We start from the raw sequence: 57671 nt of genomic DNA, 5'->3' as shown, positions 1-57671 counted from the left end.
GATCTCGATCAGATACTTCGTTGCATCGTATGCAGCTGTGTAATCATCGACAATGACCGAAATAAAAGATTGATCCATCGGCTTGACGCTCGAGAAAATAACCGGAATATCTAATTTAATTATAAACTCGCGAATTTTCTCATTAATTTTCTCGTGCATGATGATAATGCCTTCGACACGCATCTCTTTGAAGATATTCAAGTATTTATACTCTTTTTCGATATCTTCACTAATGTTACATACGAGCAAGTTGTATTCATTGAAGGTCGCTGTCTGTTCGATAGAGCTCAGTATCGTTGCGTAAAAACTTGAAGTCAGATCCGGTACGATAACGCCAAGCAGATTGGTTTTATTGCGAACCAAACTTCTTGCAATCTGGCTCGGCGCGTAGCCCAAATCTTGAATCGCTTCATTCACTCTATTCTTGAGATCTTCCCTGACATATTTTTCGCCATTCAACACTCTCGATACGGTTGTCGTAGATACGCCCGCACGAATGGCTACGTCCTTAATTTTTACAGTCATCTTCCTCATCCTAATCTTGAACTTAAAATTAATCCTCCTCCAAGAACAAAGGTTGAGAGAATGCCGCATAGCCACCTTCGATATAGGCACTGACACGTACATACCCTTCATCGCCTTGGCATTCGTATTCAATATGTTTCGTTCTGCCTGTTACTTCATGCAGCACTCTTCCTCCGCTACCGAACAACGTAACATATGTATACATTTTGTCGAGCAACGCATTGGATTTCAAATCGATAATGATCTTATTCTGAGCGCATTTGATGGATTCGAACCCAAACCCTGTTGAAACATAGAATCGCCCCTCTTTGATAGCCTGCAGAATGGCTTCTTGCGTGTTTTCTTCCGCCAGCACCATATTCCAGGCTTGCTTCTCCTGCCCATACACATGGGAATCATCATTTCCGAATCCCCAGACTTTCCGGCCAGCGGTTAGGAGCGCATCCCATTTGTCAAAAGCGATATCGTATTCGATATTTCCGTCCCCGTTATAAACCTCTACCCCGGTATAGCGCTCCATAGCCATCATATCTTCCAGTGTCCAGAAGTTAGAGAAATAGCGGTTCGGGTGAACTAAGACACAAATTCCGCCATGGTCTAGCGTTGCATCGGCATACCTTTGATAATTATCGATCGTGAATTCATTCCTGTACTTTTCCATCATGGCATGAGGCGGTTGTACCAATAACATGTGGGATTTCCGACTGCTTACCTCAATGGCTTCAAATACCGTTTCAATCTTGCGTTTCCCTTCCACATTCGTTATTTTGTCATGATCCGAAATGGCAAGAAAATCATAATCTCCATACATCTGATATACGGTTTCGAGCGGGAACCAACCGTCGCTATTGTTCGTATGATTGTGGAAGCTGCCCCGGTGCCATGTTCCTTGCTTATCGTAGGGGTTCAATATTCTCATATCGATCCTTCCTTTTCCAATGAATTATTCTTTAATCGAACCGATCATGACACCCTGGGCAAAATACTTCTGTATAAATGGGTAGATCAGAATAATCGGTGCGACAACGATGATAATCGTAGCCATCTTCATGGAATCCCCGGTCACCTGCATTTTCTCAAGCGCTTCGTATTGGCTCATCCCTGCTGCTGATTCCAGCTTGCTTCGCATGGCTTCCGCGCGCGTTAACATCTCTTGAAGTAAAGTCGAGAGCGGGCGAAGGTCACTCGATCTGACGTAGAATGCTCCCGTAAACCAATCATTCCAATGACCTACAGCGTTAAATAACGCGATGACCGCAATGACGGGCTTACTTAGCGGCATAATGATCCGTATAAAAATGGAGAAGTCGTTATACCCATCGATTCTTGCAGACTCCTCGAGACTCTCATGAATTTGTTGGAAAAAGGTACGCATAATGATTAAATTCCAAGCGCTATACAAGGACGGAATCACATACACCCAAATCGTGTTCGTCAAATGTACGGATTTCAGGAGCATATAATACGGAATGATGCCGCCGCTAAACAACATCGTAAAAAAGATAAACAACGTAAAGAATCGAACGCCGGGCATCGTTTTACTCTTCAGGGTATAAGCGGCCATTGCTGTGAGAAATACGCTGGCAATCGTTCCAAGGAAGGTCCTAAACAAGGATATTCCAAATGCGGTGAGGATATTAGCCGACGTAAGAACTTCGGCAAAATTTTGCAGCGACCATACCCGAGGCCAGAAGTAGATTCCTCCACGCTCTGCATCTTTACCGGCATTAAAGGAAAGAGCAAATATATTTAAAAAAGGAAGAACTATGGATAAACACAATAACGTGATGAGCAAGTAGATTACGACTTTAAAGATCTTTTCCCCGAGCGTCGTCTTATAAAACTCCTTCACTACTCGTATCCCCCTTTCCTTATACAACAAGATCGTGGAGGCCGGCTTTACCGAGATTCGGACAAAACCGGCCTGAGTCCACGCTAATGACTAGAATTTCAGATGCGTTTTGGGATCCGCGTCTTTTTGCTTCAGCAGCTCCAGGAAGGATGGCAAGCCTGTCGCTTCCAATTGCTTGGATGCAGAATCCAGAATTTTCTTCGCTTCGACGGTGTTCTTGGCGTAATAGGCTCGAATCAAGCTATCATCGTAATTTTCGAACGCAGCTTTCAGTTCCGTTCCATGTTCGAAATCACCGATGAACGATAACGGCGTATACCCATCGACAATACTGGCGTTCTTGCGTTTCTCATCCCAGCCCCAGTAATCTGCAATCTTCAGAGCACCTGCATTCACTTCCGGAGCTACAGCATCGCCATACTCCATCTCACCGAAATCAGCCATTCGGTCGATATCCGTACCACCGAGCAGTTCTCCCCAGTAGTTAGATACACCGGCAAATCCAAGTTTCTTCGCTTCATCTGGATTGCTCTGCTTCAAATCAAGGATTTCTTTTTTCGCCAGAGGATTTCCCTTCCCATCCAGCGTATAATCTCTACCTTCAAGACCATACTGCCATAACAGTTTACCTTCACGGCTAGCAAGAAAATCAGCAAGTTTCATGATATCTTGTGGATCTTTGGTCGTCGCCGGGATTGCCCATGCGGAATAACCTGATTTGTAATTGACTTGCATTTGATATGGATGATCCACAGCATCAATGGGTCCTAAAGGCAAATAGTGCATGTCTCTGTTGTATTCTTGATAGTTATGCGTATCTCCGATGATTCCCCATGTCTCGTTAAGTGCGCCTTCAGTTGCACGACTTTCATCGATGGTGAAGAATTCGGGATGGAGCAGCTTCTCGTTCAGCAACTTTTGAACATATTCCACTTTTTTTAGCGCAAATTCGGTTTGACTTTCATGCAAGATGTTGCCGTCTTTGCCCTTATAAATCCGTTGGTCAGAACTTCCCCATTCCAAATCATTAAACAATGCTCCGACCTCCTTACCACCCCAATAGGATGGACCGATCGGCACGACATCTTTCCCATTTTTGTCTTTAAAGTTGCCCGCTTTGATTTTCTTTGCGAGATCATATAGTTTTTCTGTCGTATTAATGGTTCTTGGGTCGATGTTCAATGCTTCTGCAATATCTTTGCGAATATAGGGTCCCCCTGCATATTTACGCGTCGCATAGCCTCCTTGTCTTGCCACGTTCATGTGAACGAAATAAGAGGAACCGTTGAATTCTGGGCGGAACATGACGCCATATTTCGTATCTAGGGGCAGATATTCGTCTTCAAGATACTTGCTGTATATTTTCGTGTCTTTCATCAATGGCGTTAAATCCGTGAACATTTCTTCTCGCGCAGCCTTGAGGACGACAGGCATTTCCGGACGTCCGCTATTGTTCAAATAGAACGTAACGAAATCCGGCAAATCATTCGAAGCTAATCCTGCGATAAGGCCATCGATGGAGTGATCCGCAACCATGATCTCGATTTCCAGATCAATGCCTGTTAGTTCTTTCAGTTTGGCTTTGATTTCTGCATTCATATCTTCCGTATAGTCATCCGTGCCCATGAAGACGAGGCCCTTTACTTTGCGATCAGCGATCCAGGTAGCCGGTTTAGCCGGGTCTTTCGCAACATTTACCGTATCGTTGGGTGTGTTGTCGTTTGACTGCGTCGATGTGTCATTACCGCTGCACCCCATGAGGAGCATGGAAGCCATCAGGGGTATGGAGAGTACTTTGAACCACGTCTTGTTTCTAAGCATTGCATCATCCCTCTTTTCATGTTTTTTGAAAATCGCATATGCATTCTTCCGAAAAAAGAAGTAATTCATGATACGTTCAATCTGGTATCGCTACCATAACGAAGTGTCCGAAACTTTCTTAGAAATCCGATTGGCGGCAACGACAAGTATTAATCCGATCACCCCTTGCATGAGACCAACGGCCGTGGCATAACCATATTGCCCGCCTTGAAGTCCTACCCGAATGACATATGTATCTAATATTTCCGCGAGGTGCATATTACCTGGTGTTCTTAAGAGGTACAGCTGATCGAATCCCGCAGATAATATGTTACCTAACGATAAGATAAACAGAATGAGGATCGTCGGTTTGATCGATGGCAACGTGATATGCCACATCTCTTTCCACCTGCTGGCTCCGTCCATCTTCGCAGCTTCGTACATATCGGGATTAATGCCGGCAATCGCTGCCAAGTAGATGATTGAATCCCATCCGATCGATTTCCAGATGTGGCTCCCGAACATAATTTGATAGAAAAAATGCGGTTCCATCATGTAGAACGTGCTGCCGTCTCCGCCGAAGAAAGAAATCATTTGATTAAGCAACCCGTTATCAGGCGCAAGAAGTCTTTGCGTCAAGCCTACGACGACAACCCAGGATAAGAAATGTGGTAAGTAAGATATGCTCTGTGCAATATTCCTAAAATAACGATTCTTCACTTCGTTGAACATCAGCGCTAAAATGATGGGAAATGGAAGCCCGATGAAAAGCTTCATGCATGAGATAATCAACGTGTTCTTAATAAGCATCGTACTTTGGTAATCATTGAAAAACCGTTCGAAATACTTAAATCCAACCCAAGGGCTCCCGAGAATGCCTTGGTTAAATTTGAACTCTTTAAAGGCAAGAATCAATCCTGTCATCGGGATGTATGAAAATATGATAAAAAAAAGGAGGCAAGGCAGTAACATGAGGTATAGATACTTATGAAGCAGTATATTTCTCCAGAGTTTGGATGACTTAGAAGTGGCAACCGAAGTGTTCACCCGAGTTTGCATGGCTTACAGATCACCTTCTCTTGTGTTAGTGGGTCACAAAATAATGCGTAACGCGAGCATGCAATATATGGTTTTCGAAGGTAAATACGGTTCTATCTGCGGCTAATACGGTGGAATGGAATGACGCGTTAGGTTATATGCTCACCCCTTTCATAAGGATTACTTTTTTATCATAAATTGGAAATGTTAAATGCAAGTCCTTCTTGTATTGATATTTTGTAAAAAACCTCAAGATAAAGCGCGATTCGTTCCGTATGGTATCGATCCGTCATCAGAACATCCTGTAATGTATACCCGATGCTGAGCTTGTAATCAAGAAATCGACTGTAATGTAGGTACGACGCTCTTACTGTCCTTGATATCCAAGTTGAACGTGATCTCATAAGCTTCAGAAACCTTCAATATTTCGTCCAGGCTAGGAATTTCATAGTGTTCATAACCCGGATTCATCTTACGGCGTACATCTTGAGTGTTCAAATGTTCGTATGTATAGGCTTGAAGTAGAGGAGAATCATCATGCAGCAGAATCGCGAAGCCATCTTTGGTGGAACGAATGTCCACTTCAACCATAGCCGCTCGTCGCACCTTCGAGGAAGGAGGTCATCGAATTGTCCGGTGCGTCCCCGCAACCCGTATGGGCGGTAATCATAACTCTTGGTGGATCTACCATATAGCCTCCTTAACTCTTATTAAATTCGAGGTAAGCGCTTTCCTGAAAATTATAATTCATACTCTTGTGAAAGCGCAATCATCATTTAAAATTTATTTTGATAATGTGAGTTTAGTCGTTGAATTTCGAATCACAAGTTCCGGAAGAAGGACTGCGCCACCGTTATTAAATTCTCCTGATCTAAGTGATCGCTGTCTTTTCTGTTGCACATTGCACTATCGTTTCCCGTTCGCTTAACAACGAGTTTAGAAAAATGCCCTCATTGGTACGTTATGGTCCATCGATAGCTTTGTAGCAAAAACAACTGAAACAATGTAATTACCCTCTGTTTATATAAAATGATTCGAACTCAGGAACAGTGTTGAACTTGTTCAAAGATACTCCTTTTGTTTTTAGGTGAATCTCCAACTTTTCTATAAGCTGCAGAACGGCTATTCTTAACGGTTCGAAATTTGTTGGATCGAGCAGAGTGACAAGATCTGGATAACCATAGCGAACGTAAAACTCTCGATGCTCGCCTAAGTCAACAATACTAGGCCAACGTCCTTTTTCAGCAGCGTACAATATTCGGGCTAGCCCGTCTTGTACACCTATAGCAACAAAAAAAGCTGTTTCGTAATGGCCCTTTTCGCACGCGGTTAGCAGCTTGTTCATCATCCCCCTTTCTTCTTCGTAATACCCCTTCATTCGCTCTTTATAAGAGTGAATCTCTTCTTGACTGTTTTGACGCTCCGATATAAGGCGAAGAGTATTTGCAGTCAGTTTCTCACACGCCGATATAATATCATCTGGAGAAGAACTGAACATCATGGTGTCAAGGTATTCATTCAGTTGGTCAGGCTTAATGGGGAGACTTCTGACCTGTTCACGATAGTGACCCCAACTGCGCTTGTAGTAAATTTGGTTTAAAAATCCAAGAGACTTAAAGATGTTTCCCGCTATCTCTTGAGCTTGAGTTCGACAATATGATAGCTCCTTAGAGTTTTCGGAGATTCGCATTTTAGCCAGGCTAATAAGACATTCTGTTAATACAGATTCAGCTTTGTTGATCATTGTAGACACTTTGGAGTCATCCCCCATGTGGGATATCGTCTCTCGAAGACCCATGAATCTAGCATAATCATTATCTGATCGTACATACAAAAGTTCACAGTCTGCTATAATCGTAGTACTCCACTCTTCAGATGTTGCCATTCTTTCAGCACGCTCCCATGCGATTGGCCAAAAATCAAAGCTTATACCGTCGATTATAAACTGACATTCCACTTGTCTTCCTTTGTCTGTAGCCGGAATGAAGAAAAAGTCCAAATCAGATCGTTCCGTCGCTCTACCTTGCAAGTATGATCCGTAATATCCAACGATAGCAACATCTTGGGGGTAATGAGTCTTAATATGATTGACAATAATATCAGCCACAGCAAAAACATTAACCATTCAATAACCTCCTTGCTTTCCGTCAATTTTGAATACGTTGGCAAACATCAGTTTGGCATTAGCCAGTTCTTATTAGGCTAGTCAAGATAACGACTTACACCATACAAACATATTTCCAAGTTCTTGGAAGCCAACCCTCTCTATTAATCGTGTCAATTTGTTCTTCTAGAACATTCATTTTTTTACTATTTGGTACTAACATACGATAAAGCGCGTACAGTTGATCCCTGTTAGACCGTACAGCTTCACGAATCATATCAATATCAGCTCCTATATAGCCCTGTAATCGATACAATATATTTCCACTTTTTGTTGAGCATTTCCTGCCCGTTGGCACAACGCGGCTGCCGATACATGTCGGCAGCCGCGTCTTAGTTATGTATTAAGCTATAGTGTCCCATTAGCGCAATGATCTAACTTTAAAAATGATACGGTTCCCCGCGATGTCTGTAACGGCAAGTTTCCATCACTTCTCAATGCTCCCGGGTACCAAGTAGTTCATGCAAACGCGCAGCCGTATCCGTTGACGCGGTATAGATCATGATCTTCATCACCGGATCGTTTGGTTGGTGCAGAACCACATGTTCAAACTCCATCTCGCCGATACGAGGGTCGTTCCAATGTTTATGACAATCGGCTGCGATCTGAACATCATGCCGCAGCCAGGTTTCGCGGAACAGTTCGCTAATATGCATAAATTCCTCTATAAGCTCTTTAAATCTTACATCATTAGGGAAGTGTGCATAATCCGCACGAAACCGGGCAATCATCACCTGCGCTTTGGCTCCCCAATCCGTATTGTTTACTCTAAGCGAAGAATCCGTCAAAAAACGCCTCATCCAATTGGGTCGACTCAGTACTTCCTTAGAGAATGCCGGTAATCGAAATAACAACTCAGCCGCCTTGTTCCACATGAGTAAATCCCAACCTCTCCCCAATATGACTGCAGGGTTTGGTTCAAGTGACCTGACCATCCGCTCAATTCCTATACTTACCTCCTGACTCTTTTCTTCCCTCGATTCCTTAGGTTTTGCAAGCATATAAAGATAACGGCGTTCATCTACGGTCAATCGCAACGCAACAGCCAAGCTATCCAGCACTTCCTCCGACGGACTTACATCTCGATCCTGTTCTAACGAGGTATACCAGGATGTGCCGATGTGGGCAAGCTGGGCCACTTCTTCCCGCCTTAGTCCCGGTGTTCGGCGCCGACCGTATGAGAGCAGCCCCACTTCCTCCGGAGTAAGACGTTGCCTACGAGCCCGTAAGAATTCCCCTAACGATATGTTTGAACCGATCTCATCCACTGTGGATCTCCCCTTATCCTGACACTGCCAATCATACGATAAACGCAGGAAGGCAATGGATTCCGTAATACGCTACTCTTCAAGTATAGCACCAGCAAATCAAAGGAGGAATTAGAATGAATATTTTCATCACCGGGGCTACAGGTAAAGTTGGGAGTCGTTTGGTCCCTAGATTGTTGCAGCGTGGTCATCACGTTAAAGTATTAATTCGCGACGTCGCGAAGGCGGAATCATATCCGTTGCAAGGTGCCGAAATTGTCGAAGGGAATTTGATGCAGGCAGACAAACTTGAGGAAACGCTTCGTAACATGGATGTCGTCATACACCTCGCTGCCCAATTCCGTGGTGTAGATGAGGCAACGGCAAAAAACTCGAACATCCATGCTACCATTGCCTTAGCGAACGCCGCAATAATGGCTGAAGTTCCGCGGTTTGTGTTTGCCAGCACCAATCTGGTATACGGTTCTGGTGGCCAATTGAGACCAAACCGTGAAGATGACGACTTGCGGCCTGCATTTCTGTATCCTCAAACCAAAGCGACTGCCGAAGAAGCGCTATTCCAACTTCACGTTGAGCAGGGTTTGGGGCTACGAATAGTACGTCTTGCATTCGTCTATGGAGAGGGAGATCCGCACATTTACGAATTTCTCCCTATCATGAATACGTGGAATCCAGCCAAACGGCTCCATATGGTGCATCATGCGGATGTAAGCCAAGCGTTACTGCTCGCTGCCTCCACTCCAGGCATAGATGGTCGCGTCTATAATGTTGCCGATGATGCTCCTATCTCCGTTGCCGAGTTGATTCAGTTTCACGGGCACTCCGGTCAATACGCGGCAGAAGTCTCGCATAGTGAGTTTAACCCATTTGATATGATCGTAGACACGACCCGAATAAGAGACGAGATGAATTATCGTCCGATTTTCCCCTCATTCTACACAGCGAGAGATGCAGGCGGTTTGTAATGAATATTCGTGAAATCCTCAGTATAAATCAAATATGATTCAAAACTTGCCGTTATTTATGATAGGGTTCAGCATATCATCCTGAAGGCGAAATTACCTGCGGCAACGCGACTGCCGCTTCATGTCGGTAGCCGCGTTTTAGTTATTTTATTTAGCTATAGTGTCCCGTTAGCTTAATCATTACAATCTCGATGTCACGGTTTATTGCTGATGTACAAAGCTAATTCAGTTTTTGGGGCAGGCAACTTTAATAGAACTAGAGTTCTTCATTGAATCACATCCGCCGTCGGCAATGTAATGTACACGGCATCAATTTCACTTTTTTCATCAATTAATGCTTTTGCAACTCTATGTCCCCCATCAATTAATTGTCCATCTGAACATAATAATATGGGATACTCCATGTTTGCGTTGATAATCCGCTGACAATGAAGCGCAACATTGCGTATAGTTGGAATTGGTGTACTCCTACTATCTGTAAACCAACAATCCTGATCAAGTTCCTTTATTAAATCAATCTTGATTTTATGAACGGGTAAGTTCTTAGATAACTCCCATAATTTCTCTACGTCCCAGAAATGTTGCCTTCCATCAATTATCCTTCCGTGCTTATGTTTCATTCGTGAAAGTAACTCTCCCACAATAATCACCTCAGTTTTTCATAATAATTAATGGCACGATAGGGAATCGGTGATCGGAGATAAACCCTTCCCTTCATCAGTTACTTAGTTATTCAGGATTTGGATTCCTTTTTCCTGCTATTACGCTATCCTGCACGTTAGCGCAACAAGGCTGCCATTTGAGTTGGCAGCCTTGTCATAGTTAATTATTGTTGAACTAACGTTCCCGTTGAGGCGTTGATGTCCGTTGCTTTAATCGTGATATTTACTCCTGAGGAAATGCCCCCATGTCCATATAGGCAATTTCCCACAAATGCCCGTCGAGATCCTCGAAGCTTCTCACGTACATGAAGCCATGGTCCGCCGGTTCTTTGGACTGCTTGCCCCCCGCAGCCAGCGCCTTGTCCGCCAGTTCGTCCGTTTGCGCTCTGCTGTTCGCGGAAAGTGCGATAATCCCAGTAGCGGAGCTAGTGGCATCAGCTATCGGCTTATTGATGAATGTCTGGAAGTACGACTCCGTTAGCAGCTGTACACATGTGTTGTCATTGATTACTAGGCATGCCGCGTTTTCATCGGAGAACTGGGGGTTGAATTCAAAGCCGATAATGCTGAAAAATTCCTTAGTCCGGTTCAAGTCCTTCACTGGCAGGTTTACGAACGTGTGGGTTGATTTGTAAGACAATTTGGTCACCTCATCCTATTTTATAAAAATCCGCTCAGAGTTTTTGTCCAAGCGGTAAATCCCTATGACAAATTACTTAGAAGCAGAAATATTTGCGCCGGTCATCAAACCTTTTGCATGAAATCCACTTTCAGAATCCCATTATATCATACATATTATTCCATTAAACTGCCCGTTAATGCAACGCGGCTGCCGATTTATGCCGACAGCCGCGTTTTAGTTATAGATTAAGCTATCGTGTCCCTTTAGTTTAATACCTTGAGGCATAAATACGATCAAAGAACGGCAATATCATTTCGCTGGATTACAAAACGTACTTCTACTTTGATGCGAAATCCATTCTTGGCCAGATCGATACCTTGACGGAGACGATGCTGTAGCAGACAAGTAAATAAGATTACTATGGAAACCGCAGGATGAATGACAGGAATGTCATACATTTCGGTTTCTTTTATAAGATTCGCTTCTGCTGCCAGAAGTCGTGTATAGTAGGAGTAGTTGAAAATATATTCCAGGAGGCTACAGCCATGTCACAGGAGATTTGGATTAACCTGCCGGTCAAAGATGTTGAGAGGTCAACTGCCTTTTTCAATGAGATTGGATTCCATGCGGTGAGCGTTGGTAACGAGAGAGCCAAGCTTGCCATAGGCCAAACAACGATTCTGCTGTTCCCGGATGCGGCGTTTGAGAAATTTACAGGTTCAAAAACCGCAGATACTTCCCATAGCGCAGAAGTAATATTTTCCATTGGCGCTGAAAGCAGAGAAGAAGTAGATGCCTTTATTCAAAAAGTAGAGTTTGCCGGAGGATGCATCTTTGGCAAGCCGAGTGAAATTGACGGCTGGATGTACGGCGCAGGATTTGCCGACCTGGACGGTCACCGCTGGAACCTGCTGTACATGGATGAGAGCAAAATGCCGAAACGCTAATATGGTAACGCCGGTCTCCTGCTTAAGGTCACCGGCGTTTTTTACACCCCGTATAATCTCATATCTGCCATTTAAATCAAAATCGTTGCTTAGAAGGAAAAATTCGTGGTTTAAACTAATACAATTCACCTGGTTTAGCCCGTAATTTATTGGTCTTACATAAACTATATTAACACATATTAGAACTAACCTGCCCGTTAGCTTGACGTGGCTGCCGATCCATCCCGGCAGTCGCGTTTAAGTTATTTATTAAGCTATCGTGTCCCGTTAGCTTAACCATCAGGGCGTACAAACAAAGGAGCCGCAACCTCAAAAGGTCCCTAGCTCCTTTCTCTCATTATCAGCAATATGCTTTAAGGTTCCTGCGCAACCGGAAACCAGCCTGGAACACTTAATATGAGCTGCCACATTCCGTTCGGGATGACCAATTTATGTTGATCCTGTAGAGAGAGTGTTGTTTGGACTCCATCTTCGTCTCCTTCTGCAATCAACTTCATCCAGTCTGGTTCCATGACAAGTACCCGTCCCAGTGCAACGAGCTGAACTCCGGTTTGCAGTGCTTTAATGGCGTCTTCAGGCGTCTGCACGTTCCCAACTCCAATTACAGGCAGCTGACGTCCTGCACGTTCTTGAATAATGGCAAGGCGCGTGCGAGAATCCACGATTCCCCGACGTGGTACTGCTTCATAATTTTTTAAAGAGATATGCAAGTAGTCCAGCCCCTTCATCGCAAGTGCATCTACGAATGGGAGTGTTTCAGCCATCGTAATTCCCGGTGTATCCGGCTCTTCCGGTGATAACCGATATCCGATAATAAAGGGCTTCTTAGCATGCACGGCTGCGATCCGTTTCACCTCATCCACGATCTCCAAAGCAAACGTCATCCGCTTCTCCAATGTTCCTCCGAAACGGTCGCTGCGTCTATTCGTAAATGGTGAAAAAAACTGATGAAGAAGATTGCCGTTTGCTCCATGAATCTCAACACCGTCAAACCCGGCCTCGACGGCACGCCTTGCCGCTTGACCATATGCATGGATAAGCTCTTCAGCCTCATTTTCCGTCAATTCACGCGGTACAATGGCTCCCTCTTTCTGCTCGGGCACAGCACTGGCACTCACAAGATCTCCAGTTAACGATGCTTGGCGGCCGGAATGGAAGATCTGTAGAATCGCTTTAGCTCCCTGCTCCTGAATCGCTGACGCAAGCTTGCGAAGTCCAGGGATCACCGCATCGCGGTCAGCCGCCGGTGCGCCAGGAATACCGCCGTTTGGCGTAACCCACGTGGCAGCCGTGATGACCATGCTAACACCCTGTGCACGACGAGCATAATACTCCACTTCCTGGTCGGAGATGGAACCATCGGGTTGAGAAGACATGTGCGTCATGGGAGCCATAACGACACGATTTTTTAACCGGATCTGATTCGGCAGGTAAAGCGGTTCAAACAAAAATTGATATCGTTCTTTCATTTGGAACATCTCCTTTGATGAAGTCAATTTACCCAACGGCTAGCGCATTGCCACTCGAGTTCTGTACCGTCACGTCTGACGGATCATTTAATAAGCATTATAGTCAAGAAGTTTTCATCCTGTAAGAAGGCAAAAGCTTTGGATCTAATCCAATTAATTTGACCTACTAACTTTTTTATAATGATTTTAATTGCTGGATTGACATAAGCAAAAGAACTGAACCATACTGAAAACATGAATAATAACTGATACCTTGCGTCGATATGGCCGAAGTCATTTTATAAGGAGGTTCATACCTATGAACGAACAAACCAGCACGAACAAAAACTGCTTGAAGAGTGCCGGCTCAAGTATCTGCGAAGTCCTGCAGATCCTGGGTGCCAAGTGGGCTTTCCTCGTTCTTGAAGAACTGCTTAACGGGCCGCAACGATTCAAACAGCTTCAACGGAAGATATCAATCGTCAAGACCCAATCCCTCACGGATACACTCCGCCACCTGGAGAACAACGGTCTTGTCCTTCGCGAAGTCTTCCCAACCGTACCCATTTCCGTTGAATACTCGCTGACGGAGAAAGGAAAAGATTTTCAATCATCTTTGAAGGAAATGGAAAAATGGGTCCAGAAATGGGGCAATTCGGCGCCATCCATCGGATCTGACGTCCAAGTATTATAATCGTATTGCACAGTAAACCGAAATAACCGCCATGGTGCTTCAAACCCTGGCGGTTATTTGCTATTTTTCATGTCCAAAGAAAATATAGTTGTAGACTGACAGTGTTGATTTTATGCGCTTATACCTAGAAAAAATCGTTTGCCTTTCGGAAATAAGTTTTAGTTTAACAACCAAAAACCCAGTCAAAACACGAAAATAAAGTGTTAGACTGGGTTTAGTTTATTAAGCTATCGTTCTCCGTTAGCTTAAGTTCGTGCATCAATCTGCATAACTTATAAAGATCATTCAATATTCCAATTTTTATCGTATGGTATTGAGTGGATGAGTCCAGTTGAAGTTTCTGTTCTCCCAACAAGTAGGTAGTACTGACCGTCTCTCATAACTAAAGTGCCTGGAGATTGATTCTTTTCTTCTTCCGTTAATTCTAATTCAGAACTATATTCAACACGAATATCTTTAAATCTGTAAATTTCTTTCCATCTTTCAAAATTGATATTTTCTCTATTTGATATAGCTTCAATTATCTGTTCAGCATCTTGTAATACAATTTCATAACTATACGAATAGAGCAACCGAACTCTTTCAAGTAACTTTCCGCTGTGAGCATTTCGGTATTCCTCATTGAATGCAATAGTTATTTGGAATGTTCTATTCTCTAACACGTGATAAATCGTCAGTGCTGCTATATGTTTGCTATCATGAACTACCTTATCAAAATTCCAGCCTTTATAAGTATTCTTAATTTTCTTTAATAAGAAAAGGTTTGATATTGAGCAATTAAAACCATCATTATCAAGGTGCTCAATGATATAGTCCTTACTGTATGCTTCTTTTCGATACTCTTCCCCGAAATAATAATCAAATGAGATTTGATGTAGTGTTTTCTTATATTCATTTGAATACGGATATTTGTATTTCTGCTTAGCTTCTTCATTTTCAGGAGTTCTAAACCTAGCGTTTCTGATTAAGTCATACATTCCAGAAGTATAGTCTACAAATGCTAGTTTATCTGTCCCATTAATGTGTATAGATATTTTATCATTCCATACTTTTAAGACTACTTGTTCTTTTTTATCCATAAAATTTCACCTTTCATATCGAACTTCGCAAACACTTCAGTATTTTACATATTCGTTAATAGGTAGAACTATCCTGCCCGTAGTTTAACCATGCCGGATGAACTCTGAGATGCTGATGTTTTCTTATCCTTTATAAGGAGTGACTACAGAAAACTTATGCCCGTCCAAATCTCTGAAGTGAAAGCTTCTACCGCAGATACCCTCATCAATTAAGTCAGTCAATACCGCTCCATCTTCTTTCAAACTTTGGTATAGAGAATCAATTACTTCTTCATCTACTTCATAATTTATTGTAAACATTTCGAAATCTGATCCATCTTCTCCCTTAGTGAGGAAGCTTAACGTTTTTCTATCCTTAACGGGTATTAAAAAAATTGCGCCTTCACGCATGTAAAGCATGGCACTGCTCTCAGGACCTGCTTCGCCGTTCCAATTAAATTTAAAATGTTTTACGTACCATTCGGCAGATTTCTTGGTGTCAGTGACGGGAATGTAATTACAGCACACCCGTCTAATAAGTCGCTCACTCATAGCTTCGTTCATTTTTATACCCCACCATCATCTTTGATATAGATCAATATTTAGAAAAAATACCCATATCAAACATATCGTAGTATGCCAACAATTTGTAAAAGTTTTTCATCCGACACTACGTAATCCTGCCCGTTAGTTGAACACGGCTGCCGATCCATGCCGGCAGCCGCGTTTCAGTTTATTTATTGATCGAAATACTTTTCTCGGCAACCGAGCAGCCGTAAGGTTGCGAAGCGTGAATGCATTGTTGGTGATGTTACTGCCTTCTTTGAATTACTGACTTTGATTTAGTTTCCCACGTCATAGTCTTCGAGCTCTTCCCGATCAGCAAGTCGTTTTAATGCCAACCTGATCGTCGGAATAGCCATCTTCTAGTATCACTCTAACGTTGGGTGCCCTTCGTAATTATACAGGGATTCAGAACGATGAATTCACGCTGTTAATAAACCTGCCTAATCGTAATGTCCGAATGGTTTCGTAATTTTGCTTCAAAAAATGCAGCAAGGCCGAGCGAGATGCCCCAACCAAGGAACAAAGCATACCATACATAACCCCATGCTGCCATTGGGCTTGCATCCTGTTCAACAAAAGCAGGAGCGGACACGACACGTCCGATCGCGAATTGAAACTTCAGAACAAAGAAGCTAAAGCCCCATATGGACAATCCTATACATCCGATCCATGCAGGAATGAGCTTCAACTTCCTCGGTAGCTTTTCTCCCCACTTATAAACGAATGATAAGCTGAACAGGGCAGCAAACACGGCCGCTACTCCCATAAACCAATAACCGATTATTTGAGACAATAATTCATCTGGTGCCTTTGCAAAATCCCCCGGAAAACCGAACGAAACCCCAACGCCCCACCAAAAGTGTGGAAGGGCATATAACACCCCGCATATGCACGCCATATACGCTGCCCGATTTCTTTTCTTAACAACCTTCATCCTCATCACCTCAATAACTATCCTATCATACTAAGATTAGCTTTCAGGTGACCTCATGTTTAAGTTTTGTTTAATTTGATGTGCCGATATATACGGTCGTTCCATTGTTCGAGGAATCGATCCTCCATTGCAAATGCATAGCATTGATCATTAGCGACACAATGGATAGACCGATTTCCGCCCCTTTCGCATCGGAGCGATAAGTCATGCCGGGTCCATGGTCCCGTATGGCTACAGCCATTCCATCATCCTGTTCGTAGCAAAAAATACCGATATACCGTCCCGACTTGGCATGCCTGATAACATTCTGAAACAAATTATCGACGATCATACGGAACCAGAAAGGGTCAATTCGCCACACTAATCGTTTCTCAGGCAATTCAATTTCGATTTCCAACCCTTCCTCTTCAAAGACCGGGTACCAGTCGGCGGCTGCATTGCGAAGCTCTTCTAGAACATCGGTATCCTTTATTTCCATAGGATATTTGCCTGCCGATAATAACGAGTAAGAGAAGAGATTTTCCATTAGCTTGCCGATATCGTCCAATTTTCTATTTATGACACGTAACGAATCGTGAGACGAATCAGACGGCATATTTAGAAGTGTATGAACATGCTGCCTGATTACCGTTAACGGTGTTCGAAGATCATGAGATAAATTAGCAACTAGCTGCTTGCGCAATTCCTCCTCCTTTCTTTCGTTTTCCCTCATCGTTTTCAGTTGAATGCTCATTGTGTTAAAGGATCGTTCCAGACGACCGATTTCGTCATTCCTACTAGAAATAACACCACTCGGAAAACCGCCTTCTCCTTTCACCATCATTGCCGCTTCCAACCGGGTAAGCCTGATACGAATGCGATAGAAGAATAGGAACGAGACAAGCAAAAACAGCGAATATACCCCTGCCATAATCGTAACTAGCGTCACATTTCGATAGGGTGGAATATCAGCTATCGTCGTTAGTGAACGAGGAATACGAATCGTCATAAAACCATTTCGAGCGTCATCGCCAAGTAGAGCCGTGAACGTCTGCAGATCCTTCTGCCCCGTCTGAGCTTCGAACGCAATCGCGTCGGTATATGTCCATCGCTCTGGTATATCAGCCGAACGTTCGCCAATCGACCATGTCATTCGATTACTGTCTACCCAAAATGCCTCTGTGCCAGGGTATCGATCGACGAGAAGCTGTAATCGCGTTTTCACGTTTTCTGCGGAGGTATCATTTATTAATTTAGCTTCGAGCCGCCAGTCACGTTCAATCTCATCAGCATCAAGCAAGATTTTGTTGCTTAATAGATAATTCGGAAAATAGAATAGAGCAGGTATAAGAGGAAAAATAATTAAAGCAACCAAAATCAGAGACAGGTATCGAAGAAGTAAAGATCTCCCTTTTATCATAGCTTGAGCCGATAGCCAACTCCGCGTATGGTTTCAATAATCATCGGATTGCCAGGATCGATCTCAAGCTTCTCCCGTAGATGACGAATATGTACCATTAGGGATTTGTCGCCCTCCAGATAAGACTCCCCCCAGACCGATTCATATAGCCTCTTCTTAGTAAGGATGCGGTTGGCGTGTTGAAACAGCTCCATGAAAATATGATACTGTTTGCCGGTTAGCACGATATCTTCTCCTGTCTGGGCGTTCGTTATTCGATTCAACTCTTTGTCGATGATGATATGCCCCAGTTGGACGCGATCCGCTGAAAAGTCTCCCTTACGGCGTATTAATATTTTGATGCGCGCACATAGCTCATCGGGATGAAATGGTTTGGTCATATAATCGTCAGCGAATGCTAGACCTTGTAGCTTATCCTCGATAGACGTTCTGGCCGTCAGCATTAATATCGGGATATGGGGGAACCTTTTCCTGATACGAAAACCCACTGAGTAACCATCTAACCCAGGAAGCATGACGTCAAGAATAATTAGATCAACCCTTGGCAGTTCTTCAGTGAGCTTATTGGCAGTTTGTAACCATTCGACAAGATAACCGCTATTGGACAGATAATTCGTTAACCAGGAGCCAATCTCCAAGTCATCTTCAATGTACAGAATTTTGGGAATCATTCTACTTTCCCTCCGGTTATTATCCCTAAAGTTTCGGGAGACTTTTTCCATTTTATGATATTAATCAAGATACCACAATCAACAAACGATTAATTCCACTTTCCCAATCAGATGGTTAGAAATTGAAAATGGAACCGTTTGAGAGGAATAACTCTCCAAGCCTATGGGGCAATACTGTTAATAATTTTGCCTTTTTATGATACGGTTCCCCGCGTATGATCTTAAACTATACTGCCCGTTAGCACAACGCGGCTGCCGATCAATGTCGGCAGCCGCGTCTTAGTTATTTATTAAGCTATAGTGTCCCGTTAGTTGAACGATACATGCCGGGAACTTCAGATCCTCACTTGTTTGTGGTTAGTTCCGCTATTGATCCCCAAGAGTTTATACGTTTTGGGGCGTTTTTCAGCTAAACGACTTTCGTCAACTTGATATCCATCCAAGGTACCCAACTCTCGCCATCGCCTGACAACTCCCACCTGCCAGTTAAGGTGTTGCTGTCATCGCTAAACATACCCGTGAAGCGCTCAGATTTTCCTGCAATTGTCCAGACGGCGTCGAGTAGATTCGCTTGATACTTACCGACGCTGCCTCGATTGTCATAAGAGTGCGTAAAGTACGTCTCGCTAGAAGTATCATAACCTATGATCTCGATAGTCTTAACCTCTTCGTCACCCATATAGCCATCCACGTGGTGAATAAGGAAAAATCCGCCAGGTAGCCATTCGTAAGTATCAATTGCCTTCAACCTGGCAGTCGGACCGGACGGACTCGCCTTAATCAGTCCTTCCGTATTCCATTTGCCTATGAACACATTCAAGCGTATGAGCGCAGGATCTGGCTTGGGCGGATCGTGTGGAGCAAGGGAATTATCTTTCTTTGTCACTAATATGTTCCTCCTTCATAGTTAGGGCGGTTGCCAGGTTTCTTATCGATTGCTATTTCGGAAGTTGAAGAAACTACTGGAGCCTGCTTGTATCACGATTCGCAAAGTTACTCAGGATTTTTGATCTATCACACGTAACCCTCCTATTTCTTTCTATGCACATCACCCCCTCCCTTTTGTTTAATATTAACAAAAATAACACCCTCTTGTTCAACTAAACTGCCCGTTAGCTTAATGAAAACGGCAGCCGATCTTTTCTGGCCGGCTGCCGTTGTGTCTTCAATGCCCTTGCGTCCGGTGTGGTTCGAGTTTCATCTGGGTACCCTCACACCTTCTTTTTATTTTTCGAAACCCCCAGAATGAAAAAGCTAATGATAATAAACAAAATATTGGCATACATCTCCATGTTATCCGGCAGATTTTTGTAAAGAAGAAATGAACCACCCGAACCGTGAACAAAACCAACGATGATTCCACGAACGCCTAAACCAAAAAAAATGACGCCGAGGATTAATAGAAATGTTTTCAATATATCAGCTCCTTTTTTACAATTTATACATTCAAATAGGAGATTTGCGGGTTGCTGCTTCAAACAATTGGATCAGCTCTTTAGCATACTCCTTCATATTAAAATCAGGGTTTGCTACTAGCTGCTGACTCGCGAGATCAATGGCACTTCGAATCGTCATTGCCAACACTTGGGCACTTGTCGGCAAAATAGGCCGGAAGCTGCCGTCCTCTTGGCCCCACTGCAGTATCTCGATAAGCGGCACATATATCGCGTTATCTGCAGGTTGGTGATATATCAGCTTTCCCTCCTCATCTCTAACATTCATTACAATTTCGGCGACAGCTGCCACATGCTGTTTGTGAGCAAGAATAAATTCTAAATTCGTCTCAATATATCTCCGTAGCATATTAGAGGCAGTAGACTCTGTTGCAATTTTTGACATAAACGAGGCGCCCTTCAAGTACAAATCCTCTACAATATTCTGCATGAGTTCATCCTTGCTGGGAAAATGATACGTAATTACCCCCTTACTAACCCCAGCGCGTTTTGCAATTTGTCCGATCGAAGCCTGTGCATACCCGATATCGCATATTGTTTCAATTGCGATTTCCATGATTTGCGATCTTCGCGCTTTTTCAATAAACGACTTTTCATTAGATTTAGTACTCATGGATAAATTTTAGCACGGTCGTACTAAATTTTCAACAACTAATACAGTAACCCTTGTCTTTATAAAACTTCCTATCCACTTTTAGAAAGTAAATTACCACATTACCTCACACCGTGCCCTTAAGTATCCCTAATAGTTACCACATATTGGGACTAACCTGCCCGTTACTTCAATAAACATCAAAAGGAGCTGTCCTTGCGGCAGCTCCACGCTATCGTGTCCCGTTAGCTTAAACATCAAAGCAAAGAAGGACTAAGAAACACAAGCTCCTTCCCACTTCCACATGAGCATAACTCATTTCTATTAGGTATACGTGTTGGCGATACTAGTATTCTCCGAAAGCCTCTTTATCCCCGTCATTACTATTAAAGATCTTTTTTTAATTACTCTCCTAAGCCATAGTACATTTAGTAATTTGTTAAAAAATCCAACTGGATTATAGAAGGCTTCAAATAATAAAATCGTAGAATTATTATCTTGAGGTAAAAGGGTAGTTTCCAATACAAAATCCGCTAACATTTTGTGCATACCCCAACTATCTTCAGACATAAAAGTAGATACTTTAACATTAGGAATATACTCACATACTTTTTCAATACAATTTCCTTTTCTTCCTTCAAGAATATTACACTGATATTTAACACCAACAGCACGGTTTTTTTGTCCAGATATCAGAATAACCTTGGCAACATCAGGGTGATATTTGGGGATTAATGAGATATCATCAATGATTTCCCAAACCCGTTTTTGGGATGCATTAATATGAATTTCGGCTTTCCACTGAAATTTACCTTTCATTTAAACGTCCTCCTTATTAAATAGACCATCAACAACAAGATCAATAAAGAAATCAATGGTTTGCCTATAGTCAGATTCCCCAATATCTTTTTTATGAAGTGTAAGTACAAATAAAGAATGGAATACACCCGAAATTACCTCGGGGGATTTTTGAACAATTAAGCCTTCCTTTTGCCATCTTTCAATTAATGGAATAAATGCAGGCAGTGTCATTGTTAAAATGTTCTTCCCGTTTTCTATTGGTAACTTCCTAAGTAGGAATTCGATATTGTTCTCAAAATAGAATTGACGAATAAGTGCATTTGTCTCGATTGTATTGACTATATGAAGGAGCAGATGCTTAACGACTTGTTTAGGTTCGTTTTCTTTAGAGATATCTACACTAAGGAATTGTTATCTTAATTGATCCTCCTCTCTTTCAAGAATCTCGAAATACAACTCTTCTTTAGAATTGTAAAATTTATAAAAAGTACCTGGAGCAATACCAACTTTCTTCGTGATTTCATTAATACTGGTTTTTTGAAACCCAAGCTCACTAAAAAGAATCTTTCCTTGTTCTATAAGTGAATTAGTGATTTCTTGTTTTTCATATTCATTAAGTCCCTTCGGCATTCAATAATACCCCTTTATAAAAATGTATGAATAAAAAATATTTATATTCACAAATATTGAGCTATTAGCTGGAATAGCTTAATGACAGTGGTACCATTCTCGAGAGCTGAGGTTCATTTAGGCTTGGTTTTAATTCGAATAGGGTCGTTCTTCTCTTTTGGGTTGGGATAAGAACATATAGCTTTAAAACAAAAAAACTGCGATTTAACGTATCTTATAGTCCCGTAATAATGTAGGCACGACAGGTACAGTACAACCCCCGAATCAAATGCTTTTGATTTGGGGGTTGCTTTATGTCAATTTCCTAAATAAAGGTTGCATTTCATGACATTAGAGACTTGCTGTTTAATTCTCAATTTAGCGTCTGCATAAGTTCTTGGAAAACCGGGTCTCCTGCTCCTCGAGCTGGATACATTGGTTCGATCATACTCTCCTCATAACCCAACATTGGCAGTAGCCGTTGATTATCACTTATGCCTCCTCGCCCTTCTGCATGCGGAAAACATGCGCGATCGGAGCCTGCCCGTTCAATTCGCAATCCGGAAGCGTGATTGAGATTCCTTCCGCCGTACGCTCAACCTGCAGCAAGGCATCGCTTCCGACAAGATCAATACCGGTAACGGGATCCAAGTAAGGAATATGAACCACCTTGGAGACGGCTTCATCTGCGCTTTCATATAAGTACGTACAGTACACGGTATTTCCTTTCATGGTGAACGCACAGGAATCGACAAAATATGGCCCGCACACGCGTGTGCAGTATACTGCTTCACCGTAAACCTTCATCCATGCGCCCAATTCCCTGATACTCTTAACCGCCCCGGCCGGCAATCTGCCGTCGGGCTGAGGACCTACATTCAGCGCCAAATTTCCGCCTTTTGATACGACTTCCATCAGAATGTGAACGAGCTCCCTTCCCGATTTATACTGGTCTTCGTATTTAAAAGCCCACTGTGTGCCCATCGTAATGCAGCTTTCCCAAGGCACGTTCAGTGGATACTGCGGAATCGCTTGCTCCGGCGTCACATAATTTTCGTAAGGCCCTCCGACTGTACGGTCCGCGGACAGCAGCCACGGCTGCGTCTGACGGGCGCGCCCGATGACCTCGCTGAGCCGAATGTCTTGCTTAACCTGGTCACTATCATTTACCCAGCCTGCATCAAGCCACAAAATATCGATCCGGCCGTAATGGGTCATCAGCTCCATGATCTGCTCATGGGTGAAATTGACGAATTGATCCCACAGCCACGGATATTCCTCGGGTGAGTACGAGGGCCCTCTCCACGTATCGCGGCCCCGCTTCATTCCTGGCGTCCAGTAATACGGCGTTTGCCAATCTGCCTTCGAGAAATAAGCGGCAATCGCAAGCCCCTTGCTGCGGAAAGCATCAAACACATGCTTGCAAACGTCGGCATAGCGATGTGTATGAAACGGCGTTTCGGAGCCAGTAATTCGGTAATTCGTCGTATGTGTGTCCCACATACAATATCCGTCGTGATGCTTTGTTGTAAAAATTAAATATTTGAACCCGCCTTCGGCAGCAATTTCCGCCCATAGCTCTGGCTGGAAGCGGAGCGGATTGAAAGTGCGGTTCAGGTCGAAATATTCTCGCTTCATCTCTTCGTAGTCGCTCGTCCAGTCGACATCATTACGAGCCCAATCACCGTCTTCGTCACTGAGAATCCAGGAGGACTCGACCCCGATCTGCGAATAAGGTCCCCAATGCATCATCAGAGCCAATTTCTGATCCTTGAACCACTCCAATCTTTCCAGCGTAATTGGATTTTCCGGCTTCACCCAATTCGTCTCGCTGCTGTAACCGTGGACACCTTCTTTCACTTCCTTCGCTTCGGCTTGCTGAGATTCCTTGGTTTCCATATCATTCATCGAACTACCTCCTTCAGTTTCTCCGCGTCACATCGATGTGAAATTATTACGATTGTTGCAGACTTTCCTCAAATTCTTTTAACTCAATCACTCTATGTTCCTCTCGCAATTTCTCTGCAGCAAATGCCATCAAGTGACTTTGAACCGAAGTCGAAGCTGTCGTAAGTCCCTGGCCTGAGTTGCCCCCTCTAACCAGCTTTACGAAATCCTTCTTCATAAGGCCATGTCTCCTCATCCATGACCGGCAAGCCCTTCAACGTCCTCAAATGTGATTTTCTCTACAGCGGCTTTATTGTTTCTCCTTTTTCTCCGTAACGATAGCCGCGTACTCATCGTCCATTTTTCTTAAATACGTTTGAATGTCATCGTTCGAATCCAAAAACTTTCGCATTTGGTCCCGAATATAATTTTCTCCGAAGAATAGGGTTTCAGGCCCGTATGGAGAATAAGCAGGCTCCGCGTCTTTCATCGAATAAACGCCCTTTAAATTCAAGTTCAGCTCCTGCAGTCCTTTCGCTGCGCCGAATTGTTCACGAATTTTCGTATCCGCCAGTGGGGAAGGAACCCCGATCCGAGTGAGTGTGAGCTGATTTTCATCCGACAAGATACATTCGATCACTTTAAAAGCTTGCTCCTTATGCTCGCTATGCTTATTAATAACCCAAGGGTATGCGAAGTTCGACGGTCCGACTCCCGGTTTATCCGGCCAGGTCGGAAAGCTGACCATATCAAATTTTAATCCTTCAACGGTCGTAAAAGAAGGTGCTCTATAAATATGTTCAACCTGCATCGCGACATTGCGTGTTTGGAAATAATCTTCGACATCCTTCTCGTAATTGCCCGGAATGCTCTGCATTCGCTTCAACAAGTCGAAGAAATTGGCAAAAGCGGGGTTTTTGGAAAATTGGGTTTCGCCAGTCGCGGGATTGGTTCCGGTAGCTGACAGCTGGGCAAAGGCTTGCTCCATATTGAGAAAATTGATTCCGCGATACTTCACTCCCCCCACCTCGGCCGTCAGCTTTTTCGCAAGATCGATGACTTCATCCCAGGTCATGCCGTCGGTCGGATATTTGACGCCGAATTTATCGAAAATCTCTTTGTTGTAAAATAATCCAAATACCATATCTTCCGCCGGAAGCCCCAGCAATTGATTCTTTCCTTCCGGATCCCTGGCTCTGACCGCTTCGACGGTCCCCCCTCTGAACCTTGTCAAGTCATACTGGGATTTTTCAATCATGTCATCCAGCGGATAGGCCATATCCATTTCTTGAAGCACGTCAAGCCCGTCATGCGCCAGCATGATATCGGGAACGATGCCATTGGCGTTCAATTCCTGCAAGGCCGTCGAGTTGACAGGCATCTGCAGCAGCTCCAGCTTGATATTCGGGTATTTTTTGTACAGCGTATCAGTAACTCTTTCCTTCAGCATGTCCTCGCCCCACGGAAGCATAATTTTCAACGTAAGGTTTTCATCCATATTTACGGCAGGCTCCTCCGGATTCTTTTCCAGGACTTGCTCGTCTTCCGCCTTCCGGATCTTCTGCGTATCGCCACCATCATCCGTCTTCCCTGTTTCTTGCGATGCGCATGCGGCAAAAAGGAATAAGTTCAAAAGCATAACAATTACGAAAATAAACCCTTTTTTATTTGCCATTCGGCATGACTCCCTTCGATTACCCTTTTATGAATGCATGAAAATCTAAATCAGCCTGCTTGATGATCGGGATATCTTACTGTAAAACTCTATTGAGCAAAGCTGCTGCTTCTGCACGGGAAGTGATACCGCTCGGAACGAATTTGTTTGCATCGCGTCCATTAATCAAATGAAGTGACGCCGCCGCTCTTACTGAATCAAGCGCCCAGGCTGCCACAGAGGATTCGTCAGTAAAGGAAGAAGCAGTATTTCCGTTCAACTTGACGTCTTTCAAGATCACATACGCCCGCATCATCATGGTGACCATTTCTTCACGTTTGATTCTCGCATCGGGATCGAAAGTCGTTGTGCTAGTTCCTTTAATAATTCCTGCTTTGACCGCTATGGAAACAGCTTCCTCATACCAGGCACCCTTCGACACATCCGTAAATTTCGATTCGCCCACGGATGTCAGACTCAACGCTTTGACAAGCATTGCTGTAAATTCGGCCCGTGTTATGGAACGCTCTGGTTCGAACATTGCCGCACTAGTGCCGTCAATAAATTGCTTCGCCGCTAACTGTTCGATCGCATCGGCCGCCCAGTGCGTTGACTTCACATCGGTAAATATTTTCTTGAATTCGAGCAACGCATATTTACCGAAATGGTGAATCTTGGCGACCCATTCTCCGTTAATAAATGTGCCTCCCACATATTCCAGCTCATTATTGTCTGCCAAATCGTAGATGCCAGTCAGTTTCGAATTTAAGGAAGGATCCGCTTTGAATCGAATCGTCATCGGTTTGTCGAAGCTGCTCAAACTTGTCACTTTACCATCTTTTCCGACAATCGATAAGCTGAAATGGATTACATTGCCAGAAAGTTTAATTTGTGCGTGTGTGGACGATTGCCCTGTCGCTTGAAGTTTTTTCGCATCGGGTTCGGAAAGGGGAGTCATGATCAGCTCGATCGTACTATTTTGTTTATCTATTGCGGGCAATTTATCTGTTAATAATTTGAGCAGTTCAGCGGGTACTTCCCACGTGAATAGACTCGTTTGAATGACGAATTGATTATGTCCGAGCAGTTCGGCTGCATTTGAAGGAAGTACAATTTTCTCTTTATCTTTGGCTACGATCGTCACAACGCCATTGGAAGCTAGAGCGGTTAGGTCTTCCTTTTTCACGATAAGCGTATGAGTATCGGTGTTTCCATTGGCTGTACCACTACCAGTAGAAGGGATACTACTGTTCCCACCACTCGTTGGAGGGTTACTATTCCCGCCACCCGTGTCCTTTCGCTTAAACGTAACATGGATCATATGGTCGGCGGTTATGTTGGCAACCGTATACACGCTTCCGGTCACTGTCACGTCGGTACCGTCTAACCTCACCTTGTCGATTTCGTATCCATTGTTCGGATTGAATTTAAAGGTTTGATCAGCACCATCATTGACGACAACGGCGCCGTTCGGGCTGATCGTTCCGTTTTCCCCCGCGCCCGCTGTGATCGTATGTGTATGAATCGCACCAATCTCTCCGTTTTCCGGAAGGTTATAGAGCTCAAGCTCATACACCGCGTACATGCCCCACGTCGTATAGTTCGCATCATTAATCTGTATTCTCAGCTTCAATGCGTCCTTTATTGTAGGAATATTGGCAAAGGTGTACTCCATGACGTTGTCATCGATGCTGCTGTTCCATTGGAGCGGTACCTCCTTCGCTATGGTCTCAAAGTTTACTCCGTCTGTAGAAGCCTGAACATCAATATTGGAAATACCCTGGATTAATCCTGATGTCGTGGCCATGACGATGGTGTTAAAGGTTTGCTGTTGATCCCAAGTCAGATTAATCTCATGTGGAAACGGATGACTGTTGTTGTAGCCTCGTAAACTCGCGAACATGGTACCATAGCTACCGTCAACCATTTTCTGGGGACTGTAGTCTTCGCCTTCACGTGCTGCTGTTGCTGTAATATCTGAATAGCTTCTGGCCATATTGGTGCCTGGTTCATTCACATTGCCTTTCAGAATGTTCAACGTATAGAGCATTGTCGTCGTCCCGTCGCTTGCGGTTGATTTGATATGAACCTCACTTTTACCGATTGGAATGTCAATCGTCTGTGCTGTGTTATTGGGGACATTCTTTCCGTTGAACTGTAGGGTACCCTCTTCGTCCGAAAGCATTGGCGTTATAGCGATCGTGTTTACATCATTAGGAACCATTACGGGGTAGGTCGTCGTGCTGTTGTTAAACTTAAAAGCAGGAACATCAGGGATTGTTAGATTTCTCAAGGTTCCGTCTGCTATAGGGCTAATCTCTCCGTTGTCTGGAAGGTTATATAGCTCAAGTTCATATAAAGCGTAAATGCCCCAATACGTATAGTTAGCGTCATTCACCCGTATCCTCAGCTTCAGCGCGTCTTTAACTGTAGGGATATTGGCATACGTGTATTCCATAATGTTGTCGTCTGTGCTGCTGTTCCACCCAATTGGTACCCGCTTCGCAATTGTTTTCCAATTCGTTCCATCCGAAGTAACTTGAACATCAATATCCGAAATACCCTGTAATAACCCAGATGGCGTGGCCATGACAATCGTATTAAAGGTTTGCTGTTGATCCCAAGTAAGATTGATCTCATGCGGGAACGGATGGGTGTCAGTATAGCCGCTCTTACTGGCAAACATGGTACCGTAACTGCCATCGACCATTTTCGAAGCACCATAATAAATGCCCCCGTCGCCCTCCCTGGCAGCTGATGCTGTAATATCGGAATAGCTTCTGGCCATATTGGTTCCTGGCTCATTCACATTGCCTTTCAGAAAGTTCAACGTATACAGACTCGTGGTTTCCCCATCACTTGCGGTAGACCGAATATGAATCTCACTTTTACCTGTAGGGATGTTGAATGTAAGCCTCTTACCACTGTTGGTGCTCTTTCCGTTGACGTCCAGGGTTCCATTGGTATCCGCAAGCGTTGGCGTAATGGAGATCACGTTAACATCTTTTGGAATGACCACTTGGTAATTAATTTTGCTTTTATTAAAATGAAACGAAGGCGCGTTCGTCAGCTCCAAACTTTGCAGCGTTCCATCATAGATCTTCTGTCCTTCATACATGCTTACTCGAAAGCCGTCAACGTACAGGCTTTTGTTCTCCAGGTTCACGACCTTGATCGTGTGCTTGCCTGCTGATGACAGATTATGATTGCTGTATACCGATATCGAATCGAGTTGAACCTTCTCATAGAGATCTATAATCACCGGATCGGAATCGTCGACGTATACGGCAACTTTACCGGAGCCTTCATTTTTCTCCGCAATAAGATCGATTCCGGACCCTTTAAATGTATAAGTCAAATTGTCTTCCGCTTTCAATGTGGCTTGAACACCGCCCATATAGGCGTATTTCCGGCTTTTGGCAAACCACTCACCGTTGTAGGTGATCTCGCTACTCGTGTTATCCGTCATGTATGTCATGGGTACATCCTGCCCATCGTAAGGACTAATCGGCACAGGAATTGGAATTCCATCCATAGATTCACCGGCAGCCGCTTTAACCAGATAATTATGAAGCATTCTGATATATTCAGGGTCCAGGGTATATTTTCTCGGATCAGACGGGCTAACAGCGCTGTCGGCTATACGTTTGGCAAGCTTGGGATTGGTTTGCTTGAGTTGGTACATCAGTTCGTAATCCTCAAGTCCGTCTCTTTGGGCCTCGTAGCGCAGCGAGCTCTTAACCGTCATATGCTCCTTATCCGGATATACGATCGTGGAATCGCCATAATGAGGGACGTACCATACGTTCCATCCCCAATGCAAGTGCCCTTGAACATCGTCTTGACTAAGATTCCAGAATAACAGCCTGCCAGTCAATATGGGCTGCGTCCAGAATCGGTTCAACCACGGAGCCGGATTAGCATCGCAAGTATACACCCACAAGTCTTTGCCGGCCGCTTGCTCCGCTTTATATAAATTCTTCTTGTCCTGAAAAACCGGCGTTAACGGGACCCAAACATCCACATAGGGTTTGATGGCTTCGTTCATTAGAGTACCGGCCGCATCAGCATCCAATGTTTTGAAATCCGGAACGATTTCTTTTAATTGTCTTGCGATATACGTCATATAGTTTGTAATGCTAGCACCGTTGGGTTCGTCCTTAGTATGCTGATACCAAGTGAAGCCATTATCGTTAAGCCAACCTTTGTCCTCTAAATGATCGTGTAATGCCGTCAAGTAGTTCGTAAGATAAGCGTCTGTTACAGGTAGTGAGCCGGGTTCGGGTATGGACGTTTTCCACGGATCTGCGGGATCATCATTGTTTGGTCTTTCACTTTGTGGCATTTGTTCTAATGCATGGATCAAGTGAATGTTCGCAAAATGTGTAATCCCTCTTTTCATAAAGGTTTCAACATAGCGATCGAACAAAGACCAGTCGATATCTTTCGGTATCCCGTCCTTAAAAGACACCATCTTGGTACCCTTTGCGTTTAATAATAAGTCTGTACGAACCCAAATCATGTTCTGGCGATAATCGCTCATCGTTTTGGCGAAATGATCCATAAGCTCAAACCATTTGTCGCTATACGTCTCCACTCCGTAATAGTTCTGACCAACATCATAACTAGACTGCGTTAAAGGATCATCAGCAATCTCCTGTGGAGAACCTCCAATCATAAAGCCATTCGTCATCGCCCACTGATAATTAACGAAATTAGCCTTAGAGGTTTGAGGGACTTCAACGTTAGCTACTTCTACGTTAATAGGCACTTGATAATCGCCCAAAGTCGATTTCACGGTAACCATACCGTGGTAGAGGCCAGGAGCCGCATCGGCAGGGACATAATTCGTTATGAAGATGGGCTGAGTTGAATTTGCCGCCACATGGATCGATGGATCGCTCGACAGCGGGTCGGGGATTTCGGATAAGGGGTAGATTTGCGTGCCTACCAAGTCCGGTCGATATTGATTGGGCTGCACAGTATCTTCAAGCACGTATTCCTCAAAATGATAGCTTAAGTTGCGGTTTGAGATCGTATTGACAGATGATGCAAGATCAGAAAATTCAATTCCCGTAATCTCAAAATCACGATTGCTTCTTACAGCAATTTGCTCACTTTCGTATTCGTTTTTGGCTGAGACAAGATCAATGCTGTTAACAGGATTTGCGGGGATCGTGCTGGTCCTGTATACGGCTTTCATTGCATTCACCACCCACACGTCCAGCTCTCTGCTGTCAGCATAGACACGAGGAGCGTAGTTCTGAATAAAGATGCTTGCTAGAATCATAAAACAGATCATTATACACGTTGTTCGTCTGAACATTGATCAACAATCCTCTCATTCTTTATTTGATGTCAGAATACTATCCAAGAAAGCGTTCTCAAAGGTGGTTGGCGATGCAGTCTGTTCATATTTACATTGTATGATCATTTGAAACCCTGCAAAATAACAGTATTTTTTGAAATCTAACAGATTTCGATTGGAATCAAAAAGGGCCGTGCTATGATGCACATTGGCCCTTAATTCTTCATGACTCTTCTTCTCTTATGTGACGATACTGCGGTATGCGTACGATCACTGAAGTACCAACCCCAGATTGACTATGAATACTGATCCCGTATTCGGGTCCAAATAAGAGTTGTAATCTTTCTTGCACATTTTTAATGCCATAACCAGCACTTTCATGTTCAAGAATACGCTTAATCATATACGGTTCCATTCCGACGCCATTATCCTCCACGACAAAAACAATATCCTCACCGTCGAGACTTGCCCGCAGGATGAGTTTACCTCGCCCCTCACGCTTCAGATCGATGCCATGCATAATCGCATTTTCAACAATCGGCTGTAAGATCAAATGGATCATTTCAAATTCAAATACCTTGTCGTCTGCATCGAATTCTACGTCAAATCTTGTATTGTGCATCGCTAATTGAATATGTATGTACGCTTGGATGTTGGTCCATTCATCTTGAATCGAAATAATCTGCTTCCCTTTATTTAAAGTCGTTCTGTAATATCTGGAAAGATGATTCACCAAGTCACTGATTTCCTCTGCATCGATACGCAGAGCTTTTGAATTAATTAAAGATAAAGAATTGTATAGAAAATGAGGATTGATCTGAGCTTGCAGCGCTTTGAGTTCGGCCGCCTTTTGCGTGATTTTGGTTTGATATACCTCCGAAATGAGCTGATTAATTTGTTTAAGCATAGAACCGAATCGATGGGTAAGCTGCCCGATTTCATCTTTGGAGTGCGCTGATACAACAACAGTAAGATCTCCATCTTCCACCATCTTCATTTTGGTGTTTAATTTCTCGATTCCTTTTAACATCGTCTCTGAGAACAAGAAGATAATGATACTGAGGAAAACCATGCAGATGAGTACAATGATGCCCGTTGCGCTTAAAATATTGCCAATGCCTGTTTTGTTCAGATTATCGGGGACCAAATAATGCAGTATCCAATCGGTTTGAGGAATATCTTTGTTAACAACGAGATAGGATTCGCCACTTATGGTTGCTTTTGACGTACCCATCCTTGAAAGTGATTGAAGCCCCACATCATCCATGTGCCCAACATGCTCTGTTAAAACGGGCCTATTCTGTCTATCGGTAATGATAATGCCATTCCCTTCATTTCCCCTGCCAATGAAATCGCCGAAGATTTTATTGTAATCAAACTTGACATAAAGTTCACCGCTCACGGTCCGAAACTCGATATTGTGAATCACTCGTGTGGCAAACAATTTACCATCTTCGAACCACCACTTGGTTGTATCACTGCCCTTTGTCTCTAGATACCAATCCTTTTCCTTAACTGCTGAAGAAGGAGAGATGAAGTTTCCTAATTCAGATTGCCGACTCTCGGAATACAACATAATCTCATTCATATCTCCAACCATATACATCAGGTTAAAAAAAATAGGTTCAATTTTATCACTCAGCGTCTTAAATTGTAAGTACAAATCCTGATTCGGGTTACTCATCAACTCAATGACCGCTGGATGGAAAACAATCGATTTCATGGACATTTCCTGTCTCTGAAGTCGGTAACTGATCTCGAGTGTGACCTTCTTCGCCTCGTTATCCGCGCTTTGCAGGAACTGGCTTTCCAATGAAGATTTGGAATTTTGGTAGGCATACAAGCCCAGTGCAATGGTTGGCAGGAAGATGACAATCACATATGAAAGCAATAATTTCTGGCGCAGGCGAAGATTACGAATAAATTTGAGCAGAGTCATCTCCTTCCGCCACCTTCCCGATATTGAACAGGAGTCAAGCCGTTATATTGCTTAAACATTAAATTAAAATAGGATGTGTTCGAGAATCCAACTGTACTGGCAATATCAACAACTTTAATCGTTGAATCACGCAGCAGTTCCTTCGCTCGCTCCATTCGAACGGTTGTAATATATTTGACTAGGCTTTGACCTGTACTTTTTTTGAACAGAAAGCTTAAATAACTTTGCGATAAAAAGACGCGCTTGGCTAAATATTCGACCCCAATATCACTCCCGTATTCCATCTGGATGATCATCTGTACATCTTCTATCACCTTGCGGCATTGATCATCGGTCGCCGTTTCGATTCGCAGCAAATGCTCCTGAAATACGGATAAAATGACTTGCCTGAGCTCAGCAATCGAATTGCAAAGTGCGATTCGCTCCAAACCATCCTTTACTAAAAGGACGTTTTTTTTATCTTGAGAATCAACTATTCTTTTCATTATCTCTGTAAATAAGAGTTTGGCATACATAGAACTAAAGCGCTTACTATTCCGCATATTCGTAATGAGAAATTCTATTCGATGCTCAAGTGTACGATATTCTTTTCGTGCTATGGAAGTATAAATATCCTTCAGCATAAGCTCTAACGATTCGTCATCTACATGGTCATAGATGCTTGCATCATCTTTGGAACAAACGACACTGTTATCCATAAAAAACCGAAAATTCATTAACTCTTCCATTTGGGTGAACTCGTCATGAAGTCCCTCTAGCGTATTAATCGGACTACCAACGATAATGAAACTTCGCCGATCGAAGCGAATCTCTAGCCATTCTCTAACCCCGTCCCCATAAGCCATAAGCTCTTGCTGTTTATCGCTGATCGTTGAAGCTGGATCAATAGCAACTAGCATGATGCTTTGATATTCATTCATATTTAAATAAAGCATCTCATGTTTACAAGTCGATTGAAGGAATTCGAACACTTCTGTATGATGCAGATCAAAAAAATGATCTACCAATCCAATCATCATCATATACATCCGCTTATTTGCCAGATGACTTAGACCCGCAAAAGCTGCCCGCTCCTCGTAATGGAGGTCTATCTCACGGCCTTGAAGGAGATCAAACAGGAGCTTTTCTTTCTCATACGCCACTCCTTTATGGAATCCTTTGATCAGCAGCTCATCTTTCTCCCTCTGAAGTCTTTCGTCCTCTAGTATAGCGATTATGGATTGGAACACTTTGAGGAATTCCTTCACATCGATCGGCTTTAACATATAATTAACCGTTCCAAGCTGAATCGCTTTTTGTGCATATTCAAATTCCCCATAAGCACTGTAAATGATCACCTTAAGGTCTGGAACGACTACTTTTGCCTGCTTAATTAACTCTAGACCGTCCATGAATGGCATGCGAATATCCGTGAATAACAGATCTACATGATGCCCCCTTAAATATTCCAGCGCTATTTCCCCATCATTGGCCTGAGCAACAGAAAATGGTAGTGCATGCTTATGAATAAGCCATGCAATGGCATCAATTTCTGCTTGTTGATCATCGACTACTAGAATATGATACATATTTTCCTCCCTATCCGTTCATACGACGGCTATTTACTCACTTATATTACATCACATAATTTGGTTTCTGTTTCCAGAGAGATTCTGTTAGGTTTCAAAGAAATCTGTTATTTCGATAAAAATGACACTTATACTATACTTACTGTGAAACAAACTTTCTAAATTTTGGGAGGTCAATGTATGAAGAAAACATGGTTAGTCACCGTTATCTCAATACTCACCTTGTCTATTCTATTCACAGGCTGCGGTAAGAGCAGTACAGACAATAGCAGCACAATGGAAAATGTAACACCGAAGGATAAAACGGTAACGAAAGTGAAAGTCAGATTATCGTATTGGAACAAAGAGGACAGTGTAAAGACACTTCTGCAATTATTCAAAGATAAACTTCCCGATGTAGATGTGGAGTATCAATTCATCGATAACAAGACTTACGCAGATGTCATCAAAACACAACTTGCAGCAGGCGAAGGTCCTGACATTATCGGTGGAATAATTGACGCGAATACCGTCAAAGCAGGTTACTTCGAAGATTTAACAGAACGCTACGCCAGCAAGTATTATGAAACCGGCACATCCACCGTTACATTTGATCATAAACTGTACGGGTTGCCGCAAGCTAGTTGGTTTAACGGAGTTTACTATAACGTTGATCTATTCACCAAATATAACCTAAAAATACCCAAAACGCTTGATGAATATTTCCAAGTAGCAGACGTGCTCAAGAAGAATGGCATCAAACCCCAAGCGATCGGTCTAAAGAATCCTAACGTAGCGGGTCAGTCCTTCCTCGGTTTGGCATTAAATGATTATATCGGCACAGCGGAAGGGAAAAAATGGAATGAAGATTTTGGTAAAGGAACCGCGAAAATGGTCGATGCGTTGGAGCCTGCTTTGATGACATGGACCGAATACTTGAAACATGGTGTCTTCACCAAAGATATGCTTGGGCTTGAAGAAGAACAAGCCATTGATGAGTTTACAAGCGGCAAGGCAGCTATGTTCCAAGCAGGACCTTGGTATATGGATACTTTTAAGCAAAAAGCGCCTAACATGAAGATCGATATGTTCCCGAACCTGGGCACAAAAGGGGGTCCGGGTTGGATGGTCGGTGGTCCAGGGGTATCGTTTGGTTTGAATGCGAAGTCCGAGGTCAAAGATGCGGCGTACAAGGTGCTTGACCTGTTATCCACACCAGAAGGTCAGAATGCTTATTGGGCCGATAATAAAGGCGGTTCATCTTTCTTGAAAGGCGTTACGTTTGAAATGCCAGCAGAGTACAACGGTGCTCAAGAAGCTTTCAAGGCGGGCAATGTCATGTACCCTGTTAATAATTGGGGCGTTGCTGGTGCTGCTTTCACAGATCTAGGGAAAGGTATTCAAGAACTCATAGCCGGTACCAAAACACCTCATCAAGTCCTAGAAGCGGTAGACAAAAAAGCAACTGAACTGCTGGAGAAATCTTCTAAATAGGCCGTATCAATTACAAGGGGTAAACCGATTTGCCCCTTGTACATCCTATAAGCTAAAGGTTGTTGCCCATGAACAAACCAAACATGTTCAAACGAGAGATCAATTATGTTCTGCTTCTGCTTCCTGCCTTACTTATTTATTGTACCTTTTTCATCATTCCGACGTTAAAGACCGCTTTATACAGCTTTACAAACTGGTCGGACGTGCATCCGGTTGTTGTCAAGTTCGTTGGTCTAGACAATTATATAGCTCTATTTAAAGAATCAATCTATTTGACAGGTATTCGTAACACGTTAATCTATGCGGTACTCGCGATGCTTGGACAGAATATACTAGCCATTCCATTAGCGGTATTTCTTAATAAAAAATTAAAAACAAAAAATCTGCTTCGGGCTGCGTTCTTTCTTCCTGCGGTGTTCAGCGTATTGGTTATCGGTTATCTCTGGAATTTTATGTACTCACCCTCCGACTTTGGCTTGATTAATCAACTTGTAGTCGCTCTTGGCTTTGAACGCATCAATTTTCTCGGAGATCCTCATTTTGCACTCTATTCGGTCATCATCGCCTCCGTATGGCAGTGGGTTGGTTACACCATGGTTATTTATTTGGCCAACTTGCAGAGCATCTCAACGGATTATTACGAAGCGGCGAAGATTGACAGAGCGAGTGGGATGCAAATGTTCCGCTATATCACACTTCCTCTCCTGCTTCCGGCGATCACTTTCAATACGGTTATGGGGATGATCAACGGCATGAAGGTATTTGATATTGTTTATGCCTTGACTGGCGGCGGTCCGGGGTATTCTACGGAAACGATCGTATCACTCATGCTCAAGAAAGGTCTCAGTGAAGGTTTCTATAGCTACGGAGCCGCATTCGGAATTGTCTTCGTTATCCTCGTTGGCATCATCACCTTTATTCACATTTCACTAATCAAGATGTGGGAGCGGCGGTAATCATGAATCGATATACAAAAGAAACTGCCTTCACGGAAATTCTTATGCTCGTCTTAGCGGCGATTTTTATGATCCCTATTTACTATTTGATCATCACAACATTTAAGACGCCAGCTGATGCGGTCTCTCATCCGATGGGCCTTCCAGTTAACATCACGTTCGACAATTACATTCGCGCCTTTAAGGCAATGAACTACTTTCATGTGCTTAGTAACAACCTGATCATTACGATTTCCTCCGTTGCTGGAATTGTTCTGTTTTCTGCAATGGCTGCTTACAGTTTAGTACGACGCACGAATCACTTCAATCGAATCGTGTTCCTTTTATTCATGGTTGGGATGATGGTACCGTACCAAATGGGGATCTTAGCTCTTTATAAACAGGTAGCAGAGCTTGGGATTATGAATACCCTCTCGGGCGTTGTTCTTATCGAAATTTGTTACTGCCTTCCGTTCTCTATTTTTTTAATTAAAAGCTTTATCAGCTCTACCGTTCCATTTGAGCTGGAAGAAGCGGCAAGAGTGGACGGCTGTGGGGTTTGGAGAACATTCTGGCAGATTGTATTCCCGCTGCTTACGCCGGTCATTGCCACGGTAGCGATCTTGAATACACTTGGTGTGTGGAATGATTTCATGACGCCATTGTTATTCTTGCAATCCCGTTCAAAGGGTGTATTGCTCTTAGAAGTGTTCCGAAATATTGGGCAATTCTCGACCGACTGGACGAGTTTCTTCCCGATGATGCTCCTGGCGGTTGCACCACTTATTCTATTCTACATTTTCATGCAAAAATATATCATTAACGGCATCACGTCCGGCTCGCTAAAGGGATAGGCGTTTAAAGCTTTGCAAGAGATAGCCTTTGAAGCTGAACACTTCTATTCCTAGGTTGTGCGCTTGAGACGAATACATGAAATCCCTGATCAATGGAGCAAGGTTTCATGTATTCGTCTTTTTCATTTCTTTTGATCCGGAGCCGTACGGATGTCTTCGAAGCATTCCTCCGTTCTGCCCCAAGCTGAAGTTAAGGAATCTTATCGCTCACTTTGCCTCCTCGCCCTTCTGCATGTGGAAAACATGGGCGATGGGAGCCTGCTCGTTCAATTCGCAATCGGGAAGCCTGATCGAGATTCCTCCCGGCGTACGCTCAACCTGCAGCAAGGCGTCACTTCCGACAAGCTTGATGCCGAAAACAGGATCCTGATCAGGAATATGAACGACCTTGGAGATGGCTTCATATGCGCTTTCATACAAGTACGTACAGTACACGGTATTTCCTTTTTGGAGGTGAACGCGCAGGAAACGGCAAAATACGTGTGTGGCATCATAAATAATAAGTTCAACACCATGTTGCGTTAAACCGTGAATTAACTTATCAGTCATTGAAAAGAGCTAGAGATTATTACGGTGTTGTATACCCATCTCCCTTAATAGACTAGTAGCGATTATGGGAAGCTTCCGTGATTTCCTGTATCCATGTTTCTTCAGAAGCTACTCTTCCTTACAGCACATGATCTTTTGTTTGAACTGTAGCAAAACTTTGATTAATAACCCACTACTTCACCGATGGGGTCAAGGATTTGATTCCCTCTTTATTAGGTTCTCCCTCATAGCTAAAATCCCTTACCATAAAGGAGAATAGTTACTTGCTTGGCTTACCCTAGAAAGCGACGGAACGTAATATAGAAGCAAATCCGGAAGCATCGTTAACAAACCCCTACTGGCTTTACGTTGGTAGGGATTTGTTTTTGGAGCATTTGTCACTACACTATTATTAATGTAACGGCAAACATGCAAAATGAAGAGAAATAGCAATTTATTACCGAACTACCCTTACTTCATTCTGAATCCCCCATAAAATAAAGTGTATTTTAAATCAAGGAGGGTGAAATCATGAGCGAAGTTGTCGGAGGAGTAGGTTATGGTTATGGTGGTTTCGGCACAAATATTGCAGCTATCTTAGTTCTGTTTATTTTGCTGGTTATCATAACTAGATCTTTCTTTTTCTAAGTAAACAACATTTTGTAAACCCTGCCAGCTTTGTGCTGACAGGGTTTAATTGTTTTTGGAGCATTTGGGACATTCAACTATTATACCCGTTAGCGCAATGAGCCTCGTGAAAAATATCACCTTTACTCATTTCATATTTCCCCTTTACATCGTAATGATACCCAACAAGGCGCACAGAACAAGATCAGTAGCCGAAAATCCGCCACCGGTAGTATACATAACCAAAACAATATGTCTAAGAAATTGGGAGAAGGACATGCACGTTTGTTTTTTGATCAGTCTTGTATAATAGTCCTCCTGGAAGTGAAAATGGTTTACGAGTTCTTTAATCGAGGCATCTTTATCGTCAATAGATCGAATATCCGAATCATGAGACCCTTAATGATATGGGAAGATCCTTTCCTGTTCTCCTTCTTCTCCTTGGCGCAACATAAACTCAATAAAGTCATGTTTGTGCATAACGGACCAATCTGTATGAGCTCTTGTATACTGTGAATATTACTTTCGTGAATGCTGTATGCTTTTATACACTAAATACTATTGAATTAATAGTTGTCTAGTTCCATTGTATATCAATAATTGATTTTGTCTAAAAAAAAGGAACACTGTAAACTATGCTACAGTGCTCCATCGTGATATAGGATTAACCTTGTCTTTGTATGTTACGCTTGTTCTGCCCAGTTAGCCGGATATGTTACATAGATAAATCGTGCATATTCTGGCACAGAAAATTGAATCTTACTTCCTTTTGGAATCAGGATCACTTCTCCTGGACCAGCTGACACCTTTGTACCATCAATGATAACATCCAGATGTCCCTCAATCACATAATCAATTTCATCATAGTTAAGTGTCCAGTCAAAGGTTGTTTCTTTCATCTCCATGATACCGCAGCCAAGTCTTGGACTTTCCTTTAGCGAAAAAAGATCTTTACAATAGACGATATCATTAGGGTTGCCTGTATCGAGACGATCCTCTTCTGTAACTTTCATATTTGGCACTTTAACAGAAGTAATCCCTCCAGGACCTCTATGAACGTTCTGTTCAATAGCATCAGCCCCTACTTTTTCCATGATGATTTTACGAACCATCTCTTCAATCATCTTTTTATCGATACTCATGGGTACTCTCCTCTACTTCTTAGGTGTAGTTTTTTTGGAACCATTTTACTTGCAATGAGCATAGCAACCATTACAGCTGTATTCCTACACTTAACAATTCTTCTGCCACTTCCTCATCTCTCATACCAGAGAATAGACACAAAGAGGCCTAAAGTTATACCGCTTCCTATCAAGTAGGAATGCTATAACCTTAAGCCTCTTTGCTTTAGTAAGACTACGCCTTTGTAGTCCTCTATTACATTTTAAACGTGAATGAAACTGTTGTTCCACACGCTGTAGATTAAATTGCATGCTCCCTTTTAGTTTATCCTCTACATAGCTATTTACAATAGATAAACCTAAACTTTTTTGTGAACATTCTTCAACGTTGAATCCTTTGCCATCATCTATTACTCCAATCGTGCAAAAGCCGTTGTTGGAAGCGAATGCCTCAGCGACAACTTCATGAGAATTAATTGAATGACTATCGTTAGAACACTGCATGTTACGTTCTTGAGCCGTACCAACAAATGGTAGTAGAAGTGAATGCCCCTTTCTTATCCCCTTTATCCTTGGAAATGATTCATGTAGGGAACCATCCTTATAGTAAAGTTCGTCATACGTGTGTTATACTTTTTCTTTGAATCCGCTGTAGAGTCTAATATAGGCATTAGAAGTTGGAATTCTTTAATAATGGATACCCTTACTAAGGGATGATACTTTTAGCAGAACATTTATTTCACCAGGGAGGAAGTAACAGCATGTCTGATTTAAACAAACAAAAAATTGTTGAGAGTGTTCCGCAACGGGGATTTTTTGGACATCCCAAAGGGTTGTTTACTCTATTCTTCACAGAGTTTTGGGAACGCTTTTCCTACTATGGAATGAAAGCGATCCTGGTTTATTATATGTATTACGAAGTGAGTCAGGGCGGACTCGGCATTGATGAGAATACCGCTCTCGCCATTGTGTCCGTCTATGGTTCACTTGTCTATATGTCCGGGATTATTGGTGGGTGGTTAGCGGATAGGATTTTCGGAGCGTCCAAAGCTGTGTTCTACGGCGGAATATTAATCATGCTGGGGCATATCACCTTGGCCATACCGGGTAGTTTGTCCTTATTTATTGTTTCCATGGTTCTGATCGTGCTGGGTACGGGCTTGTTGAAGCCCAATGTATCCAGTGTGGTAGGAGAACTTTATAGTGAACAAGACCAGCGCCGAGATGCAGGATTCAGCATATTTTACATGGGCATCAACCTGGGGTCATTCATCGCTCCGCTCATTGTGGGAACCATCGGCATGGATTACAATTTCCACCTGGGCTTCGGCATCGCAGCAATCGGTATGTTTCTAGGATTGGTCATCTTTATCTATACCAAGAAAAAAAACCTCGGCCTTGCAGGTACTTACGTAGCAAATCCGTTATCACCAGCGGAACGAAAAAAAGTATTCCTTAGTATCGGTATCGGTGCAGTGCTTCTCGCCGTTATCGTTGCAATTACCATTCCATTAGGTCTGTTAACGTTTGATTCGCTTATCGTAATCGTAGGCATTCTGGGAATTTTGATTCCAACCATATATTTTATTGTCATGTTCCGCAGTCCGCGAACCACAAGCATTGAACGTTCCAGACTTGTTGCTTATATACCGCTGTTTATTGCAGCGATTATGTTTTGGGCTATTCAAGAGCAAGGCTCAACTATCCTTGCTAATTATGCAGATACTCGTACCCAATTGGATTTTGCCGGAATTCATATTTCGCCGGCCTGGTTTCAGTCTATAAATCCGTTGTTTATTATCATTTTAGCTCCCGTATTTGCCTGGTTTTGGATGAAGCTTGGCAAACGACAGCCTTCGATCCCGAAGAAATTCGCCTTGGGCTTATTGTTTGCCGGATTATCTTTCATGGTGATCCTCTTACCGGCTTACTTTGGCGGCGAGGATTCCTTGGTTAATCCTTTGTGGCTCGTTCTTAGCTATTTCATCGTTGTGCTGGGGGAATTATGCTTGTCTCCTGTAGGATTGTCGGCTACGACAAAATTGGCACCCACCGCTTTCTCAGCCCAGACCATGAGCTTATGGTTCTTATCCAGTGCGGCTGCCCAAGCGATTAATGCGCAAATTGTTAAATTCTATTCGCCTGCGACAGAGATGGTATACTTTGGTATCATTGGGGGAGCGGCAATCCTCCTCAGCATTCTGCTCTTCTCGTTCTCCTCAAAAATCGAGGGGTATATGAAAGGGATACAGTAAAAGAACAGTATCCGGATTACTGCGTGTTTTGTCTACGAAAGCAAACCCCGCAGTAGATCAAAATGCAACGAGGCGATCCTCCAATGAGGGTCGCCGTTCTGTGCTTGAACAACAAATTCAACATTATTGACTTGCTGAAGGGCATCTAAGCAATCCGTCTAGTGGGATAACCATCATAGGTAAGAGGAGTCCGGTCTCCATTTCTTGAAAGAGCGGGGTTCATCACTGACGACATAACCGTTCGCGTCAATGTCGTTAGCGATGATTTTTTTATTTCAACGGCTCAAACTGCCCGCCAAACGCAATCGATGACGATAGGGACCGACTGGAATAAAAATCAGCCCCGTTTCATCCCGGGAAGCCGTCCCGTAAAACGCATCGCTGGAATTGGCGTCAAACCCGAGAAGCGGACGCCCTCCCATCCCAAGGGCGGATGCTGCCAGTAATAATCGGTGAACGAGCATCCCTGCCTCCATTTGCTGTATGCGATATCCCCGCTTGCCGAGCTGAGATTGAAAGAAACCCCTCTTCCCTGCTACATGAAAGCTGAGCGGCACTTGAAACAAATTGATATTGGGCAGCGACATTCCCTCCTGCATCCGTTGCCGGTGATCTCCAAGACAAACCGGCTGCAGCGCATGCGCGGCGCCATCGTACCGATAAGCACCATCCGGAACGTCATCGACCCCGTAGAAGCAGCCATAAAGGCATACACGGGGTTCCGTCCGCTCCTGTGGGCCATCCAGGTCGTTGTGATACGAGAAGGAAGCCATCGCTTCCCGAAGCAGAGCTGCAAGCTGGGAGAGACCGATCGGCTTCCAGACAAATTCTGTCTCGGGCGAGAACCGGTTGCGGCAAACCATCGCCAAATCATACGACAAGCGGTCTACAGGCGGCAGAGGCAATGCGAGCGCTTGATCCGGGATTGCTTGTTCATCCTTCCGGATCTCTCGAAACATTTGCGACGAATCCAGTAGGGACGCTTCGCTCATCCGAAGCAGCATCGGATAATCTGCGATCCTCCGTGACCTGACATAGTGATCATGCCTGACTGGCAACAACTCCCGGCACAGCTCGGAGGCGGAAACCGTGTCCTCATCCTCGTTCCCGATTTCCATCCACCGGATCGCCGGCTCTGTCGATAACGGGATAACCGCATACACGCTCTCCTCTTGTTCTGATAGACCAAGCAGATGATTGACGGCTTGATCGAGAAATTGAAAATGCACGCTGGACGAAAATCCGAATCGTTTCGCGATTTCTAGCAGCTGTCCGATCAAAATGCCAGCATCTAGTCCCTGCAGCCGGTAGGCAAAATTATTGTATTTGTAAAAATTTTTCCAGTAAACCGTAGATACGAACGCAGCTCCAAAGCAACCGTTCGTGTCGCGGCGATTCCCAAGCGACTTCGCTAAATAGTCGTCGAAATCTCCTTCGCGCAGCAACGCCAACCGATGATGCGCCGCATCGTAATGGTATAAGCCGGCAGGCAGTTCACCAAGCTTCAGATAGAGATACAGTTCGCTCGGATATAGCCCGCCTCCTGAAGGAACGAAGCGCCGGCACATCTGCAAGACGCCTCCAGGTTCTTCCGATGTATCCCGTTCCATGACGGATTGGGTCAATTGCGTAAGCCCGAATACATAGTAAAGGAAATGTCCGATATCGCGAAGGATAGGCACACCGGTGGTTTCCCTGCCTTCGAGCGTTGCCGGCACTTCCCTGGATAGCGGAAACATTGGCAAGCTTCGATAAAGCTTGTAAGGAAGCGGCGCGTCATCCCAATCCGTCTCCCAATCCAAGGGCTTGACCTTATCCGGATCATATTGTAAACGGTGAAGAAAAACGTCCAAATTCATAAGACTCATCGCTTTCCTCCTTGTCTTCAACCGCGCCGCCCATAGCCGTGTTTATGGGAACGGGTGCGGATACGGATTAAGCTGCTCGGGCGACAAGGGCGCAAGCGAATAAGACAGCTCCGCAGGGACCCTGAACACTCTATCAAGTCCCGTCAAGCGGATGAGATGCTGTCCGAACGTCATCGGCAGCATGCCGGGAATGAGCACTTTCACGCAATGCAGTCCGTTGCGACGTGTCTCCGGAGTCGTCTGGTCGACGACAATCACTTCAAGATTCAATTGGCGAAAAACATGCAGCATGGCCTTCAGATCATCGGTCAGATCTGCGTTCCAGCCCCTCGGTTCAAACGCTTCGGCGAACGTTTGCATCGGACGATCGTCATTCAGCAGAAAATCGAGCCGTTCCTCCGCCTGTTTCAACCCATACAGCATGGAATGGTCCTCCATCTGAACGACCTGGTACGGATCGAGAAGCATCCGTTCATACTGCTGACGGTTTTCCTCGAATTTCTCACTAACCGTGAGCAGCATGCCCGCCACCTCGTGGATTGCACTCTTCGCCGCGCGGATCGGATCCGGATGGGCGCCCGCCGCGCAGATGAGGTTCACACCCCGCTCTTTCTTGTTTTTCGCGAGCGCCCACACGCTCGGTATGCCGTGCTCCATTGTCGAATTATATAAATGTACGTCATAGCCTGCCACGGCCTCTAAACGATCCGTCATCCATATTAATTCCCGGTCCTGAACCGAACGGTGGTCCAGGCGCGGTAGGGGTAGCCGCGCATACCAAGTCATGAGAAAGGAGTCGCGCTCCACCACTTCCAGCATCCCGTAGAAGATCGCTTCCTCTAGACTGCCGCCCAGCGCGCAGCCATTGGACGTTTCGTATACGAATCCGTGACCGCAACCCGAACTGTAATAAGCCAGCAGCTCCGGTACGAGAATCGGACGCTGCTGCAGGAACGAATAGCCCCATACCCAATCGATCGGCCGCTCGGGATCGAATGGCTTGAACGGGAAGTCGGAGCGTTCATACTGTTCCTTCGCATGAACGCCTACTTGGAGTGGATCGAGCGCCTGGTCCTGCACATTGCGGTAGCTATCATGAATGACGGATCGTTTGCCGCGGGGCGACAAACCGCAATAACGCTCTAGTCCCTCCAGGATGGCCGTCATTTCGCTGTCCGCATAGGAGTGGGTCCGACCTGCGCAAGCTTCATCTCCGCCAAACAAGGGCAAATTGATGCTCGCATCGGCGAATGGGGATACAAGGTCAACCATTTTCCCGTTCAGAAAACCGGTCCTAGCATCCAGGTATTCTTTGGCCAATACATTCTTCAGCTCATCCATCGAACGACTGCGATACGTTTCGGCGCTGATTTTCGGGCTTGGCTGCAGTGCAACGCGGGCCGTCTCCGCATCGTCTTCAGGTAATCGGCCGCAGACCGGACATAGCGGATCGGGAAGGAAGAAGTGCGATGAGCTTTTCATCGTACGCAGATTGATCAAGTACATCCGGCCTTCAATCATCGGCTGACCGCCCAACAGCACCTTAACGGCTTCTGCCGCGACAATGTGCGCCACCTGCAATAATCCCGTGCGCGACGCCCATGCGTCCCGGGCGATTCCCCCAAGCGACGCCAGCTTTTGCTGAAGGTCCCACGATTCCCTGCGGTCGCTTCCCGCCAGCAGGAGCCGGATATCCGCGCATTGCGAGCATCCTTGCCCCTCCGGGCGAACCAGCGGACCGACAATCCCCTCACCGAATGCAACAAAACCGCGCAGCCAAGACGTTCCCGACTGTCGGAATCGAGCCTCCGCTGCAGCATGAACGGAAGGATCCCATGCATCGTTTAACACCAGCGCCAAGTCTCCTGTTGCCGCCACTCCAGATTCCATGCTCTTCTGCCGGATTAGCCGATAGCGGTCATCCGCAGACAATAACTTGCTTACCAAATCCGCGAGCTGTCCTTCCCCGATGACCGTCACGATCGCGCTCAAAGCGTTTCCTCCTCTCGCAGCGACACGCCAAACACGCCTGCCAGCACTTCTTGCATAAACGGTTCTGTCGACAAATCAACGACCGCGATCCGCTTATGGTTCGATTGCAGGATCTCCCGGACGGACTGCAGTGTCATGCCGTATTCTGACTGATCAAAGCTGGGAATCGTCAGGCTCTGCGGCAAGGCATCTTTCACCCTGACCGAAGAGCGCTCCAGGATTTGGACTTGGATGTCCACAACATCGTTTTGGGTCCTCATCAGCGCCTGTCGAAGCGCTTCTCGCAGCGCCATCGTGCGGTTAACTCCGACCCCGCCGTACCAGTACCCGTTCGTACCGACCCAGACGACTGGAAAACCCGCTGCTTCTTGCCCCAGACCGATTACCGGGGCGTCCCGCATCGTACTCAATACGCGCAAGCAATAGCGGGAGATATCATCATCAACCTCGCTGAGCTCGATTCGGTAAACGGAGGGCATGCTGGATTCGGAACGGCTCTTCAGCTCCTCGAACAGACATTTCTGCAGTCCGCGGAGGACCGCTTCCGCTACCGTCTCTCCTGCTCCGATCCCTACATAATCATTTGGCTTCGACTCGAGCGGGCTAGCGGAATCCGGCTGCGCAGGTCTGGCCGCCTTCAGAACCCCGGCCAGTCGCGACACGTACGCCTCGATGCCAGCCAAGCCCGCTTCCTTCCTGGCTTCATGGTGCGTCATTCCCGAACAGATGATCTGAGGCAACAGCTCGGCGGGGCCTTCCGACATCGGGTCGACTGCCTGGACGCGACACTGCGAGAGCGGAAGCTGCTTCAAGTCCCCTTCCTCCCAACAGTGAAGAATGCCGGTCTTCGCCGAAGTCAAGCGATTGAAATAGGACAGTAGACGGTCTGTGTCCTTCCGCTCCGTACGCTGATCGATCGGAAGGTCGAACGGATCCGTAGGCTCGGCCGGACGAAGACCCCTGACCAGCGGATGGGGAAGTAACGAATGCCACTCGCCTTCTAATGTCTCCGGATTCAGCATGAACAACTTTCCGTTCAATTCCGAAGACATCACCCCTGTAATGGTCTTCATCCATTCGAATACGACCACATTCGCAAGCATGGCTTCCGACGTAGTAGAGACGGCAGTCGGCCGATCCGCATCGCCAAGGGTGGTTCGGTGTATCCTGCGCCATGCGGATTCGAAGCAGACGTCCGAATCCGGGTGCACCAACGGCCCTGCTATGCCCAACTGTCGCAAGTAGATGGCAGGCAGCAGCAGCTTCTTTGCGTCCCTGCAGGCCGCATGCAGCGCTCTAAGCTCTCCGGGATCGTCATCCTGAGCGACGTAGAGAACGGAATCCGCCAGCCGCACGACCTCCGGCCAATCGAGGAAGCCGTCATTCGACGGAAAGATCTCCTCGACCTCGATCTCGTGGTCCGATAGACGCGCGGTTGCCGTCAGCTCGGAGATCCGCTGGCGATCCGTGGTCGCCCGGTTCATGATCAGCATACGAAACCGGGGCAATCCAGATTCCAACAAAGCCGCAACGAGCGAGACAAATATCGGACCGGAACCGACCGCAATCGGATTAGCCTGGCGATAGGCTTGAAAGCAGTGAGCGCCCGAACCGCTAAAGCTGTCCAGAAATTCGATCTGTGCGGCATATTTCCGTTCGATCGCTTCCGGGAGGCCGTGCGGACGGTCTTGGCTGGTATCCCGGACAAAGCCGTTATTGAACAGTATTTCCGCGATTTCATAAACCCGTACCCTGTGCGGTTCCGGCAGCCCGTCCGTCAGATCCGCCATGGAATAATCCCCACTCCACATGGGCATCAATTTTTCGATCCACAGATCGACCATGTCGCCTTCCATTCGGAACGAACCCGTATTGTTGCGAAAATAGACGCCTCCATTTGAATCGGGGAGAAAGAACGTATCCCCTTTCACTTTCAGACGCATAGAAGGGTTCAAGTTTTTATTCCTCCTTAAAGTTTTGCCGGAAGCAAAACCGTTTCGTAGGTAAAAACTAAGTTTTTGCCGGAGAAAACCGCATTGTACGCAGGCTTTCGGTTTTCCCTCATTTTTAAGTTATGTAGAGCGTTTTGTCCGTCATGCCTAAAACTAAAAATGAACAGCCCCTGCAAGACGAGACATTTGCAGGGGCATGCCCTTTTGCCGGATCACCAAGCGAGCTTTTCAGTACTCAACGGCAGCGAGCGCAGCTTCCGCAACGTGCGCAGCCACTGCAGCTGGCGCAGTTGAAGCAGCTACTGCAGCGGAAACAGTTGCTGCATGAACAAAACCCGCCGCAAAAGCCGGTGCAAAAAAAGCAAACACCAACACATAAACGGGGATCCCCCGGACTGTTCTGATTTTGCCCCGACGTAGGCGTCATCCCCGTCGAATTGAACTGGCCGACATTCAAGTTTTGCAGATCCTTCTGGAAATCGTTCATTTTATACCCTCCGTATCATTCATTTCGCTACATTGGACAATCGTTATACGAGAATGCTTAGATCTGGATCCGACCGGCATTCAAGCCCATCTGCCCTTCTCGACTAGATAATTTATGAAAATGGATCCACTAGTGTTCCTATGACATCCGCCTACCAAATAAAAAGAACCCAGCAGACTACTTTTGGTAGCCGGGTTGAACGTAACTGCCCGTGGGACTTGATCCCGAGCGCTATAGTGTTCACCCCTACTTGTCATGACCCTGATTGAGGCTAGTTGTGACTCTAGATCCCGTATAACAAGCGATGCTATGGAGCGACAAGAAGAACCTTTGGGGCTACCGGTGAATCTCCAGGTTAGGAGAGGTCGAATGAATCTAGTTATCGGTCTAGATATTTCCCAAAGGAACGTTCCAATTCGAACATACTCGAGAAGGACTAGTGATACTACTTCAAGTTGTTCAGGGTGCCGAGCAAGCATCTGGACAACGTCAGCTCGGTACAAAAACTTATAACGCAATAAAAAAAAGTCGCATTTCTGCGACTAATCATTTGCATATGTTATTTTATAAACGCTTGAGCAGATTAATCTCGACTTGCTTCGTAAATCTTCAGCGCCAAATAAGCTGGTCTTGTGCGCGTATCCGTAAAGTGGTCCCCATCGCCAACGATTAGACGGAACAGACCGAGTCGTGTTGACATGTGGGGATTCCAACCGTAGCCCTCTCCTTGAGGCAATACATTATCTTGGTAGAAATATACATAGCTTTTGGGGGTTGGTAGCGTGTAGAACGCTTTAAGATCCAGTTTCTCGAAAAGTGGTTTAGCTGGTTCAGGAGAGACACTTTTATAGAATAGCTTGGCATCCTCCGTGGAGGCCGTATTTACGAACAAAGCCCTAAACAGCTCAAACGGAAGCATAATCGTATCGTCTTTCGACATGGTTCTGAGCTGCTCAAAACCTTGTCTCGTTTGGGGCGGCAACTCGTCTGCAAGCGATTCTCCATCTTTCAATACGAACGCATCCCAGAAGACCAGACGCTTGATGCGATCAGGCACCTGTTCCGCAACTTTTTGGATGACTGTGCCACCGAAACTGTGCCCAACGAGGACAATGTCGTGCAAGTTCAACTGTTTTATATAATCAACGACTGATTTCGTAATCATTGCATGCGTGACTTTTTTATTTGGATCTGTTCCGTGGCCTGCATACTCTGGAGTATAGACTGTGTGCCCTTGACTGCGCAATTCAGCAGCTACGCCGTCCCAAAAGTGAGCATCCGCCCAGGAGCCATGCACAAGTACGAAGGTAAGTTGCTGAGGCGGAGAAAAACGGTAGCTTTCTTTTGATTCTATGGGATAATGCCACCAAAGCCATCCTGTGTCAGAATAAGGGTTGTAATACTGCCCCTGGGGTATGAATCGGTAATAAGGATTTGGAATTTGATAATTCCCCGATTGATAAGGAAACACGAACAACATCCTCTCCTAGACGACATATTTGAACTTATGACTCAGGCGTCTAAATGATTCACGCTCCCGTGGTTAGTTTTAGTAGCATCGTTAAAACAAAAAAAGCCGCAACTACGCGACTTTAAAAGCAAACTCCTACATTATCGTTTCCCGCTTCTGGATGAACTATATACTAACGTGTCCCGTTAGCGTAATTCAAAGAAGGTATTATTACTTTGCTTCGTTCCTCTGCCCGTGCGAACCGAGTGATCGATCAACACACACACCGCAGCGATCAAGCTTGCAACAGCCATCGTCACCATCGCGTAAGCGTCTCCTCCCTCTTCCTTGAACCATAGCAGCATCGCTAGGTTAATCAGCGCGTGGAACGTCGTGGACGTCGGCAACTTAAGTCTTTTGCCGCGCAGCAGCTCTCCGAGAATGACCGAGAGACAGACGGCAAACAAGATGAACGAACTTGCGTACAGCCAGCCCTCGGCGAACACCCCCACATGCCACACGCCCCACAGCAGTCCAACGACGACAGAGGATAGCAGGACGCCCATGCGGGTCTGTAGAGCGGGCTGCAGAAAACAGCGCCAACCGATCTCTTCTCCAGCCGCTCCGATGAACTGCGCAATGACTATGAGCCACATCGGGTGCGCAAGATCGAACGGATTCGTAAAGTCGATCATATGGCCGGACAATCCGTACCAGGCCAGCGCGACCACGAAAATCACCACCACGATCAGTACTGCTTCCCCCAATTGGGCAATGCCCGCCTTCGATGACCGGAGTTCCGCCTGGCGAACAATCCCTCGAGAGCCAGGGAGTAACCATAGAACGACAAGTACCGCCAGCGTTGGCCCGAACTGCGTCAGCTGGATGATTACCTCAGGGATGCCGGTAGCCGGCTGCACGATTCCAAGCAGTAGCGCGAAGACGGAAGCTAGAACATAATAAGCGAGCACGATCCCGCTCAGTCGATTGAATCTCGGACTATCGATTAACGTCATATCAAGCCACCTCGATCAGATGATTTTTTCATACCATCATTTTAAGCGAAGGATCATCTCGCTAAAACAGGCTAGAGTCTCTTTATCGCCTGGACTGGAGACGGATGACGTAACCACGACCTAGTCGTCTTCAGCTCCCTTCAAAACAATTGGTTAGATAATCATCACATTCGAAAGTAATTTTACTGATGTTTACGATGCGTTAGCGGTCAAAATGTGGTTAGGACGCTCCCATCGGCTTCTTTAAAATGGCTTAACGACCATAAGCACCAATATGGCAATCATCAGCAGCTGTGCTGCCGTCTCGATGGGTACGATCTTTTTTATCAGCAGTCCAAACTCGGCGGGTATTTCATTACCCTGGTCTTGACTTTCAGATATGATCTTTATGATCTTTTTCATACGCGGCTCGATCCATCCGTCGATCATGACGACTATGAGCAGTGATAAAAGGATGGATACATTCAGCCACATTTGGGATAACCCCATCTTGGTTATGATCATAAGTGAAACCCCGGTTAAAATAAGTACGGTTCCGCCAATTTTAGGCATTATGGCAAGTTTGGTCGTTATACCAAAAGCAAAGTGTAGCTGGCCGACGGTTCTAGCAGATCTTCGAATGATGGGCATCACGAAAGCGGGGCCAATGATGGCGATCGAAGCCAATATATGCAAAACGAGCAGTAATCCAAACAAATTCATTATCCCCTTCTCCTCAGCGCACTGTAATATTGCTTTGATAGGCTAGACCGACCCTTTTTCTTTTAAACTCTCCTCCGAGCTCAAGATGGTCCAACATACATATTGCGACATCGTCATAAGCAACATTCAGCTCTTGAAGTCGGCTGAACAAGTAACCGGCTATATCTGCCTCGGAATATTCCTTGATCATCTCCGGAATTGGAATGGGCAAGGTTTCCGTTGTTACGTGTAGATGAACCGGATCTGGGTGCTCTCTCGAATCAATCATTGTTCCCGGACACATAATGGACCAATCGAGCCCAGTCTGTTGTAGCCTTTCGAAATTCAAGTTGTGATTTCTATACTCAGGTGGGAAGCCGGGTAAATTGTTGCCGATAAGATCAGTATATGGAATATTCAGCAGGCCGGCTCCTCCCATTATCCATACCCGCCCAGAGAAACTAGATTGGAATTCACATTGACTTATAATGTTATCGACGATATGAACAAACTCTTCTCCCTGGCCCGCATGGCCGGCTGCAATAATAGCGGCGTCTTGATGCGCGAGCGCCTCACCGACGCTCACCGGGTCCATAATATCGTCCACGATCACCTTCACATGCTTTAAGAAATGCTCTCCTAGTTGATCATAAAGCTTCTCAGAATTTCGCACAAATGCGGTCATTTCATGCCCCATTTTTATCCCTTGTACCAACACTCTTTTCCCTGTATTCCCCGTCGCTCCAAAAACAATAATTTTCATTGTTCATTCCTCCTCTTAAATGGCCCCCAATATTTGGTTAACTCAAGCTTAGCATCGCTTCAAAATGATGTTAAGAACCCACTTTAAAGTAGGGTACTTACTTAAAAGTAAGCATGACAGAAAGGAATACCATAATTATATTCATATCAGGAGTGCGACTGTAGGTAAACAAAAACTGCCCGGAATCCCGTGGCAGCTTTTGTTTTGAGTTGATTGAATTAGTGTACAAGTTCATTAAACCAGCTTTAAGACGCTGACTCTTCATATTTCCGCTTATTATGATTTTCTCCCCAAGCACACATGACTTCTGCAACAGGAATCAATGTTCTGCCGTATTCACTAAGAGAATATTCTACTTTTGGAGGGATCGCAGGGTAGACCGTTCTATCGACTATGCCTTCTCGTTCCAAATCTCGGAGATGTTGTGAAAGCATTTTTTGTGAAACATCAGGTATAAGCTTTTCCAGATCGTTGAATCTCTTTTTGGATTCAATCAAATGCCATAAAATCATTGGCTTCCATTTGCCACCTAAAACATGTATGAGTGTCTCAACTGGACATTCACGCTGATGATTCATTGATAAATCATCCCCTTACTTTTAAGTAAGTGCATTACCTAAAATTAACATAACAAAATTTTACAATAGTGCTACAATCAAGTCAATCATTGGTTCTGTCTATTTCCAGACTTTTGAAGGGTATATCAAGTCCCCCATACTTCACGGATTTTACTTCATACGATTAAAATGGGACAACTTGTCTGGATTCATCACAACATAAACGTTTGAAAGCTGATCCTGCAAATATTGAAATGTAATCACTGCAAAAGTCATCTCACCTATTACGAACCGTATTCCCGGCATACCGTTGATTTCACAAGTTTCACATCGATATCCAGGCGGAAACTCGGGTGCAACTCCGATAAAGAAACGGATAATTCGGTCTGAACCAATAATCGGACGGAGTGCTGCTTTTACTTTGCCGCCTCCATCCTGGTATAGTACAGTCTCCGACGATAATAGTTCAACGAGTAACTCAATATTCCCGGTCATAAGCGCCTCGGCAAATCGTTCAGCCAGTGCCGTTTTTTTCTCTTTGACTTCCGGGCTTCGTTCAGGCAATTGACCGATGCTCTTCTTCGCTCGGCGAAAAATTTGACGGCAATTCACTGTGCTTTTGTCGACGATCTCGGCTATTTCATCAAAACGGTAATGAAACACTTCATGAAGCAGGAATACAATCCGTTCAGTCGCGGAGAGCTGCTGCAGCAATAATAAGCCGGCAGTAGAAAGGGTTTCTTTCCATACGACACTCTCCATTGGATCGTTCCCTTGAATATAGGTTGTATCGATGGGCTCCGGCAACCATGGACCGACATACGTTTCCCTGTTTCTACGGGGTGATCGAATATAATCAACACTGCGATTATGAACCATTTTGCATAAATAGGCTTTGACATCGCGCACTTGCTGCGGCGGTTTCTCTTCCCACGAAAGGAACACATCGTGAACAATATCTTCCGCTTCTGAGATACTTCCCAACGTATGATATGCTAATGACAATAGCAAAGGTTTCAGCTCGTTATATAACTTTCCCCTCTCCAAAATCCTCCCCCTCAGACGAGCAGTGGTTGGCAATGATGGCTTGCGCCGCTCGTTTGGCGCTGGCAAATGATGCATCAGCCAATACTTCTCCATGCCCAGTCCAATCCCCTGCCACATAAAGTCCATTTATTTCCTGAACCGAGGGACCAGGGTAAACGCTATTTCTGTCCACGGTGATAAAATCATGAACGACTGTTAAGTTAGGCAAAAACTGTCTAGCTATTTCCTCTTTCCGCCAGCCGGGTTGAACGAGATCCATTGCTTTTTCCAACTGCAACAGGTCCATCTCGGGATCACTTTTATTCATTCCAAGGTGTTTGATCAGATGAATGACGACAGAGCCATCTTCACTTAGCTTTGCAACAGTAGAAGGTGCGTTATAGAAGATCGGTTGATCCAGCCAAAATCCAGCAATAAAATTGGAGCCGCCATCAGGCAGTCGGCGCAAGACGAGATCAAGACACGCTGCGCGGATCGGTTTTACGGCATCTTTCCATTTGGCAAGAGATGTGCTATCTGCGTTTTTGACCAGATCGTATGCTTCCTTCGGACCCGCTGCGATCACGACATTAGGAGCGTCGATTAGCTCGCCATCTTTAAATCGGATACATCGAACCGTTCCGTCATGTACAACTTCGACCGCTTTTTTCTGATGCATTATCGTGACGCCTGCGCGGATAGCCTGACCTCTTAAATCGTCGATTAGCGTCCCCCATCCCCCATCAATATAGAAGGCTTTTCCGCCAAACGTTCTTTGAAGCTGCCGCACAGCTGGACCCGCAAGAAGAAGCTCCGGGTGAGGAACGAAAGAGTTCGCCCGACTCACCGAATATACAACATGCCTCAGCTTCGGATGCCGAATTTCCCGTTCTGCCCACTCTTTTAGACTGATTCGTTCGATTCGACTCGGATCGATCTTGCCGAGCTTGAGCATTAACCGGGTAAGCTCCATCTTTTCCGAAAATGAAAACAGTGTGGATGCGATCAGTTGTAATGGTTTGGACGGGAATGTGTTAACCCGCTCCTTCCACATCGCTCCCGCCGAGGCAGGCGGGTTAGCGCCTTTTAGCTTCACACCCAATTCGCGCAAAATCGTCTCCGCTGCCCCGTCTTGATAAAACGCATGCACGCCCAGATTAAGCAATGTCCCGCTTTTGTTGATGGAAAGCGCACGGCCGCCAAGCTGATTTGCCTTTTCCAACACAATTACCGATAGGCCTGCCCTTGCCAAATAAATCGATGCGGTTAATCCGGTAAGTCCGCCGCCGATGACGGCGACATCGTAATGTCCCATGTTGGCCACCTCACCTCATATTGTTTACGAACAAGACGTTTCCGGAGAGTAAAACGTGACACTTTCCATTAAAATAACGGATAAACATTCTTATTTAATAAAAAAAAGCCGCAACTACGCGACTTTTAAGCATATATATTCTCGTCACCTTGTAATTGGATTTTTTTCCTTAAGTTACTTTATTCTAATGACTACCTTTCCTTTGGATCTTCCGCTTTCCAGATAATGAAAAGCTTGTCCAGCATCTTTCAATTGATACACTTTATCAATAACGGGCTTAATGCGACCTTCTTCAATAAATTCCTTTAAAACCTTCAATTGTGCTCCGCTCGGTTTCATAAAAAGGAAGTGATACCTCACTTGGCTCTTCTTCTCTAGAGCTTTGATCTTACGGCTCGCGATGGACAAAATCGCCGTTTTCATCCAACCCAATTTTGCTTCTTTTCCAAAACTGGCGTTAGGCATGTCGGAGATGGATACAATTTGTCCGCCTGGCTTCAATATGCGGAATGATTTTTCCAAGACTTCTCCTCCTAAGGTATCAAAAACAGCGTCATATCTGGTAAGCATTTCTTCAAAATTCTCTGTTTTATAATTAATAATTAGATCGGCCCCCAAGGATTTGACTAATTCATGGCCTTTATCGCTTGCTGTTGTGGCAACAAAAACGCCCATCAGCTTGGCCAGTTGTATGGCGAAGGTACCTACGCCTCCCGAACCTGCGTGAATCAAGATTTTTTGGCCTTTTTGAAGATTTAAAATATCAACAAAAGCTTGGTAAGTCGTAAGTCCAACTAGCGGTATCGATGCCGCTTCTTCAAAGGTTAGATTCTGCGGTTTCAGCCAAATATCTTCTTCATGGACAGCAATAAATTCGGCTAATGTTCCGATCCGGTTTTTGCGGGGTCTCCCATAAACTTCATCTCCGGGTTTAAATGTATTCACCCGTGCGCCAACCTTGACGACAACGCCGGAGAAATCATTTCCCAAGATTAGAGGAAACCTATAATTCAACAGAAATTTCATTTTACCTTCCTTAATTTTAAAGTCAATCGGATTTAAGCTGGCTGCATGAATTTCCACCAGCACATCCTGTTCTCCGATATTAGGCATTGGTTGATTTGTCATAACTAATGGAACATTTTTCCCGTATTTCTCAATGATTACGGTCTTCATTTAAAATCACCTCAACTATGATTATTCGTTTAAACAAATAAACCAATTGTACAAAATAAATTTGCACTGCATTACTCCCCTTTAGTCTTTTGATAGTCCCTGAGGCCCATCGCACTCGGCTTCAACGGAAGTAATTAATGATTTGAGTTGTTCAAGCGGTTTACGGACAGTCAATACATAATAATTTTCTACGCCTTTTTTTTCGGATTTAATATAACCAGACTGTTTTAACACCTTCAAATGATGGGAGACAGCCGGTCTGGATAAACTTATATGGCCTGATATCGAATTAACGTTAAGTCCCGATTTGTTCTGTGCCAGCAGCAAAATTATAGCTTGACGGTTTTCATCGGTCAGCACTTCCAACAGTGGGATGCACTCTTTAAATTGTTGCAGGACATGCTCGGTTCTCTGGCTCATAGGATCCTCCCTTTCCGTTCATTCGTTTAATCATTTAAACATAATTATAATCATCTACTTAGTAAAATCAAGCGCAAAGTTGAGGATTTCACAATTACAAGCTGGTTTATATACTCTCGTGACCCGTTAGCTCTCCCCAATCTCATCTCTTCTATGAAAAGATCATTGTTGTGTCTGGTTGCCCCTATTAGGCAATAGGGGCAAGTGTTTCATTCAATCACTCACGACATCAGCATTTAGCTTACTCGACTCTGCAGAACGGGTTTCCTCTTCCCTTTCCGCTTTGATGATTGAAATATAACCGAATATATCTCCGATCACGGCGAATGTTAGTCCGATTTTAGCTAATTCCAAAGAAGATAATTCCTCAATTGAAGAAACATTTCTCTTGACTTTTGCCACTGTATCACCCCGGAATTTATCATTTTTATTCAACATATGTAAATGATGCATAGCGTACTTATGTGACCGCCTAGTCTAAGGAAGAAATAGGCAGACCCAAAGGACAGGGATATTTTGTGCATTGGTTGGCGGGAGATTTAGATAAAGCAAAGGCGATTGCAAGACAATCGAGCTTAATTTCTATGCGCTTTGGTCAAGTACTATATTTTGGCCTCATAGTCCGTGTCGGCACTGAAGTATAAGCAGCACCTACGATTGCAGGAAATATAGAAATCTTCTCTTATATGCCGGGGTCTAGTTTGGCTGTTGCAGCTAGCATTTATGTCCTTTGTGGGTGTCCTTCTTTT

Annotated in this window: 53 protein-coding genes (1 of these 53 only partly in view); 8 read left to right on the top strand and 45 right to left on the bottom strand. The window is 44.7% G+C overall.

Annotation, left to right across the window (positions count from 1 at the left end; genetic code table 11):
* The 8 genes from MUG84_RS11190 to MUG84_RS11155 all read right to left on the bottom strand — a co-directional run.
* Positions 1-525, bottom strand: the 5' portion of a protein-coding gene (locus MUG84_RS11190; RefSeq protein ID WP_244725104.1) for a LacI family DNA-binding transcriptional regulator. It extends 480 nt beyond the left edge of the window; the window shows 525 of its 1005 coding nt (coding positions 1-525); its start codon is at positions 523-525; its stop codon lies off the left edge, out of view.
* 28 nt (positions 526-553) lie between these two features.
* Positions 554-1444: a CehA/McbA family metallohydrolase gene (locus tag MUG84_RS11185; protein WP_244725103.1), complete on the bottom strand. Its 891-nt coding sequence runs from the start codon at positions 1442-1444 to the stop codon at positions 554-556.
* A gap of 24 nt (positions 1445-1468) precedes the next feature.
* Positions 1469-2377 (bottom strand): carbohydrate ABC transporter permease, encoded by a 909-nt coding sequence (locus MUG84_RS11180; RefSeq protein WP_425313193.1) that lies wholly within the window; start codon positions 2375-2377, stop codon positions 1469-1471.
* Positions 2378-2467: 90 nt separating this feature from the next.
* Positions 2468-4198, bottom strand: coding sequence for a type 2 periplasmic-binding domain-containing protein (locus tag MUG84_RS11175; protein WP_244725102.1), 1731 nt, complete (start codon positions 4196-4198; stop codon positions 2468-2470).
* A 90-nt stretch (positions 4199-4288) separates the two neighbouring features.
* Positions 4289-5236: an ABC transporter permease gene (locus tag MUG84_RS11170; RefSeq protein ID WP_244725101.1), complete on the bottom strand. Its 948-nt coding sequence runs from the start codon at positions 5234-5236 to the stop codon at positions 4289-4291.
* A gap of 312 nt (positions 5237-5548) precedes the next feature.
* The gene (locus MUG84_RS11165; RefSeq protein ID WP_244725100.1) at positions 5549-5806 is read right to left on the bottom strand and encodes a glycerophosphodiester phosphodiesterase family protein; all 258 of its coding nucleotides are present in this window, start codon (positions 5804-5806) and stop codon (positions 5549-5551) included.
* A gap of 418 nt (positions 5807-6224) precedes the next feature.
* Positions 6225-7340 carry a hypothetical protein gene (locus MUG84_RS11160; RefSeq protein WP_244725099.1) on the bottom strand — a complete coding sequence of 372 codons (1116 nt, stop codon included), beginning with the start codon at positions 7338-7340 and terminating at the stop codon, positions 6225-6227.
* Positions 7341-7813: 473 nt separating this feature from the next.
* Entirely contained in the window at positions 7814-8647 is an 834-nt protein-coding gene (locus MUG84_RS11155) for a helix-turn-helix transcriptional regulator (protein ID WP_244725098.1), read from the bottom strand.
* Positions 8648-8763: 116 nt separating this feature from the next.
* Here MUG84_RS11155 and MUG84_RS11150 point away from each other — a divergent pair, with 116 nt between their 5' ends.
* Positions 8764-9612: an NAD-dependent epimerase/dehydratase family protein gene (locus tag MUG84_RS11150; protein WP_280521278.1), complete on the top strand. Its 849-nt coding sequence runs from the start codon at positions 8764-8766 to the stop codon at positions 9610-9612.
* 266 nt (positions 9613-9878) lie between these two features.
* Here MUG84_RS11150 and MUG84_RS11145 read toward each other — a convergent pair whose 3' ends face one another.
* Positions 9879-10232, bottom strand: a complete 354-nt coding sequence (locus MUG84_RS11145) for a hypothetical protein (RefSeq protein ID WP_244725096.1) — start codon at positions 10230-10232, stop codon at positions 9879-9881.
* Between the two features lie 265 nt (positions 10233-10497).
* Entirely contained in the window at positions 10498-10914 is a 417-nt protein-coding gene (locus MUG84_RS11140; protein WP_244725095.1) for a VOC family protein, read from the bottom strand.
* A gap of 527 nt (positions 10915-11441) precedes the next feature.
* Here MUG84_RS11140 and MUG84_RS11135 point away from each other — a divergent pair.
* Positions 11442-11843 carry a VOC family protein gene (locus tag MUG84_RS11135; protein ID WP_244725094.1) on the top strand — a complete coding sequence of 134 codons (402 nt, stop codon included), beginning with the start codon at positions 11442-11444 and terminating at the stop codon, positions 11841-11843.
* A gap of 353 nt (positions 11844-12196) precedes the next feature.
* On the opposite strand, the gene MUG84_RS11130 is transcribed toward MUG84_RS11135, so the two are convergent.
* Positions 12197-13312 (bottom strand): NADH-dependent flavin oxidoreductase, encoded by a 1116-nt coding sequence (locus MUG84_RS11130; protein ID WP_244725093.1) that lies wholly within the window; start codon positions 13310-13312, stop codon positions 12197-12199.
* Positions 13313-13610: 298 nt separating this feature from the next.
* Between MUG84_RS11130 and MUG84_RS11125 the strand changes: the two genes are divergently transcribed.
* Entirely contained in the window at positions 13611-13985 is a 375-nt protein-coding gene (locus MUG84_RS11125; protein WP_244725092.1) for a winged helix-turn-helix transcriptional regulator, read from the top strand.
* A 281-nt stretch (positions 13986-14266) separates the two neighbouring features.
* Here the strand turns inward: MUG84_RS11125 and MUG84_RS11120 are convergent, their stop codons facing one another.
* The 18 genes from MUG84_RS11120 to MUG84_RS11040 form a co-directional block, all read right to left on the bottom strand.
* Entirely contained in the window at positions 14267-15064 is a 798-nt protein-coding gene (locus MUG84_RS11120; RefSeq protein ID WP_244725091.1) for a hypothetical protein, read from the bottom strand.
* A gap of 123 nt (positions 15065-15187) precedes the next feature.
* Entirely contained in the window at positions 15188-15607 is a 420-nt protein-coding gene (locus MUG84_RS11115) for a VOC family protein (RefSeq protein WP_244725090.1), read from the bottom strand.
* Positions 15608-16037: 430 nt separating this feature from the next.
* Complete coding sequence (locus MUG84_RS11110; protein ID WP_244725089.1) at positions 16038-16544, bottom strand: DUF3995 domain-containing protein; 507 nt, start codon at positions 16542-16544, stop codon at positions 16038-16040.
* 70 nt (positions 16545-16614) lie between these two features.
* Complete coding sequence (locus MUG84_RS27475; protein WP_244725088.1) at positions 16615-17748, bottom strand: sensor histidine kinase; 1134 nt, start codon at positions 17746-17748, stop codon at positions 16615-16617.
* A 191-nt stretch (positions 17749-17939) separates the two neighbouring features.
* Positions 17940-18614: a response regulator transcription factor gene (locus MUG84_RS11100; protein ID WP_244725087.1), complete on the bottom strand. Its 675-nt coding sequence runs from the start codon at positions 18612-18614 to the stop codon at positions 17940-17942.
* 409 nt (positions 18615-19023) lie between these two features.
* Positions 19024-19500, bottom strand: coding sequence for a DUF1579 family protein (locus MUG84_RS11095; protein ID WP_244725086.1), 477 nt, complete (start codon positions 19498-19500; stop codon positions 19024-19026).
* Between the two features lie 325 nt (positions 19501-19825).
* Positions 19826-20029, bottom strand: coding sequence for a hypothetical protein (locus MUG84_RS11090; protein ID WP_244725085.1), 204 nt, complete (start codon positions 20027-20029; stop codon positions 19826-19828).
* Positions 20030-20060: 31 nt separating this feature from the next.
* A complete protein-coding gene (locus tag MUG84_RS11085) occupies positions 20061-20624 on the bottom strand; it encodes a TetR/AcrR family transcriptional regulator (protein WP_244725084.1) in 564 nt (187 codons plus the stop codon).
* 293 nt (positions 20625-20917) lie between these two features.
* Complete coding sequence (locus MUG84_RS27640; RefSeq protein ID WP_425313217.1) at positions 20918-20992, bottom strand: SEC-C metal-binding domain-containing protein; 75 nt, start codon at positions 20990-20992, stop codon at positions 20918-20920.
* The gene (locus MUG84_RS11080; RefSeq protein ID WP_244725083.1) at positions 20985-21479 is read right to left on the bottom strand and encodes an SRPBCC family protein; all 495 of its coding nucleotides are present in this window, start codon (positions 21477-21479) and stop codon (positions 20985-20987) included. Before MUG84_RS11080 ends, MUG84_RS27640 begins: the two co-directional genes overlap by 8 nt.
* Entirely contained in the window at positions 21480-21692 is a 213-nt protein-coding gene (locus MUG84_RS11075; protein ID WP_244725082.1) for a hypothetical protein, read from the bottom strand. It lies immediately after the preceding gene.
* 180 nt (positions 21693-21872) lie between these two features.
* Complete coding sequence (locus MUG84_RS11070; protein ID WP_244725081.1) at positions 21873-22091, bottom strand: TetR/AcrR family transcriptional regulator; 219 nt, start codon at positions 22089-22091, stop codon at positions 21873-21875.
* A 471-nt stretch (positions 22092-22562) separates the two neighbouring features.
* A complete protein-coding gene (locus tag MUG84_RS11065) occupies positions 22563-23978 on the bottom strand; it encodes an alpha-L-fucosidase (RefSeq protein WP_244725080.1) in 1416 nt (471 codons plus the stop codon).
* A 46-nt stretch (positions 23979-24024) separates the two neighbouring features.
* Positions 24025-24195, bottom strand: a complete 171-nt coding sequence (locus MUG84_RS11060; protein WP_244725079.1) for a hypothetical protein — start codon at positions 24193-24195, stop codon at positions 24025-24027.
* Positions 24196-24267: 72 nt separating this feature from the next.
* Positions 24268-25632 carry an ABC transporter substrate-binding protein gene (locus MUG84_RS11055; protein WP_244725078.1) on the bottom strand — a complete coding sequence of 455 codons (1365 nt, stop codon included), beginning with the start codon at positions 25630-25632 and terminating at the stop codon, positions 24268-24270.
* A gap of 76 nt (positions 25633-25708) precedes the next feature.
* Positions 25709-30937, bottom strand: a complete 5229-nt coding sequence (locus tag MUG84_RS11050; RefSeq protein WP_244725077.1) for a glycoside hydrolase domain-containing protein — start codon at positions 30935-30937, stop codon at positions 25709-25711.
* A gap of 205 nt (positions 30938-31142) precedes the next feature.
* Positions 31143-32642 (bottom strand): sensor histidine kinase, encoded by a 1500-nt coding sequence (locus MUG84_RS11045; protein ID WP_244725076.1) that lies wholly within the window; start codon positions 32640-32642, stop codon positions 31143-31145.
* A 212-nt stretch (positions 32643-32854) separates the two neighbouring features.
* Complete coding sequence (locus tag MUG84_RS11040; protein ID WP_244725075.1) at positions 32855-34426, bottom strand: response regulator transcription factor; 1572 nt, start codon at positions 34424-34426, stop codon at positions 32855-32857.
* A 180-nt stretch (positions 34427-34606) separates the two neighbouring features.
* Between MUG84_RS11040 and MUG84_RS11035 the strand changes: the two genes are divergently transcribed.
* The 3 genes from MUG84_RS11035 to MUG84_RS11025 all read left to right on the top strand — a co-directional run bounded on the left by MUG84_RS11035 (position 34607) and on the right by MUG84_RS11025 (position 37688).
* Entirely contained in the window at positions 34607-35899 is a 1293-nt protein-coding gene (locus MUG84_RS11035) for an ABC transporter substrate-binding protein (protein ID WP_244725074.1), read from the top strand.
* Positions 35900-35967: 68 nt separating this feature from the next.
* Positions 35968-36855 (top strand): carbohydrate ABC transporter permease, encoded by an 888-nt coding sequence (locus MUG84_RS11030; RefSeq protein WP_244725073.1) that lies wholly within the window; start codon positions 35968-35970, stop codon positions 36853-36855.
* 2 nt (positions 36856-36857) lie between these two features.
* Positions 36858-37688 (top strand): carbohydrate ABC transporter permease, encoded by an 831-nt coding sequence (locus tag MUG84_RS11025; RefSeq protein WP_244725071.1) that lies wholly within the window; start codon positions 36858-36860, stop codon positions 37686-37688.
* A gap of 207 nt (positions 37689-37895) precedes the next feature.
* Here the strand turns inward: MUG84_RS11025 and MUG84_RS11020 are convergent, their stop codons facing one another.
* Entirely contained in the window at positions 37896-38123 is a 228-nt protein-coding gene (locus tag MUG84_RS11020; RefSeq protein WP_244725070.1) for a hypothetical protein, read from the bottom strand.
* A gap of 624 nt (positions 38124-38747) precedes the next feature.
* Between MUG84_RS11020 and MUG84_RS11015 the strand changes: the two genes are divergently transcribed.
* The gene (locus tag MUG84_RS11015; protein ID WP_244725068.1) at positions 38748-38864 is read left to right on the top strand and encodes a YjcZ family sporulation protein; all 117 of its coding nucleotides are present in this window, start codon (positions 38748-38750) and stop codon (positions 38862-38864) included.
* A gap of 662 nt (positions 38865-39526) precedes the next feature.
* Here the strand turns inward: MUG84_RS11015 and MUG84_RS11010 are convergent.
* Positions 39527-39985, bottom strand: a complete 459-nt coding sequence (locus MUG84_RS11010) for a cupin domain-containing protein (RefSeq protein ID WP_006679466.1) — start codon at positions 39983-39985, stop codon at positions 39527-39529.
* A gap of 740 nt (positions 39986-40725) precedes the next feature.
* Here MUG84_RS11010 and MUG84_RS11005 point away from each other — a divergent pair.
* On the top strand, positions 40726-42219 hold the full coding sequence (locus MUG84_RS11005; RefSeq protein ID WP_244725066.1) for a peptide MFS transporter: 1494 nt from the start codon (positions 40726-40728) through the stop codon (positions 42217-42219).
* A 275-nt stretch (positions 42220-42494) separates the two neighbouring features.
* Here MUG84_RS11005 and MUG84_RS11000 read toward each other — a convergent pair whose 3' ends face one another.
* The 14 genes from MUG84_RS11000 to MUG84_RS10935 all read right to left on the bottom strand — a co-directional run bounded on the left by MUG84_RS11000 (position 42495) and on the right by MUG84_RS10935 (position 57324).
* Positions 42495-44087 carry a SagB family peptide dehydrogenase gene (locus tag MUG84_RS11000; RefSeq protein WP_244725065.1) on the bottom strand — a complete coding sequence of 531 codons (1593 nt, stop codon included), beginning with the start codon at positions 44085-44087 and terminating at the stop codon, positions 42495-42497.
* 42 nt (positions 44088-44129) lie between these two features.
* Positions 44130-46079, bottom strand: a complete 1950-nt coding sequence (locus tag MUG84_RS10995) for a TOMM precursor leader peptide-binding protein (RefSeq protein WP_244725062.1) — start codon at positions 46077-46079, stop codon at positions 44130-44132.
* Positions 46076-48034, bottom strand: a complete 1959-nt coding sequence (locus MUG84_RS10990; protein WP_280521277.1) for a putative thiazole-containing bacteriocin maturation protein — start codon at positions 48032-48034, stop codon at positions 46076-46078. Before MUG84_RS10990 ends, MUG84_RS10995 begins: the two co-directional genes overlap by 4 nt.
* A 232-nt stretch (positions 48035-48266) precedes the next feature.
* Positions 48267-48458: a hypothetical protein gene (locus MUG84_RS10985; protein ID WP_425313216.1), complete on the bottom strand. Its 192-nt coding sequence runs from the start codon at positions 48456-48458 to the stop codon at positions 48267-48269.
* Between the two features lie 643 nt (positions 48459-49101).
* Positions 49102-49998, bottom strand: coding sequence for an alpha/beta fold hydrolase (locus MUG84_RS10980; protein ID WP_280521276.1), 897 nt, complete (start codon positions 49996-49998; stop codon positions 49102-49104).
* A gap of 176 nt (positions 49999-50174) precedes the next feature.
* Positions 50175-50708: a CPBP family intramembrane glutamic endopeptidase gene (locus MUG84_RS10975; protein WP_244725055.1), complete on the bottom strand. Its 534-nt coding sequence runs from the start codon at positions 50706-50708 to the stop codon at positions 50175-50177.
* Between the two features lie 519 nt (positions 50709-51227).
* Positions 51228-51686: a DUF2269 family protein gene (locus MUG84_RS10970; protein ID WP_244725054.1), complete on the bottom strand. Its 459-nt coding sequence runs from the start codon at positions 51684-51686 to the stop codon at positions 51228-51230.
* 13 nt (positions 51687-51699) lie between these two features.
* On the bottom strand, positions 51700-52428 hold the full coding sequence (locus MUG84_RS10965; protein ID WP_244725053.1) for an NAD(P)-dependent oxidoreductase: 729 nt from the start codon (positions 52426-52428) through the stop codon (positions 51700-51702).
* Between the two features lie 245 nt (positions 52429-52673).
* Entirely contained in the window at positions 52674-53006 is a 333-nt protein-coding gene (locus tag MUG84_RS10960; RefSeq protein ID WP_244725052.1) for a winged helix-turn-helix transcriptional regulator, read from the bottom strand.
* 150 nt (positions 53007-53156) lie between these two features.
* Positions 53157-54032 carry an RNA polymerase sigma-70 factor gene (locus MUG84_RS10955; RefSeq protein WP_244725050.1) on the bottom strand — a complete coding sequence of 292 codons (876 nt, stop codon included), beginning with the start codon at positions 54030-54032 and terminating at the stop codon, positions 53157-53159.
* The gene (locus MUG84_RS10950) at positions 54010-55326 is read right to left on the bottom strand and encodes a phytoene desaturase family protein (protein WP_244725048.1); all 1317 of its coding nucleotides are present in this window, start codon (positions 55324-55326) and stop codon (positions 54010-54012) included. Before MUG84_RS10950 ends, MUG84_RS10955 begins: the two co-directional genes overlap by 23 nt.
* Positions 55327-55500: 174 nt before the next feature.
* On the bottom strand, positions 55501-56502 hold the full coding sequence (locus MUG84_RS10945) for an NADP-dependent oxidoreductase (protein WP_244725047.1): 1002 nt from the start codon (positions 56500-56502) through the stop codon (positions 55501-55503).
* An 81-nt stretch (positions 56503-56583) separates the two neighbouring features.
* Entirely contained in the window at positions 56584-56922 is a 339-nt protein-coding gene (locus MUG84_RS10940; protein ID WP_244725046.1) for an ArsR/SmtB family transcription factor, read from the bottom strand.
* A gap of 213 nt (positions 56923-57135) precedes the next feature.
* Entirely contained in the window at positions 57136-57324 is a 189-nt protein-coding gene (locus tag MUG84_RS10935; RefSeq protein WP_244725045.1) for a hypothetical protein, read from the bottom strand.
* Between the last annotated feature and the right edge of the window lie 347 nt (positions 57325-57671).

Source organism: Paenibacillus mangrovi (assembly GCF_022898935.1).
GTDB lineage: Bacteria > Bacillota > Bacilli > Paenibacillales > Paenibacillaceae > Paenibacillus_AQ > Paenibacillus_AQ mangrovi.
Note: the sequence above shows the minus strand (reverse complement) of the source record. Positions and strands in the feature narration are given on the sequence as shown.

Excerpts from the sequence above, each read along its gene's own strand:
- MUG84_RS11185 (WP_244725103.1), bottom strand. The coding sequence starts at position 1,444 with ATGAGAATATTGAACCCCTACGATAAGCAAGGAACATGGCACCGGGGC.
- MUG84_RS11175 (WP_244725102.1), bottom strand. The coding sequence starts at position 4,198 with ATGCTTAGAAACAAGACGTGGTTCAAAGTACTCTCCATACCCCTGATG.
- MUG84_RS11170 (WP_244725101.1), bottom strand. The coding sequence starts at position 5,236 with ATGCAAACTCGGGTGAACACTTCGGTTGCCACTTCTAAGTCATCCAAA.
- MUG84_RS11165 (WP_244725100.1), bottom strand. The coding sequence starts at position 5,806 with ATGGTTGAAGTGGACATTCGTTCCACCAAAGATGGCTTCGCGATTCTG.
- MUG84_RS11160 (WP_244725099.1), bottom strand. The coding sequence starts at position 7,340 with ATGGTTAATGTTTTTGCTGTGGCTGATATTATTGTCAATCATATTAAG.
- MUG84_RS11150 (WP_280521278.1), top strand. The coding sequence starts at position 8,764 with ATGAATATTTTCATCACCGGGGCTACAGGTAAAGTTGGGAGTCGTTTG.
- MUG84_RS11145 (WP_244725096.1), bottom strand. The coding sequence starts at position 10,232 with ATGAAACATAAGCACGGAAGGATAATTGATGGAAGGCAACATTTCTGG.
- MUG84_RS11135 (WP_244725094.1), top strand. The coding sequence starts at position 11,442 with ATGTCACAGGAGATTTGGATTAACCTGCCGGTCAAAGATGTTGAGAGG.
- MUG84_RS11130 (WP_244725093.1), bottom strand. The coding sequence starts at position 13,312 with ATGAAAGAACGATATCAATTTTTGTTTGAACCGCTTTACCTGCCGAAT.
- MUG84_RS11125 (WP_244725092.1), top strand. The coding sequence starts at position 13,611 with ATGAACGAACAAACCAGCACGAACAAAAACTGCTTGAAGAGTGCCGGC.
- MUG84_RS11120 (WP_244725091.1), bottom strand. The coding sequence starts at position 15,064 with ATGGATAAAAAAGAACAAGTAGTCTTAAAAGTATGGAATGATAAAATA.
- MUG84_RS11115 (WP_244725090.1), bottom strand. The coding sequence starts at position 15,607 with ATGAACGAAGCTATGAGTGAGCGACTTATTAGACGGGTGTGCTGTAAT.
- MUG84_RS11110 (WP_244725089.1), bottom strand. The coding sequence starts at position 16,544 with ATGAAGGTTGTTAAGAAAAGAAATCGGGCAGCGTATATGGCGTGCATA.
- MUG84_RS11100 (WP_244725087.1), bottom strand. The coding sequence starts at position 18,614 with ATGATTCCCAAAATTCTGTACATTGAAGATGACTTGGAGATTGGCTCC.
- MUG84_RS11085 (WP_244725084.1), bottom strand. The coding sequence starts at position 20,624 with ATGGAAATCGCAATTGAAACAATATGCGATATCGGGTATGCACAGGCT.
- MUG84_RS11080 (WP_244725083.1), bottom strand. The coding sequence starts at position 21,479 with ATGAAAGGTAAATTTCAGTGGAAAGCCGAAATTCATATTAATGCATCC.
- MUG84_RS11075 (WP_244725082.1), bottom strand. The coding sequence starts at position 21,692 with ATGACACTGCCTGCATTTATTCCATTAATTGAAAGATGGCAAAAGGAA.
- MUG84_RS11070 (WP_244725081.1), bottom strand. The coding sequence starts at position 22,091 with ATGCCGAAGGGACTTAATGAATATGAAAAACAAGAAATCACTAATTCA.
- MUG84_RS11065 (WP_244725080.1), bottom strand. The coding sequence starts at position 23,978 with ATGAATGATATGGAAACCAAGGAATCTCAGCAAGCCGAAGCGAAGGAA.
- MUG84_RS11060 (WP_244725079.1), bottom strand. The coding sequence starts at position 24,195 with ATGAAGAAGGATTTCGTAAAGCTGGTTAGAGGGGGCAACTCAGGCCAG.
- MUG84_RS11055 (WP_244725078.1), bottom strand. The coding sequence starts at position 25,632 with ATGGCAAATAAAAAAGGGTTTATTTTCGTAATTGTTATGCTTTTGAAC.
- MUG84_RS11050 (WP_244725077.1), bottom strand. The coding sequence starts at position 30,937 with ATGTTCAGACGAACAACGTGTATAATGATCTGTTTTATGATTCTAGCA.
- MUG84_RS11045 (WP_244725076.1), bottom strand. The coding sequence starts at position 32,642 with ATGAAATCGATTGTTTTCCATCCAGCGGTCATTGAGTTGATGAGTAAC.
- MUG84_RS11040 (WP_244725075.1), bottom strand. The coding sequence starts at position 34,426 with ATGTATCATATTCTAGTAGTCGATGATCAACAAGCAGAAATTGATGCC.
- MUG84_RS11035 (WP_244725074.1), top strand. The coding sequence starts at position 34,607 with ATGAAGAAAACATGGTTAGTCACCGTTATCTCAATACTCACCTTGTCT.
- MUG84_RS11030 (WP_244725073.1), top strand. The coding sequence starts at position 35,968 with ATGAACAAACCAAACATGTTCAAACGAGAGATCAATTATGTTCTGCTT.
- MUG84_RS11025 (WP_244725071.1), top strand. The coding sequence starts at position 36,858 with ATGAATCGATATACAAAAGAAACTGCCTTCACGGAAATTCTTATGCTC.
- MUG84_RS11015 (WP_244725068.1), top strand. The coding sequence starts at position 38,748 with ATGAGCGAAGTTGTCGGAGGAGTAGGTTATGGTTATGGTGGTTTCGGC.
- MUG84_RS11010 (WP_006679466.1), bottom strand. The coding sequence starts at position 39,985 with ATGAGTATCGATAAAAAGATGATTGAAGAGATGGTTCGTAAAATCATC.
- MUG84_RS11005 (WP_244725066.1), top strand. The coding sequence starts at position 40,726 with ATGTCTGATTTAAACAAACAAAAAATTGTTGAGAGTGTTCCGCAACGG.
- MUG84_RS11000 (WP_244725065.1), bottom strand. The coding sequence starts at position 44,087 with ATGAGTCTTATGAATTTGGACGTTTTTCTTCACCGTTTACAATATGAT.
- MUG84_RS10985 (WP_425313216.1), bottom strand. The coding sequence starts at position 48,458 with ATGACGCCTACGTCGGGGCAAAATCAGAACAGTCCGGGGGATCCCCGT.
- MUG84_RS10980 (WP_280521276.1), bottom strand. The coding sequence starts at position 49,998 with ATGTTGTTCGTGTTTCCTTATCAATCGGGGAATTATCAAATTCCAAAT.
- MUG84_RS10970 (WP_244725054.1), bottom strand. The coding sequence starts at position 51,686 with ATGAATTTGTTTGGATTACTGCTCGTTTTGCATATATTGGCTTCGATC.
- MUG84_RS10965 (WP_244725053.1), bottom strand. The coding sequence starts at position 52,428 with ATGAAAATTATTGTTTTTGGAGCGACGGGGAATACAGGGAAAAGAGTG.
- MUG84_RS10960 (WP_244725052.1), bottom strand. The coding sequence starts at position 53,006 with ATGAATCATCAGCGTGAATGTCCAGTTGAGACACTCATACATGTTTTA.
- MUG84_RS10950 (WP_244725048.1), bottom strand. The coding sequence starts at position 55,326 with ATGGGACATTACGATGTCGCCGTCATCGGCGGCGGACTTACCGGATTA.
- MUG84_RS10945 (WP_244725047.1), bottom strand. The coding sequence starts at position 56,502 with ATGAAGACCGTAATCATTGAGAAATACGGGAAAAATGTTCCATTAGTT.
- MUG84_RS10940 (WP_244725046.1), bottom strand. The coding sequence starts at position 56,922 with ATGAGCCAGAGAACCGAGCATGTCCTGCAACAATTTAAAGAGTGCATC.